The organism is Rubneribacter badeniensis (genome assembly GCF_002899695.1).
Lineage (GTDB): Bacteria > Actinomycetota > Coriobacteriia > Coriobacteriales > Eggerthellaceae > Rubneribacter > Rubneribacter badeniensis.
Window position 1 is genome coordinate 1 of record NZ_PPEL01000001.1, and the last position, 57671, is coordinate 57671.

A 57671-nucleotide genomic window follows, 5' to 3' on the forward strand; every position below is an offset into this window, starting at 1 on the left:
TCGGGCATGGCTCTCCTCCAATATGCTTCTTGTCTCGACAACTCGAATCATACCGGGGCGGGCCGTGCCCTCCTTCCTATCTGGACGCTATCCTGCTGTCAAAGTGCGCAAAAAATTGTACGTTACCGAAGCGGGAGGGCGGTTCCCGTTGGGCGCGGAACTGTTGCTTGTGCCACGGAACTGAAACGTTCGGGGTGCTTCAAGCATGCGGGGAAGAGCCGCGCGCGTCCGACTGGCGACTGGCGGTTCTCGCGCAAGGGGTCCATTCGCGGGGCGTTCCCCTCTCTCGTTTTCCGTCGCACTCCTCTATAATCTTTTGCGGGCGGTTTCTGCGGGAGAAAGCCCTTGATGGCCGGCTTGGAGTAAGGGGGAAGACGTGGCGGTTGGGGTTTTGAATGATGGCGGTGAACAGCCGCTGCGAGCCGAGATCGTTCTCTACCAAGCCGATGGGGCGAACGTGCCCGTGTCGGTCCGCTATATGAACGACACGATGTGGCTCACCCAAAGGGAGATGGGGGAGTTGTTCGGAACGACCGCATCCAACGTGAGCATGCACCTGAAGAATATCTTTGCCGAAGGCGAGCTTGCCGAAAGCGATTCGGTGATTAAATTCAGGATTTCTGAATTTAATAAAAAGCCCAGCAACCTCTATAATCTCGATGCGATCATCGCGGTGGGCTATCGCGTGAACTCCCTGAAAGCGACGCGCTTTCGCCAATGGGCCACGGCCACGCTCAAAGAATATATCGTGAAGGGCTATGTCCTGAACGACGATATGCTCAAGAACGGAGCGCCGTTCGGCAAGGATTACTTCGATGAGCTTATCGTGCGGATTCGGGATATCCGCGCAAGCGAGCGGCGCGTCTACCAAAAGATCACGGACATCTTCCAAGAGTGCAGCTTCGACTACGACAAAAACAGCGAGACGGCGCGCAGGTTCTACGCGACGGTGCAGAACAAGCTGCATTACGCGATAACCGGCCACACCGCCGCCGAGATAATCGCGGAGCGCTCGGATGCCGGCAAGCCGAGCATGGGCTTGACTTCATGGAAAGGCGCGCCCGAGGGGCCTATCCATTCGTCGGATGTCACGGTGGCGAAAAACTATCTGACGTACGATGAGATGGAAACTTTGAACCGTCTCGTCGCCATGTTCTTGGACGACGCGGAGCTGCGTGCGAAGGATCAGGTTCTGACGAGCATGGAGGATTGCGAACGGGCGCTCGACCAGTTTCTGAGCTACAATCGGCGCGAAGTGCTTCTCCATAAAGGAGAGCGGACGAAGAGGCAGGCCGATGAAAAGGCGCTGCGTGAATTTGCCGAATTCCGCAAGATCCAAGATCGCACTTACGAGAACGACTTCGAGAAGGAGATCAAAAGGATCCAAGGATCGAAAGGCTGAGGGAAAAGGGTCGTAGGTGTTCCTTCCGTGTAGTTTTCCCGCTCGAAAGCTTGAACGAACATCGCCTCTTCAAGGGCGAATATGTTTTCGGATCTTTTATAATCAACAACGGTACAGCCATTCTTTTTGAGATGCGGATAGAGGGGTCCCCATGTCGTCGATAAGCCGAATCGCCAAAGAGGCCAAGCAGCCGCGCGGCGGGTACGTGAAGCTGGAAGAGTTCCATGAGCAGTCGTTCGACGACGGCATGTGCGTGGTCGGTGCTTTCAGCATCTCTCCTTCGATTGTCGGGCTCGCCGTCGATTATCTGACGCGCATGATGCTTGGCGCGTCGGCTGAAGAGGCCTTCGAGGTATCCTTGAAGGGGGCCCGCCTGATCGGGCGGGGCGAGCACGCAAAGGCTTTGGAAATGGTGGACTCCCTTCGACGCAAGGATGGCGACGCCCTTTTGGATGAAGAGGGCATTCGCTTCGCGTGCAGGCTTTCGGGGTACGATGTTGCCTATCGCCGCGGAAAACAGGATTTCAAGCCAGTGGACGGCATCGATCCCGACGAGAGAACCGTCGCGGACATCCGTCTTATGGCGGCGCGCTCGGCATCGTTTTTCAGTGGGCAGGGAAGCGACATCGTCAGCGGCTTCACGCTGCACGGCGGTATGACGGATAAGTTGGAAGCGGGGGACGGCGATTATGTGGCGGGCGGTACGCTCTGGGATCTCAAGTGCTCCAAACGCAAGCCGAGTGCAGAGCATACACTGCAGGTGATATGCTACTGGCTCGCCGGCATGAGATCGCGGCAGGGGGAGTTCGCGGACATAGAAGCCGTGGGGCTGTTCAACCCGCTGCTTAACAAGGCATGGACGAAGCCCCTCTCCGAAATATCAGACGAAGTGCTCGACGAGATCGCGGTCAAGGTGCTAAGCTATCCGTCTGCTCAAAAGGAGCGCGCCCCTCGACGTTCCAGCGCCGGGACGACCGTGTACGATGTGGTGGATGCGATCAGGCGGGAGTGCGCATCGGAATCCGACAAGGGTTCTCGCTTCGAGCGCGCGGTGCGCTTCTACCTCAAAAACGACCCCTTGTGGCGCGGCCGTTTGGAAGAGGTGTGGCTGTGGGCGGATGCCCCCACCAACGACGGGCGCGATATAGGTATCGATTTGGTGGCGAAGGATCGCGAGGATGGGGCGTATTGGGCCATCCAATGCAAGTGCTACGACGAGGAATCTAGCTTGGATTACCGGACGGTTGCCACGTTCTATGGGGCTGTGGGGACGGGGGAGACGTATGCCCACAATATGATCGTGAGTACAACCGAGCATTTCGGCCCGAATCTCGATAGAGCTGCGGGCAAGTGGAGGACGGTTCGTCTGTTCCTCGACGAGATGGCTCAGGCCGATGTCGACTGGAAGGCGTTTTTGGAGGGCTCCGACATTGGCCAGCGCAAGCTCTTCGAGCCTCGCGAGTATCAGGAAGAGGCGATAGGAAAATGCCTTGAGGGGTTCGCGCATGCGGACAGGGGGAAACTCGTCATGGCATGCGGAACGGGCAAAACCCTGACTGCCCTGCGTTTGGCCGAGCGCTTTTGCCCGCGCGGGCGGGTGCTGTTCCTCGCTCCTTCGATCTCGCTTGTGGCCCAAACGCTGCGCGTGTGGGCGAATCAGGCGGCTTGTCCTTTGCGGTGCGCCGTAGTGTGTTCCGATGCCAAGGCGTCGAGAAACGAGGATGCGTGGGAATCCTCTCTCAAAGACGTTCCGTTTCCCGCGTCGACCGACCCTTCGGAAATCATCAGGCAGGTGGGGTCTGATAACGCCGAGGGGCTGACGGTGGTGTTTTCCACCTACCAATCCATCCAAGCGATCATCGATGCGCAGGACGCCGGGCTGGCCGACTTCGACCTCTGCATCTGCGACGAGGCCCATCGCACCACGGGTGCGCGCGACATGAGCGACTCCAAAGAGGATGAGAGTGCGTTCACCAAAGTCCACGACGCGAACGCCTTGCGTGCCCGGAAGCGCCTGTACATGACCGCCACGCCGCGCGTGTACGGCACAGCGGCGAAACGCAAGGCCCATGAGGAGAGCTACGAGCTGTCTTCGATGGACGATGAGGAGAAATACGGCAAGGAGCTATACCGACTCTCGTTCGGCTGCGCGGTCGAGAAAGGACTGCTGGCCGATTACCGTGTGCTGATCCTTACGGTGTCGGAAGCCATGGCGTCTGAGGTGTATCAGCAGATGATGGCGGCCGAGGAGGGCTTCGACGTGCCGGAGGCCGCCAAGATACTCGGTTGTTGGAAGGGCTTGACAACTCGCGGAGAGCGTATGTGTGATCTGAACCTGCAAAGGATCGACATGGGAGAGGGCGAAGCGGTGGAGGACTGGCTTGTCGATCTGCCCGACCCCATGCGCCGCGCCGTGGCGTTTTGCTCGAAGATCGACGAGTCGAAGCGTTTCGCCGATCTTTTCCAGCGCGTGGTGGATGTCTATCGTGACAAGGTCGATCTGCGAAACCCGCTGCGTGTAGAGTGCCAGCATGTTGACGGCAGCATGGATTCTGCTACGCGCAAGCGCAAGCTGAGGTGGCTTGAAGAGGATCCTGCCGAAGGCGAGTGTCGCGTGCTCGCGAACGCGCGATGCCTCTCCGAGGGAATAGATGTCCCCGACCTCGATGCGGTGCTGTTTATGAAGCCGCGCAAAAGCCGAGTCGATATCATTCAGGCCGTGGGCCGGGTTATGCGCAAAGCTCCCGGCAAGCGCTACGGCTACGTCATCTTGCCGGTGGTGGTGCCTGCGGGCAAATCGCCGGAGGAGGCTCTGGACGACGACAAGGCATTCGACGTGGTGTGGGAGGTGCTGCAAGCGCTGCGTAGCCACGACGAGCGGTTGGATGCGCGCATCAATTCGCTGATGCTCTCCGACGAGGGTGTCGAAAGCAACATCCTCGTCGATGAGCTGGGCATGTCGGGTGACGACCTGTCCATCGTCCAAGAAAAGCTCGATCTCGGGTGGGGTCTTGACGAATGGCAAGATGCCATGGAGGCGAAGCTTGTCAAGAAATGCGGCACGCGTGTGTACTGGGAGGATTGGGCCGATGATGTGGCGGGTATCGCGAGCAGGCATATAGAGCGTATCCGCAGCATCGTCGCATCGGATGAGCGCGCGGGAAGGGAGTTCGGGCGGTTCGTGCAAGGTCTGCGCGACAGCTTGAACCCCGGCGTGACCGAGGAATCCGCAATCGAGATGCTTGCGCAACACCTCATCACGCTGCCCGTGTTCGAGGCGCTTTTCGGGGATGCGTCGTTCGCGAAGAGTAATCCCGTGTCGCGTGCCATGGAGGGGATGCTCGACGTGTTGCGCGCCCATGCTATGGAGAAGCGCGAAGACGACGACGTGTTGGAAACGCTGTACGCGAGTGTGCGCAGCCGCGTTTCCGTCATCCAAAGCGATGCAGGACGCCAAGCCATCATCAAAGAGCTCTACGAGGGCTTCTTTAGCAAGGCGTTCAAGGGAACGTCTGAGAAGATGGGCATCGTGTACACGCCGAACGAGATCGTGGACTACATCCTGCATGCGACCGACCGCATGTTGAAGGCCGAGTTCGGCGAGGGGCTGGGCAGCCCCGGCGTGCACATTCTCGACCCGTTCGCGGGCACGGGCACGTTCATGGCCGAGCTTATAGCCTCGGACATCATCAGCGACGAGGAGCTGCCGGGGAAATATGCGCGGGAGCTGCACAGCAATGAGATATTGTTGCTCGCCTACTATATTATGACCATCAATATCGAACAAGCGTACCATTCGAGAATGCAGAGAGAGAGAGAGAGAGAGAGCTCTTCGCTGCATAACGGGCAGGGCGGCCTGAGCTACGAGCCGTTTCCCGGAGCGGTGCTCACCGACACGTTCCAGATGACGGAAGAGGGCGACACGCTGGATGAGAGCGTGTTCACGCAGAACTCCGAACGTGTGGCAGCGCAGAACAAGCTGCCTATCCGCGTGATCGTGGGCAACCCTCCGTATTCGGTGGGTCAGAAGAACGAAAATGACAACAATGCAAACCAGTCGTATTTTTCGCTTGACGGGCGAATCAGGGATACGTATGTCGCCAAATCGTCTGCAAAGCTGGCCAAAGGGGCATACGATTCCTATATCCGTGCTTTTCGATGGGCTTCCGATCGTATGGGCGATCGCGGTATCGTATGCTTCGTGACAAATGCCGGTTGGATTGATGCTTCGGCGACTGACGGGTTCCGCAAATGTCTTGCCGAGGATTTCAGCAGCGTGTGGGTATTTCATTTGCGAGGGAATGCGCGGACGTCGGGCGAAGAACGTCGGAGGGAAAGAGACAATGTTTTCGGGCAGGGGACGCGGACACCTATCGCCATCACCATGTTGGTCAAGAATCCCGATAGCCCCGATCATGGGCGTATCTTTTTTCATGATATCGGAGATTACCTGTCGCGTGAACAGAAGCTGGCAATCGTTCGCAAAGCTGCGCATGAGGGGGTTTGCAGTTGGCAGGAAATCACTCCCGACCGCCATGGGGACTGGCTTAATCAGCGCGATGATTCGTGGTATGAGTTTGCTCCGACGGCTATTGACAAATGCGTTGAAAAAAGGGCGACTGCATTCGGGATCTTTAAGCTGTTCTCCTATGGGGTCGTAACCAATCGTGATGCTTGGACGTATAGCTTCTCGTTGCCGGATCTTCGATCCAATATGACAAGCATGCTGGAAGTTTTTAATTATGAGCAACGACGCATGAAAGAGCTTGGTGCGACAAAAAAGCAAGAAAGTCTTCTTGATAATGATGGGACGAAAATAAAATGGACGCGTCGGCTAAAAGACTACTGTTTTTCGGATAGGATTATTGAAGTTGAGCCATGCTGGGCAATAAGCATGTATCGGCCATTTTGCAAGCAATGGTTGTATTTCAACAGCGAATTGAACGAAATGACGTACCAGCAAACACGCCTTTTTCCGTTCACTCTAAGCGAGCGGAAAAACAAAGGACGTGTCAGCAAACACGTTTCATCAACGCTTCTGGGCGAAGGCGAAATGACGTACCAGCAAACAATGATCGATCAATTGCCTAATAAGGGAATATATGTTACAGGGGTTGGTGCGGCAAGTTCATTTTCTGCTTTGATGACGGATTGTGTTCCGAATTTGCACTTGCAAGATACGGGTCAGTGTTTCCCCCTCTACTGGTACGAAGAGCAAGAGCCCCTTGGCGGCCTATTCGGCGATGGCGACGGGCGAGGCTATACGCGTCACGATGCTATCACCGACGAGGCGCTGCATGTGTTTCGCAATACGTATCCCGATGCGTTCGGCGCGCGGCATGGCAAACCTGCGCGGGCCAAGAAACACGGCGGATCGGAGCTTACCAAGGAGGACATCTTCTACTACATTTACGGCATCCTACATTCACCTGAGTATCGCACACGTTTCGAGGCTAATCTGAAAAAAGAGTTGCCGCGCATTCCCTTGGCCGACGACTTCGCGCGCTTCTCAAAGGCCGGTCGCGCGTTGGCCGACTTGCATCTGCGTTACGAGACGGTGGAGCCGTGGGATGGCATCATCGAGGAGGGGGATAGCGCAAACCCCGGGCGCACCGAGAAGATGCGTTTCGGAAAGTGCAAGAAGGACGACGCGCATCCCAAGGGCGAGGATGTCACCGTGCTGTGCGTTTCTGAGAACATGGTGCTGCGCAATATTCCCGAGCGTGCGTATGATTACGTGGTCAATGGAAAGAGCGCCATCGGGTGGCTGATGGATCGCTACCAGGTGCGCACCGACAAAGCATCCGGCATCGTGAACGACCCCAACGACTACAGCGACGATCCCCGCTACATCGTCGATTTGGTGAAGCGCGTGGTGCGCGTGTCGATGGAGACGTTGGAGATCGTCGGCAGCCTGCCTCCGCTCAACGAGAAGCCCCAGTCCGCCGACTGGCCGCTGTCGTGGAGAATGGAGGGCTGAGGAGGGTCGCAAGCGGTCCTTCCGCGTGGCCCTCCCTTCCCGCTCGTCCCGTCCCGCCCTCTGCATATGTGATTTTGGTTGCTCGTGGGGGCGGGGGGCGGTGGGCGAGGGCGGCATCGTATATACTTCTGCTTTGCATGAATCGGAGCACCTCGAATGGGCTGGGGCGGCGCCAAGTTCCGAACCTGGTCAGGTCCGGGAGGAAGCAGCCATAAGGGACCGCTGACGAGCGCCCCCGCCTATTCGGGGTGTTTTGATGTTGCGGCCCGTCGAACGCGGGCGTTGCTGAGCCGGTATGTGCATACGCGAAAGGCGCACATGGATATCATCGATTTCTTCGTCAACTTGCTGTCCGATCCGCGGGGGGCCATCGCCGGGTGGATCGCCACGCTCGGTGCGGTGTGGGTGTACTCGCCGCTGTTCCTCATCGTATTCGTGGAGACCGGCGTGGTGTTCTTCCCGTTTTTGCCGGGAGACTCGCTGTTGTTCGCGGCGGGCGTGTTCTCGGCCGATGGCGGCGGGTTGAACGTGTTCGCCACGCTTGTCGTGTTTTACGTGGCGGCTATCTTGGGCAATACCTCGAACTACTGGATCGCGCGCGTGTTCGGCAAGCGCATCATCGATTCGGGCAAGGTGAAGGCGCTCACGCCCGAGCGCATGGCGAAGCTCGACCACTTCTTCGAGAAGTACGGCGGCCTCACGATCATCATCACGCGCTTCATGCCGTTCTTCCGCACGTTCGCGCCGTTCATCGCGGGCACGGGGCATATGAACTTCGCGAAGTTCACGCTGTTCAACTGCATCGGCGGCATCGCGTGGGTGAGCCTGTTCGTGCTGGTGGGGTATTTCTTCGGCGGCATCCCGCTTGTGCAGGAGCACTTCGAGGTGATTGTGTTGGGCATCGTGGCCGTGTCGGTGGCGCCGGCGGTGATCGGCGCGGTGAAGGCGGCTTTGGGCTCGCGCAAGAAGAAGGCGTAGGCGGGCTGCGCAGAGCAGTGGGCGAAGTGGGCTCGGCGCGCCGTTCATGGGCGTGCTGCTGATGCTGTGTGGTTGGCGGCGCTGCGTGCCGACCGATGCGGTTGCCGATATAATGGAGGGGAACTGACGAATCGGATTGCGACGCCCGCCGTCCGGCAGCATGCGCGTGGAGGATGACGTTCCCATGTCGGAAGCACTGTACAGGAAATACCGACCGCAGATCTTCGAGGACGTGGTCGGCCAAGAGCATATCGAGCGTACCATCAAAAACGCCATCGAGCAGGACAAGGTGAGCCACGCCTACCTGTTCACCGGCCCGCGCGGCACGGGCAAGACCACGACGGCGCGCTTGCTGGCCAAGGCGCTTTTGTGCGAGCACGGCCCCACGCCCGAGCCCGATGGCACCTGCGACGATTGCGTGATGATCGCCAACGGCGAGCACCCCGACGTCTACGAGCTGGACGCCGCGAGCCGCACCGGCGTGGAGAACGTGCGCGAGGAGATCATCGGCCGCGTGCAGTTCGCCCCCACGCGCGGACGCTACAAGGTGTACATCATCGACGAGGTGCACATGCTGTCCGTCCCGGCGTTCAATGCGCTGCTGAAAACGCTCGAGGAGCCGCCGAGCCACGTGGTGTTCATCTTGGCCACCACCGACCCGCAGAAGGTTCCCGAGACCATTCACTCGCGCTGCCTGCGCTTTGACTTCCGGCGCATCTCGCAGGAGGCGCTCGTGTCGCGCTTGGGCGCGGTGTGCGTGTCGGAAGGCGTGGAGTTCGAGGGGGAGGCGCTCGATCTCATCGCGCATCGGGCCGAAGGCGGCATGCGCAACGCGCTCACCTCGCTCGAGCAGCTCATCGCGTTCGGCGAGGGCAAAGTGACGCTCGAAGTGGCCGAGCGCATGCTCGGCGGGGTGGACACGAACGACCTTGCCGAGATCGTGCGGGCCATCGGCACGCGCGACGTGGCCGCGTGCTTCCGCTGGACGGCGGAGTTCGTGGAGACGGGTGCCGACCTCGCGCAGTTCACGCGCGATCTGGCCGAGCATGCGCGGAACCTGTACGTGATGGCGCTGGTTGGCACTGATGTGCCGCTTGAGGTGAGCGATGCCGTGCGCCGCGAGCTGGCAAGCGAGCTGCCGCTGTTCGGTCCTGACCGCTTGGCGCGCCTGCTGGGCGTGCTGGGGGATCTGTCGGCCGAGCTGAAGACGTCCACGAACCCGCGCCTGTCGTTCGAGATCGCGCTCACGCGCATGGTGCGGCCCGATTCCGACCTCACGCTCGAGGCGCTGGCCGAGCGCGTGGAGGCTTTGGAGAGCGGCTATTCGGCGGTCGCTCACGTGACGAGCGCGCCTGTGGGCGTTTCAGGCGGCGGGTCTGCGCAGGGCGGCGAGGGCGTTTCGCGGCGGGGGGCTGAAAGCGCAGCGCCGCCGTCTCCTTCCGTGCCGCCGACGGCGCCTTCCTTCCATGCGCCGGTGGAGGGGCGCGGCGAGGGCGGGGCGTCCGCGCCGACGCAAGCGGTCGATCATGTGCGAACCTCTGGGCCGGTGGCCGGAGAGGGGGGAGCGCCGACTGGCATGCGCGGATCGGCGGCGGTCGCCGAAAGCATGCCGCCGTCCTCCGTGGCGAAAGGGCACGGGGGCGGTTCGTTTGCGGCCGCGCACGTCGAATCGGCGTCGGGGGCGGCGATGCCCCATCCTGTTTCGCGCGACGAGGCGCACATGCAGGCGGGGGCTCAGGCAGAGGCGCAGGTGTCGGGCCGCGTTTCGGCTTCCGCTTCGGTATCGGCTCCAACTCCAGCTCCAGCTCCAGCTGCGTCTGCGTCTGTGGCCGCGTCTGCCGAAGGGGGCGCGCCTTCGCCGGCGCTTGCCGCCAGCTTCCAAAACCCCGCCTCCCTCCAGCGCGTGTGGCAGGCGACGCTTGCGACGCTCAAGAAAAACAAGGCCGCATACGGCGTGCTGTTCCTCAACACGAAGGCCGCCTACGATGCGGGCAAGGGCTTGCTGCGCATCGATTTTCCCGCAGAGAACGCGTTCGCGTTCAAGGCGGTGCAGAAGCCCGAGGTGCGCGAGGCGGTGAGCCAGGCGCTTGCCCAGGCATGCGGGGAGGCCGTGTCGTTCGCGTACGCCCAAGGCGGGGCGGTGTCCGCTCCTGCGGTGGTGCCTGCCGCTTCCGCGCCGACGCCTTCGGCCCCTGTCGCTGCGCCAGCGGCGGCTTCTGCCCCTGCGGCTCCGGTTGTGCCCGCCGCTCCCGCGCCGGTTCCTGCGGCGGCCCCCGTCGTCGCTCCCGCGCCGGTTTCCACCCCGGCGCCAGCTTCCGTGTCGGCTCCGGCCCCTGTGGCGGCTCCCGTTTCCGCTCCGGCTCCGGCCCCCGCTCCGGTTTCCGCTCCCGCGCCGGCTGCTGCACCGGTGCCGCCCGTATCGGCTCCCGCGCCAGCGGCTCCCGCATACGACATCCCGCCTTACGAGGACGAGGTGGTCCCTTACGACGACTACCTGCCTCCCGAGGCTGAAGAGGACGCGATGCCACCTATGCCGCCGGTGTCGCCCGAGGCTCCGAAGGGCGTGACGCCTCCCGCTCCCGCGTCGGCGTCCGGCCCTTCCTTTGCGGCGGCCCCCGCGCCTTCCGACGCGCGCACGTCGGCCACGCCGACCGCGTCGTCGGGCGCGCAGACGCCTGACGAGCTGCAGGCCGTGCTCGAGGCGGGATTCGGCCAGGGCATCGTGGTCGAAGAAGTGAGGGAGTAGCGGTTCGGGCGGCCGAGTGGGTCAATCGCAATCGACGGATCAAGCAAGAGAGAAGAGAAGGAGCGTTTCCCATGGACATGAAGAAGATGATGAAGCAGGCTCAGCGCATGCAGGCCGAGCTTGCGAAGGCGCAAGAGGAGATCAAGGACCTCACGTTCGAGGCGACGGCTGGCGGCGGCATGGTGAAGGCGGTCGCCACGGGCGACATGGCCATTTCCAGCATCACCATCGATCCCGAGGCGGTCGATCCCGAGGACGTCGAGATGCTGCAGGACATGGTGGCGGCCGCGGTGAACGAGGCCCTGCGCGGTGTGTCCGACATGAGTGCCCAGCGCTTGAGTGCCGCCACGGGCGGCATGAGCATCCCCGGCCTGATGTAACCTGGAGCCTGAGGGAGATCGTCATGTACGCAGCGCCGTCCATCCAGAAGCTTCTCGACGAGTTGGAGCGTCTTCCCGGCGTCGGCCCGAAGTCGGCTCAGCGGATAGCCTACTGGATTCTCAACGCCGACAAGGCGACGGCGCTGCGCCTTTCCGAGGCCATTGCGGAGGTGAAGGACCAGGTGCGCTTCTGCAGCCGGTGCTTCAACTACGCCGAAGACGAGCTATGCGAGATATGCCGGTCGGCCAAGCGCGACGAGCGCACAATCTGCGTGGTCAGCGAGCCGCGCGACATCCCGCCCATCGAGCGCACCGCCGTCTACGACGGCGTGTACCATGTGCTGGGCGGCGCGCTCTCGCCTATGGAGGGCATCGGCCCCGACGATTTGCGCATCGTCGAGCTGATGAAGCGCCTGTCTTCCGGCGAGGTGACCGAGGTCGTGCTTGCCACGAACCCCAACGTCGAGGGAGAGACGACGGCTGCGTACCTCGCGCGCCTCATCAAGCCGCTCGGCATCCGCGTCACCCGCCCTGCAAGCGGTCTGCCCGTGGGCGGCGACCTCGAGTTCGCCGACGAGGTGACCCTCGGCCGCGCCATCGAAACCCGCCGCGAGGTGTAGAGGGGTGGAGGGGTGGAAGGCCCCGTGCGGCGCTCGCGCTAGCCTCTCGGATCGGCTTGCCTTTGCGACGCGGCGCGGCATCCCCGGCTCCTGTTTCTAGGGTTTGCGCACGAAATATGCCAGATTGCTACGCGCTTTTTCTCACGAAGGCGATTTCCCCTGCTCGTCAATCGCGAACAAGGGAAAGCCTCCCGTTTTCTCTGCGAAGCATGCTGAATGCGTTCCCGTTTTGGATTGAGCGAGGCAATCTAATGAATTTTGTGTACGGGGGATGCCGAAGTGCGCATGCGTGTGCGCATGATGCTGGACGGTGGCAACCTGCGGCACGGAAGCTCAGGGATGCGCTGCTAGACGCTCGTCGTTCTTCTGCGGCTTTCGCGGCGTACTGCGGTCGAGAGGGCTGCTGCGCTTCTCGACAGCTGCTGGGGGCGCGAGACGCTTGCCGGGCTGAATGACCTTTGTTGGCATGCGGTATGCGGCGATAGGGCAGATGGGCTCTGCTCGCCGCGCTCCCTGCCCTGTCCTCAAACGCAAAAAACGGGACGTTGCCGTCCCGTAAGCAAGAAGAAGGGTCCTGCCCCCTCCAAAAAACAGGACCCTTTCGTAAAGAAAAGGGTCCTGTTTTTTGGAGGGGGCAGGGGCGGGGAGGCGAGCGGACAAGTGAGCTGTGCGACGGTGACGCAGGGGCGTGGCCTTCTCCTTCGTTCTTCACCCCTTCCGTCCTTCTCGATGCGCTCGCGCACGTTGCGCTTGCTGCCCCGTCGCTCCGTCGTCTCGTCGCCCCGTCGCAGCGAGCGGCGGGGCGGCTTCTGCTATACTGAGCGCCGAACAGACGAGGGCGAGGTGCGCATGATCAACATCCCCAGTCCGGCCCTGTCCATCGTGGGTCGGCACAACTCAGGCAAGACGACGCTCATCGAACGGCTCATCGCGGAGCTCGTGCGCCGCGGGCACGACGTGGGCAGCGTGAAGCACCACAGCCACGTGGGCTTTGACATCGACATCCCCGGCAAGGACTCGTACCGCCATCGCGCGGCGGGTGCGAGCGAGACGGTGATCGCGGCCCCGGGGCAGATGGCGTGCGTCAAGACGGTGGAGGGCGAGTTGGAGTGCGCCGACATCGTGCGCGGCATGCCGGGGCACGACATCGTGGTGGTGGAGGGCTATCGCAAAAGCGGGCTGCCCACCATCGAGATCATGCGCGCGGGAAACGAGGCCGACGCGCGGGTGGCCGAGGTGTTCGCCGAGGGCGCGCGGCGCGGCTGGCCGCTGGGGACCGACTTCACGCAGTTCACGCGTGGGGCGGTGCCTCCGGCCGACGATGAGGCGCGCGAGGCGCTGCGGCGCGCCGAGGCCGATTCGCGCGGCGCGGCTGGTCGTGCGTCGGGCGAGCATTTCAAGACCCAGCATCCCGACCACGCCGACATCTCCAACAAGCTGCCCACCGCGAACACGGTGGCCGTGGTCACCGACATCGACGCCGCGTGTGAGGCGGCGGCGCTTTACGGCGTGCCGGCCTTCGGTTTCGACGACGTGGCGGGCCTTGCGGATTTCGTCGAGGAGCATTACGTGCGTCCGCGCGTGACGGTGGTCATCCAGGCCGGCGGCGAGAGCCGTCGCATGGGCCAGAGCAAGGCGACGGTGCCGTTTGCGGGCCGCCCCCTCATCTGCCGGATCGTCGAGCGCTTGGCCCCTGCGGCCGACGACTTGGTCATCACCACGAACGAACCCGAGAACCTGGCGTTTCTCCATGCCGAGTTCCCGCAGCTTCGCATCCAGCTCGTGCGCGACGTGTACGACGTGCGGGGGGCGCTGCCGGGGCTGTGCACCGCGCTCGAGTCCGCGCGCAACCCCTACGTGGCCGTCGTGGCCTGCGACATGGTGTTCGCGTCCGCATCGCTGGTGGTGGCCGAGGCGCTGGCCATGAACGAGTCCGGCGCCGACGTGGTGGTCCCGGTGAACAAGCACGGCTTCGAGCCCTTCCACGCGCTGTACCGTCGCGCCGGCTGCCTGCCGGCCGTGCGCGCGGCCATCGACCGGGGCGAGAAGCGCGCCCAGTCGTTTTTCGGCGAGGTGGAGGTGTTCGAGTTCACGCAGGATCGCGTGCTGGAGGCCGAGCCCATGGGAGGATGCTTCATCAACGCCAACACGCCCGAGGAGTTGCATGCCCTCGAGGAATCGTTCCTCGAGAAGTAAGGGGGTTTTCGGATGCCGAATCTCGTCGATCTCGTGGAAGTGGCCGAAGCGCTTGAGACGAAGGCGGTGTACCTCGCGTCCGACCGCTGCGTCGTGGTGCGCAACCGCCATGCGTCGTGCGCGAAATGCTCGGAGGCGTGCCCAGTCGACGCGGTGTTCGCTGCCGACAACGTGCTTTCTCTCGACGCCGAGGCGTGCGTGGCCTGCGGGGCTTGCACCACGGCGTGCCCCACCGAAGCGCTCATCCCCCTGCAGCCGCTCGACGACGACCTGGCGTCCGCGGTGGCCTCCGGCGTGGTGGCTGCCGGCGGCACAGCTGTGTTCGCGTGCGCGCGCATCGCGTCGAAGCACGTGGGCGATCCGACGAAGTACGCCGAGGTGCCGTGCCTTGCGCGCATGGAGGAGAGCGTGCTTCTGGGTTTGGCCGCGCGCGATGTGCGCGACATCGTGCTGGTGGACGGCACGTGCGCCACGTGCAAGTTCCGCGCGAACGTCCCCGGCATCGATGCGGTGGTGGCCTCGGCGAACGACCTCATCGCGGCGCAGGGCTCGGATATCCGCGTAAGGCGCGCGTCGGCGTTTCCCGAGAACGTGCTGCTGGAGGATCGGCGCACGCTTTTGGGCGAGTCGCGCCGCGGGTTCTTCGCGAGCGCGCGTTCGCGCGCCAAGGATGCGGCGGGCACGGCGGCCGAAGTGATGGTGTTCAAGAACGACGGTGCCGGAGCGCCGACGCTGCGCGATCGGCTGCGCATGTCGGATGCGGGCACGCTTCCCCAGTTCAACCCCCAAAGGCGCATGCGCGTGCTCGACGCGATGGACGCGCTGGGCGCCTCTGTGGCACCCGAGATCGACACGCGCCTGTTCGGCAGCGTGCGCATCGATGCCGAGCGCTGCTCGGCATGCGGTATGTGCACGGTGTTCTGCCCGACGGGCGCGCTGAGGAAAAGCGAGGTCGTGCCCGACGACGGCACGGGCAGCTACCTGGAGTTCTCGGCGGCCGATTGCGTGCAGTGCAACCTGTGCGCGGACGCGTGCCTTAAAAGCTGCCTCGAGGTGAGCTCGACGGTGAGCACCGAGGAGCTGTTCGATTTCGAGCCGCGGCTCATCCGCTTGCCCGACCCTCCGAAGCGCCCCGGCATCTTGGGCAGCCCCAAGCGGTAGGGGCGGCTCGGCGCCCGACGACGGACAAGGAGATCGCATGGGCTTTTCCCTCGAGACGAGCGTTTCTGCGCTCACGGTGTTCGTGCAGGGGCTTTTAAGCTTCTTCTCGCCGTGCGTGCTGCCGCTCATCCCGCTGTACGTGGGCTACCTTGCCGGCGGCACAGCGCAGGTGCGCGACGATGGCGCCATCGAGTATCCGCGTGCGAAGGTGCTCGTGAACACCGTGTTCTTCGTCGTCGGCGTGAGCTTCGCGTTCTTCTTGCTGGGCTTCGGGTTCACGGCGCTCGGCCAGTTCTTCACGGGCAGCCAGCGCGCGTTCTCGGTGGTGGCGGGCATCATCATGGCGCTGTTCGGCCTGTACATGCTGGGCGCGTTCGGCAAGGCGCGCGCGGTGGAGACCGAGCGGCGGCTGCCGTTTCGGCTTGACCGCTTCGCGATGAACCCGCTTGTGGCGCTCGTGCTGGGCTTCACGTTCAGCTTCGCGTGGACGCCGTGCGTGGGCCCGGTGCTGGCGAGCGTGCTGCTCATGGCGTCGTCGAGCGCGTCGGCTTGGACGGGGTATGCGCTCGTGGGTGTGTACACGCTCGGGTTCGTGCTGCCGTTTTTGGCGATGGGCCTGTTCACGGGCGCGGTGCTGCGGTTCTTCCGCGCGCACGGCAACGTGGTGAAGTACACGGTGAAGGTGGGCGGCGCGCTGCTCATCGTCATGGGCGTCATGACCGTGACGGGGTGGATGAACGGCGTGACGAGCTATCTGTCGTCGTTCGGCGCGGCGCCGGCCGCGCAGGAGGAGGCGGCAGATGCGGACGCTGGCGGCAATGCTGCGGACGGCGGGGCCGCCGGGGGCGATGCGGGAGGCGCGGGCGCGTCGGGATCCGGCTCCGGTTCCGAAGGCGCGTCATCGGAGGCTGTGGCCGCGCCGTTGGCCGACCTTGCGCTCGTCGACCAAAACGGCGTCGAGCATCGGCTATCCGACTACCGCGGCAAGGCGGTGTTCCTCAACTTTTTCGCCACGTGGTGCGGCCCGTGCCAGCGCGAGACCCCCGACATCGAGGCGCTGTACGCCGAACGCGGCCGCAACGAGGGCGATCTCGTGGTGCTGGGCGTGGCCAACCCCAAAACCGACGAGCATCCGCGAAACAGCGACGTGAGCGAGTCCGAAGTGCGCGCGTTCATCGACGAAGAGGGCATCACGTATCCGGTGCTCATGGACACGACGGGCCAGCTGTTCGCCGCCTATGGCGTGAGCGCGTTTCCCACCACGTTCATGATCGACGCGGACGGCAACGTGTTCGGCTACGTGAGCGGCATGCTCACCGCCGACATGATGGAGAGCATCGTGGAGCAGACGCTGGCCGGCGAGCAGAAGTAACGGGAGCGTTGAGCCCGCCGCGCGGTTTGCTGGCTTTGGCAGGGCGGGCCGTCTCAATGTGGATCGGTCTGCGCGCGGTTTGCGAGGCGCCGCGCAAAAGCGTAGGCGGCGAGAGGCGCGCGTGTTCCGCATGAAGCGGTGAGTTTTCTACGCCTCGCGTTTCGTGACAAAAGGCGTTTGGCGTTTTTTGCTTGAGAGGCGGCTTGTTCGGGCCCGTTGTCATAAGCCGTCGTTTGCCGCTTCGTCTGGAACGCTCGTCGGCGGCAGTGGGCCAAACGAGCGGCAAGAACAAATGTTTCACGTGAAACATTCGCTCACCGCCTGGGGAAACTCGGGCAGTGGTGCGTTTCGGGTGCTTTCTTCCACTTCGCATTCACGCTGTGCTTCACACGCCATGCTTCGCAAGAATTTCCCGCATCTGTTTACTTTACAGTGTAAAGAAAATGCGCTACTCTAAATTTACAGCGTAAAGTTATACGCATCCCGAGGGGTTCCGGGGGAGCCGTTCCGGGGAGGACCGCGAAAGAAGGAGGAGATCATGGGAGGAACCGACGTATCGCGCCGCTCGTTTCTTAAGGGCGTCGGTTTTGCCGGCTTGTCTGCAGGGGCGTTCGGCGCGTTCGGCGCAGCGGGCGTGGCGTTTGCCGACGATGCGTCTGCGGGCGAGGCGCAATCCGACATGTACCGCCGGCTTGCGTGCGACACGAACCTCGTGCCCGTCGCGAAGGCCGCATGTCCGGGTCCGCGCGGCCCGATCGGCTTTGAAGAGCGCGACATCGCCGCGAGCGAGATTGCGCGCACTGAAGAATTCGACATCGTCGTGGTGGGTGCCGGCATCGGCGGGCTTACGGCCAGCTTGAAGGCGGCCGAGGAGGGCGCGAAGGTCGTCTGCATCGAGAAGATGTCGAAGGGCCGCGGTTGCTTCGAGTGCTTCGGCGCCGTGAACGCGAAGTGCCAGGAGGGCACCGATATCGACAAGACGGCGCTGCTCGACGAGCTGTACCGCAGCGCGTACTGGCGCACTCGCCCCGAGCCGGCGCGCACCTACGTCGACCGTTCCGGCGAGGCGACCGACTTCTGGCAGGAGATGCTCGACAAAGGCGAGAGCGGCTTCGTCATCTCGAAGGTGGAGGAGGCCCCGTCCACGAACGGCATGCCAGCCACGACGCCGCTCATCGACACGGAGCTCGGCTTCTACGACAGCCCCTCTCTGCCGTCCGATGCGGATGTGCGCTCGGGTTACTCGGGCATCTACGTGTGTTTGGAGATGCAGGAGGTCGCGAAGACCTACGACAATCTTGATCTGCGCTTCAACACGCCGGGTGTGCAGCTTGTGCGCGAAGGCGGCAACGGACGCGTGACCGGCGTCATTGCCAAAAGCGGTGAAGAGTACATCCGGCTCGATGCTGCGAAGGGCGTCATTCTCGCCACGGGTGGTTACGACGCGAACCCCGAGCTCATGGAAGCCTGGACGCGTCCCGAGGACTACGCCACGTCGAGCTGGTGGAATCCCGGTTGGGGCACCACGGGCGACGGTCACCTCATGGGCATCAAGGTGGGCGCTCAGATGGACCCCTGTCCGCAGCCGGTCATGAACTTCCGCTGGGGCAACCCCGACTCGTTCTACGACGCGCGCACCTGGAACGCCATCTACTTCGCCATCATGGTGAACGGCGACGGCAAGCGTTTCGTGCGCGAGGACCTTCCGTTCCAGAGCGTGTCCAACGCGCAGAACGCCCAGCCCGGCTACGGAAAGAACTGCTGGCAGGTGTTCGACGAGACCATGTTCGAAGGCATGGAAGACGCCGTCGAGGAGTTCAAAGGCAAGGGCTGGCTGTTCGAGGGTTCCTCGCCCGAAGAGCTTGCGAAGGCGTGCGGCATCGACCCGCAAGGCCTTGCGGACACCATCGAGCGCTACAACGGCTTCTTCGAGCGCGGCGTCGACGAGGACTTCAACCGCGACCTTGCAGGCACCATTCCGTTTTCGGGCGCGCGTTTCTTCGCGCTGACCACGAACAGCTGCATTCTGGCCACGGTGGGCGGCTTGATGGTGGACGGAAGCTGCCGCGTGCTCGACACCGGCGACCAGGTCATCGAAGGTTTGTACGCCGTCGGGAACGCATCGGGTGGGTTCTTTGCGGGCAATTACCCGCGCCACATTCCCGGAACGTCCATCGGCCGCGCCGTCACGTTCGGCTACGTGGCCGCCGAGCACGCTGTGAAAGGAGCGTAACCCATGTTGAACGTCAAACGATCCACGCTCGGCGCCGTGTGTGCGGCGGCTCTTGCGCTGGGCCTTGCGATGGGGCTGGCGGCATGCGCGCCGAAAACCGCCGATTCCGTCAAAGGCTCGTCGTCGGGTTCCTCGGCCGCAACGTCCCAGGTGGCCGGCGACGGAACGGGCGCGTACGTGTCCGACGAGCAATGCCTGTCCTGTCACGGCGGCAGCTACGAGGCGCTTGCCGAGAAAACCGCCGACTACGGCGACAGCAATCCGCACGATTCCATTCACGGCGGCTACAGCTCCTGCGTGAACTGCCATGCGAAAGACAGGGAGATCACCGACAATCAGTGCATGCACTGCCACGACTGGCCGCATAACCCTGGGGCTTGAGGACGCGCCGTGCGCGACGCGTTTGCGCAGGCGTCCCGATCCCGTTCCTTTTGACGCGGGCGCTCCCGAGGCGCCCGCGTCGCGTTTGCGTTGATTTTCGTGTGAGGGGAGGAGCCGACCCGATGCGGCTTTCGGGTGCGCGTATACTGGCGGGCATGAAGCGAGCCGCCGCGAAGAAGGACGTCCTGAATGGAAAGCAAGCCGAAGCCCCCGACGAAACGATCGCTGACGAGGGGAGCCATCGTCGAAGCCGCCTACCGTATGATCGATAGGGAAGGCGTGCGCGCGTTCACGATGCGCGCGCTTGGTGCAGAGCTGGGAGTGTCGGCTATGGCGTTCTACGCGCATTTTTCGTCGCGCGAGGAGGTTCTTGCCGCAGTGCTCGAGCGTTTCATGGGGACTATGGACACCGATCCGGTTCCCGGTGAGCGTTGGGACGATACGATGCGGCGCACGATGACGTCAATCCATCGCGAGTTCTGCGCTCACCCCAACATGTACGACATCGATCTCGATCCAAGCGCGTCGTATCGCGGGTTGGCCGCGCATACGCGCAAGATCGTGGGGCTGCATCTTGCCCAGGGCATTCCCGAAGACGTGCTGACCAAAGCGTGGGCCATGATCGACGCGTTTTTGACGGGGTTCGACTCCAATGCCATCACGACGGAGCGGATGCGCCGCGCCATCTCGCCCGATGGCATTGACGACAACCTTCCCACATGGGAGCGGGTGGTGCGCACCGCCTATTCGGAGGAGTCGTTCCAAAACGGCATCGAGATGATCATCATGGGCGTACGGGGCCTCGCGGCGCCCGATCCGTGCGAGTGGCGCACTCCGAAATAGCGGGCGAATGGGCGGGTGGGCGTCGGGAAATCGCCGCGAAGATGGTCGTGCGGCGGGTGTCGGGGCCGCCCTGCTCCTGCGTCTGCGCTTGCGCCTATGCCTCCAGCAGGAAGCGCTCGACTTCGCGGTTGAAGGCTGCGGGGTTCTTGGCGGCGACGAAGTGGTCGCCGGGGACGAACGCAAGGCGCGCGTTCGGGATGCGCTCGGCGATGAGGCGGGTGTGGTCCTCGCGAATCATGTCGTTTTCCCCTGCAATGACGAGGGTGGGCGCGGTGAGTGCGGCCAACTCCTCGGGCGCGACGTTCGGGTCGTTCACCATGAGGCCCAGCATCTCGGCGTTCGCGAGGGCCTTCGCGCTGAGGCCGGCGAACAGGCGCGCCATGCGATAGCCCAGCTCGATGGGCGCCTGCACGGAGCGCTTCACGCCGCGGGTGTTCAGGTTCGCGCCGTTGAGGACGAGCTTTCCCACGCGCTCGGGGTGGGCGAGCGCGAACACGAGGGCGATGTTGCCGCCGTCGGAGAATCCGAGCAGGTGCGCGCGCTCGATGCCGCGCGCGTCCAAGAACGCCAGCAAGTCGCGGGCGAACTGCCGGATGGTGAAGGGAGCCTCCCCGCGCGGCGATTTTCCGTGGCCGCGCGTGTCGAGCGCCAGGACGCGGAAGCGCTGCGAGAAGTGCGCGATCTGGTGCGTGAAGTAGGTGCCGTCCTCGCCGTTGCCGTGCAGCAGGACGAGCGGCTCGCCGCCCCCGGTTTCCTCGCAGTGCAGTTCGATGTCCATGCGCGCCTTTCGTCCGCTCGGTGCCGCCTGCGCTTCGGGGCGGGCATTCGCTTCGATGATAGCAGGTGCACGGGCGTTGCGCACGGAAGTCGTTCGGCGGCGCGCCGTCGGGCGCGCGTCTGCGGCGGCTGCGCATGTTGCGAAAGCGCGCGGAAATGGCCACGAAACCGTGCTCTGGCACGGCGATTGCTCGTTTTCGTCCCAAAAGGGCGCTTTCCCGCAACGAAAGCCCAGGTCGGCAATTTCGGCAAGGTCGATGCGCTGTCGGAATGGAGCCGATTTGTGCCAGAGCGCGGTTTCGTGGCCAAAAAAGAGCCTCGTCTTTGTTGAGCCTGGCCTAACAGCGGCTGGGAGGGAAGATGTCTATGTTAAACCAGGATTGACACGAACTCTTGTTCGCTAAACCTTGAGTCGGGTTTGCTCTGACCGGAGGTTCGGAGGGTTCCCGCCCGCCGGGCGGGCGGGGTCTTCTGCGGCGCCGGCGGGGCCTCGCCCGGCGGGCCGATCTGGCCTATATCAATTTTGGTTTAACAGAGACAGGGAAGATATCTAGCACAAAATGACGGTTAAGAACGATTTTCCGCTTCTTATAGGAGCGTTTTTGGAGAAACACCAGGTCGCGAAATTAGATCTCGTTGGAAAATCGTTCTTAACCGTCATTTTGTGCTACTGCATCGACGCTTTTCTGGCAAAACCGCCGTTGACGCGACCTCACATTCTCCGAATCTCGAGCCGAGCTTCCTCAGGTCAGCGCTTCGGGAGGCTCCGCTCGCTCGACGGGCGGGTCCTTCTGCGGCATCGACGGGGCTTCGTCCGACGGGCCGACCTAGCCCGTGTCGATCTTGGCTTAACGAAGGCCGAGCCTCTTGCTTGCACGTGGCGGGTGAGTGTCCTGCCGAAAGCGCTTTGATCCTCCGATCCGTGATGGTCGCAGACGCATGAGCATCGTGTAGGGGAATTGCTGCAGCGCCATCAAACCGGTGTTGTGGACGCTGGCGTTCTCGGTCGACTCGCACTGGAGATTTTTCGAAGCGCGCCCATGCGAGGCTTGGGGTTCTGCCGCATCTGCGACAGAAGCGCTGGACAGATTGGCGGCGAAACGTGCGTCTGCGTGCCGTAAACGCTCTGATGGCAGAACCGTCGCGAAGTGGCGCGGGTCGCGTCTTTCGCATAGTCGCAACGCCTTCGTCAAATTGCGATCTGGGAAAGCATCTTTGCGCGCACATTCGGCGTCCAAGCCTCGGCGATAATTCCGCGAGGACCTGTGCATAAGACGAGGCTCGCACCGTTTCGGGCGATTCTCGTCGTCAAATCGGGATCATCAGAGGTCGGGCCGGTCCGCTGTCCAAAGCTTTGTCAACGTTGCTGGAGGCGCTCGACATGCCGTTTTTCGTCGGGCCGGCGAACGGCATCGTCGCGGCCATGGCGGTGTACGTGCTGGCGTATCGCGCTGCGGGCGGCGAGCGTTTTGCCGGAAGCGTCGCGTTCAGGCGGCCTGCAGGTGCGCAATCGGCTATCATAGACGGCGCTGCGCGCAACGCGGATGGCGCGGATGGCGCGTGCGCTGCAGGCGATGCGCGCGCCGCACATGCCATGGGCGACGCGTGCGGCTCGGATGCGGCAAGCGGCGCGCTCGCAGCAAGAGAGGCTATCGAAGCGAACGGCGCCGCACATGGCGCGGCGGATGACATACGGGAAGGACGGGCATGAGGAAGATTGGCATTCAGGAGATCGAGGACATCGCGCTGGGCGCGGCGCTCCTCGGCGCGGGCGGGGGCGGCGACCCCTACATCGGCAAGCTCACGGCCATCGGCGCGGTGAAGGAATGCGGCGAAGTGGAGCTCATCAGCGCCGACGAGGTTCCCGACGGCGCGTTCATCATGCCGGCCGCGTCCATGGGCGCGCCCACCATCCTCGCCGAGAAGGGCGTGGGCGCGAGCGAGTTCGCGAAGCTCTTCGACATGGTGTCTCGCTACTTCGGCAAGCCCGTGTACGCCACCATGCCCATGGAGGCTGGCGGTGTGAACTCCATGCTGCCCATCGCGGCGGCTGCGCGCCTCGGCATCCCGATGGTGGACGCCGACGGCATGGGACGGGCGTTCCCTGAGCTGCAGATGGTCACGTTCACCATCGGCGGCGCGTCGGCCACGCCTATGGCGTTCATCGACGAGAAAGGCAACTCGGGCATCCTCGACACCATCACGAACAAGTGGACCGAGGACATCGCCCGCGCGGCCACCATGACCATGGGCGGCACGCTGACCATCGCACTGTTCTGCATGGACGCCGACACCTGCAAGAAGTACGGCGTGCACGGCATCGTGACGCGCTCGGAGGAGCTGGGCCGCGCCATTCGCACGGCGAAGGAGGGCGCGGCGGCTGCCGGCCTCACGCCCGAGGAGTACTTCCTGCAGTTCACGGGCGGCCACAAGCTGTTCAAGGGCAAGATCGTCGATGTGCTGCGCGAGACACGCGGGGCGTTCAACTTCGGCCGTGTGGTGCTCGAGGGCATCGGCGAGGACCGCGGCAGCCAAGCCAGCGTGGAGTTCCAGAACGAGAACCTAGCTTGCACGGTGGACGGCGAGATCGTGGCGACGGTGCCCGACCTCATCTGCCTGGTGGACCCCGACACGTTCACGCCCGTGCCCACCGACGCGCTCAAGTACGGCAAGCGTGTGCTGGCGGTGGGCCTCGAGTGTTTCGGTATGTGGCGCACGCCGGCGGGCATCGAGCTCGTGGGCCCGCGCTACTTCGGCATCGATGCCGATTACATTCCCGTCGAAGAGCGCTGCGCGCGGAAGGGGGCGTGAATGTACAAGCTGGGCATCGACGTGGGCGGCACGAACACGGACGCCGTGCTGATCGACGAGGGCCTGAACGTGGTGGCCGCCGTGAAAAGGCCCACGTCGGGCGACATCTACGAGGGCATCATGGGCGCGGTGGACGCCGTGCTGGAGGAGAGCGGCGTCGACCGCGCGCTCATCGGGCAGGCGATGCTCGGCACCACCCAGTGCACGAACGCCATCGTGGAGCGCAATGGCCTCGCGCCCATCGCCGTGCTGCGCATCGGCGCGCCGGCGTCGGTGGGCATCCCGCCCATGGTGGACTGGGACGCCGACATCGCGGCGGTGTGCGTGGACTCCGCCATCATCGAGGGCGGCTTCGAGTACGACGGCAAGCGTTTGGCGGAATTCGACGAGGCCGCGTGCCGCGCGTTCTTCGAGGGCGTGCGCGGCAAGGTGGACGCCGTGGCCATCAGCTGCGTGTTCTCCACCGTGCGCGACGACGACGAGCTGCGCGCCGCCGAGATCGCGCGCGAGGTGCTGGGCGGGGGCGTTCACGTGTCCATCTCGAGCGAGATCGGATCGATGGGCCTCGTCGAGCGCGAGAACGCCACCATCCTGAACGCGGCGCTCCACGGCGTGGCGCGGCGCTTCACCGAGGGCTTCGCGAAGGGCCTGGCCGACAAGGGCGTGGAGAACGCCGAGGTGTACCTGTCGCAGAACGACGGCACGCTCATGACGATGGAGCACGCGCGGCGATACCCCGTCCTCACCATCGCGTGCGGGCCGACGAACTCCATCCGCGGCGCCAGCTATCTGTCGCGCATAGACGACGCCGTCGTCATCGACGTGGGCGGCACGACCACCGACCTGGGCGTTTTGAGCCATGGATTCCCGCGCGAGAGCGGCGTGGCGGTCACCATCGGCGGCGTGCGCACGAGCTTCCGCATGCCCGACGTGGTGAGCGTCGGTTTGGGCGGCGGCTCCATCGTGCGCGTGGCCGACGACGGCAGCGTGAGCGTGGGGCCCGACTCGGTGGGCTACGAGATCGCGAAGCGGGCGCTCGTGTTCGGCGGCGACACGCTCACCGCCACCGACGTGGCCGTGCGCCTCGGCATGGCCGAGGTGGGGGACGCGTCGCTCGTGGCGGGGGTGGATGAGGAGTTGGCGCGCAAGGCGCTTGCCGCCATGCGGGAGCTGGTGGAGGACGCCGTCGACGCGATGAAGGTGACGAGCGACCCCGTCGACGCGGTGCTGGTGGGCGGCGGCTGCATCATCCTGCCCACCGATCTGGCGGGCACCTCGCAGGTGGAGAAGCCCGCGCACTCCGGCTGCGCGAACGCCATCGGCAGCGCCATCTCGAAGGTGAGCGGCGCCTACGAGGCGCTTGTGGACTACGACGTCACGCCGCGCGACGAGGCGCTGGCCGCCGCGCGCGCCGCCGCCGTCGAGGCCGCCGTCGCGGCGGGCGCGGTGCGCGAGACCGTGGAGGTCGTCGACGCGGAGGACGTGCCGCTTCAGTACTACCCCGGCCGCACGAACCGCGTGAAGGTGAAGGCTGCGGGGGATTTGTCAAGCTGATCGGGGGCTTTCTATGGAATCCTGTTCGTTGGACGAAGCTGCGTGCGCGCTGCGGCGCGGAGAGGTGGCTATCTTTCCCACGGACACGGTGTACGGGCTGGGCGTGGCGGTGAACGCCGCGGACGGGCCGGGCGCGCTGTACGCGTTGAAGGGGCGTGACGAGGGCAAGCCCATCGCGTGGCTCGTGGACGGCCCGGAGGCGCTTTGCCGCTACGGCTGCGACGTGCCCGTCATCGCGCGCCTTGCGGCCGCGGCGTTCTGGCCGGGGCCGCTCACGCTCATCGTGCGCGCCTCGGATGCGGTGCCGCCCGCGTTTCGCTCGGCCGCGGGCACCATCGGGCTGCGCATGCCGGACGACGCGCGCGCCCTCGCCCTCATCCGCGCCGCGGGTGCGCCGCTGGCCACCACGTCGGCGAACCCGTCCGGCACCCCCGCCCCGCGCACGTTTTCCGAGGTGGACAGCGCGTTGGCTGCCCGTGCGGCCGCGGTTGTGTGGGAGGGAGGCGGCGAGGACGCCTTCGGGATTGCGCGCGGGGCCGGGGCCGAAAGCGCGCCGAGCGGCTGTGCCTCCACCGTCCTCGACTGCACGACCGCGCCTCCCCGCATCCTGCGCGAGGGCGCCATCCCGCTCTCTGCCATCGAGGCGTTGCTTGCGGAACCGAACGGGGAAGGAAGGGGATAGGCTATGGCATCTGCCGATCAAGGCATCATTCGCGAAGAGGTGGAATACCCCTCATCCGATGGGAAAACCCAGATCAAGGGTCTTGTGTGGCAGCTTCCCGAAGTGGCTTCGGGCACCGTCCCGCCGCGTGCCGTCTTCCAGATCGTCCATGGCATGGCCGAGCATATCGCCCGCTACGACGAGTTCGCGCGCTACCTGGCCCGGCGCGGGTTCGTCGTGTGCGGCGAGGACCACGTGGGCCATGGCCGCACGGCCGCTGCGGCAGACGACCTGGGCCATATCCCGCTCGAAGGCGGCAAGGACATCCTGCTGGCCGACGTGGACGGGATGCGCCGGCTGGTGGACGGCCGCTACGACGGCTGCTCCACGCCGTACGTCCTGTTCGGTCACTCGATGGGCAGCTTCATCGCGCGCGCCTACCTGCCGCGCCATCGCCCATGGGTGGACGCGGCCATCCTGTGCGGCACGGGCCATCCGTCGAAGGCCACCTCCCGGCTGGGCAACGCGCTCGCGCACCTCATCGCGCGCTTCAAGGGCGAGCGCCACCGCAGCAAGCTGCTCGACCGCATGGGCGTGGGCGCTTACGGCAAGCGCATCGAGGGCGCGCGTATGCCCCTCGACTGGCTGTGCACCGACCCCGCCGTGGTGGACGCCTACCGGGCCGACCCGCTGTGCGGCGCGATGTTCACCGTGGGCGGCTACGCCGCGCTCACCGACCTCACCGAGGAGGTGGTGGATTTCATGCACGCTGCCCCCGGCTACCAGGTGCCCGTGCTGTTCGTCTCCGGCTGGGACGACCCTGTGGGCGGCGACTGGGGCAAAAGCATGCTCACTGCCGCGGAGCTGCTGCGCGCCATCGGCATGAGGGACGTGCGCACGATCCGCTACAAGGGCATGCGCCACGAGATCTTGAACGAGCCGGGGCGCGCCTTCGCGTTCGCGGACATCGCCGGCTGGGCGGAGGCGCGGCTGGCCGCGCGCTATCCCGAGCACGAGGGGCAGCGCCACTGGGCCGAGGCGTGCCCCACCGCATGGCAGGACGGCGAGAAGACTCGGGACGAGGTGCGCGAAGGGTGCAACGAGCGCGCTATCGCCGACGCCCTCTTCGCGCAGGCCGCGCAAGCCGCGCAGACCGAGGAGGCCGCCTCATGACCGCCCGCTACGTGATCGCGCTCGATCAGGGCACCACGTCCTCGCGCGCCGTGCTGGTGGACGCGCAGGGGCGCGCGGTTGACGCGGTGCAGAACCCGTTTCCGCAGATATACCCCCAGCCGGGCTGGGTGGAGCATGCGCCGAGCGATATCCTGTCCTCGCAGCTGGGCGCGCTGGCCGAGCTCACGGTGACCCACGGCCTCGGCCCCGGCGACATCGCCGCCATTGGCATCACAAACCAGCGCGAAACCACCGTGGTGTGGAACCGCGAGACGGGAAGGCCCGTGGGCAACGCCATCGTGTGGCAGTGCCGCCGCACCGCGCCGCTCATCGAGGCGATCACACGCGATGCGGGCGCGGCGCGCGCCATTGCGGACAAGACGGGCCTTGTGCCCGACGCCTACTTCTCAGCCAGCAAGATCAAGTGGCTGCTGGACAACGTGCCCGGCGCCCGCGCCGACGCGCGGGCTGGGCGCCTCGCGTTCGGCACGGTGGACAGCTGGCTTGTGTGGACGCTCACGAACGGCGCGGTGCACGCCACCGACCCCACGAACGCCAGCCGCACCCTGCTCTACGACATCCACCGCGGCTGCTGGGACGATGACCTGCTTGAGCTGTTCGACATCCCCGCCTCGATGCTGCCCGAGGTGCGCCCCTCCTCGGGCGACTTCGGCGTGACGGCGAACCCGGCCGTGGTGCAGGGCGTTCCCATCCGCGGCGTGGCGGGCGACCAGCAAGCGGCGCTGTTCGGCCAGCGCTGCTTCGCGGCGGGCGAGGCGAAGAACACCTACGGCACCGGCTGCTTTCTGCTCATGCACACGGGCGGCGAGGCGTGCCGCTCGGCCCACGGCCTCGTCACCACGCTGGCGGCCAGCGCGCCGGGCGCGGCGGGGCCGGAGTACGCGCTGGAGGGCAGCGTGTTTGCGGCGGGCGCGCTCGTGCAGTGGCTGCGCGACGAGCTGGGGCTGGTGGACGCGGCGGCTGAGACGGAGGCGCTGGCGGAAAGCGTGCCCGACACGGGCGGGGTGTACGTGGTGCCCGCGTTCACGGGCTTGGGCGCGCCGCACTGGGACGCCGAGGCGCGCGGGGCGATACTGGGCCTCACGCGCGGCACGTCGCGCGCGCAGGTGGTGCGCGCCGCGCTGGAGGCGCTGGCGTACCAGGTGTATGACCTCGTCGTGGCGATGGAGGCCGACGCGGGCGTGCCGCTGCGCGAGCTGAACGTGGACGGCGGCGCGTCGACGAACGGTTTTCTCATGCAGTTCCAAAGCGACATCTTGCGCACGCCGCTCATCCGTCCGCAGAATACGGAGGCGACGGCGCTCGGCGCGGCGTTCCTCGCGGGGCTGTCCGCGGGGTTCTGGCGGGACGCGGAAGAGCTGCGTGATCTGCCCTTCGCGAGCGATCGCTTCGAGCCGCGGATGGGAGAGGAGCGCCGCGCGCGGCTTCTGGACGGCTGGTCGCGTGCCGTGGGACGGACGATGACCCGCTGAGGCTCGCCGTCCGGCGGGGAAGGCCGCAAAGCGCCCGGCGGCGTGACGGACGGCGCCAAACGGCAGGCGTAGATGACGGAAACGACGAGACGAGGGAAGAGGGGTTGCGCGCATGAAGATCAGCATCGCGAGCGATCATGCGGGGTTCGAGCAGAAACAGGCGCTGAAGGCGTATCTGGAAGAGGAGGGCCACGAGGTGACCGACCGCGGCCCCGACAGCGACGAGCGCGTGGACTACCCCGACTTCGCCGCGCTCGTGGCGCATGATGTGGCCGCAGGCGCAGCCGAGCGCGGGGTGCTCGTGTGCGGCACGGGTATCGGCATGGCCGTGGCCGCGAACAAGGTGCGCGGCATCCGCGCCGCCAACGTGACGAGCCCTGTGTTCGCCTCCCTCGCGCGCGAGCACAACGACGCGAACGTCGTGGCCGTCTCGGGCCGCTTCGTCGATTTGGCCACGAACCGCGAGATCGTGGACGCGTTCCTCTCCACCGGGTTCGGCGGCGGCCGCCACGCAGGTCGCGTGGAGAAGATCGCCGCTCTCGAAAACGAGTGACCCGGCGGCCCCGCAGCAGGGGCCGCTGTGCTAGCATACCGGTGAAACCCCTCGCCTTGAAAGGAGCCTTTATGCCCTTGACCTACCTGCCCGAGGCCGACCCGGCCGTCGCCGACGCGCTTCGCCAGGAGCTCGCGCGCGAGCGCGACTCCGTGGAGCTCATCGCCTCGGAGAACTTCACGTCGCCCGCCGTGCTCGAGGCCGTGGGCAGCGTGCTCACGAACAAGTACGCCGAGGGCTACCCGCGCAAGCGCTACTACGGCGGCTGCGAGAAGGTCGATATCGTGGAAGACCTCGCGCGCGACCGCGCGTGCGCGCTCTTCGGCGCGAACTTCGCGAACGTGCAGCCCCATTGCGGAGCCAACGCGAACTTCGGCGCGTACACGGCGCTCTTGGAGCTCGGCGACACGGTGCTCGGCATGAGCCTCGACCAGGGCGGGCACCTCACGCACGGCTCGCCGGTGAACTTCTCGGGGCGCTACTACAATTTCGCCAGCTACGGCGTGGATCCCGAGACGGAGACCATCGACTACGACGAGGTGGAGCGCATCGCCAAGGAGGTGCGCCCCAAGCTCATCGTGGGCGGCGCGAGCGCGTACCCGCGCATCATCGACTTCGAGCGCATGGCCGCCATCGCCCGAGAAGTGGACGCGTACTTCATGGTGGACATGGCGCACATCGCCGGCCTTGTGGCCGCGGGCGCGCACCCGAGCCCCGTGCCGCACGCCGACGTCGTGACGTCTACGAGCCACAAGACGCTGCGCGGCCCGCGCGGCGGCTTCATCCTCACGAACGACGAGGGCATCGCGAAGCGCATCGACAAGGCCGTGTTCCCCGGCGCGCAGGGCGGCCCGCTCATGCACGTCATCGCCGGCAAGGCCGTCGCGTTCGGCGAGGCCCAGCAGCCCGCCTACAAGGAGTACATCGCGCGCGTCGTGGAGAACGCCCGCGCGCTCGGCCAGGGCATGCTGGACGGCGGCCTGCGCCTCGTGTCCGGCGGCACCGACAACCACCTGTGCCTCGTGGACCTCACGGCCGCCGACGTCACCGGCAAGGACGCCGAGAAGCTGCTCGAGGGCGTGGGCCTCACGGTGAACAAGAACGCCATCCCCAACGAGACGCGCAGCCCGTTCGTCACGAGCGGCATCCGCGTGGGATCGGCCGCGGCCACCACGCGCGGCTTCACCGCCGACGACTTCTACGAGGTGGGCCAGCTCATCGCCGCCACGGTGTTCAATGCCGAGAACGACGCCAAGCTCGCCGACGTTCGCGCGAAGGTGGACGCCCTCCTAGCCGCCCACCCCCTTTATCCGGAGTTGGATTACTAGCGATAAAAGCAAGACCGGGGACGGACCCCCATCCCGAAAAGGAGTGCGCGTTCCGTTCTGCCTTGCAGGTTGACAATCAGGCAAGAAGGGCGGGCCGGCGCGGTACCCGCCAAGCGAGTTCCGCACGAGCCGAACAGCCCAGCGGGCTGTTCGCACGAGCCAGGACTGCCCGAGCGACTGGGCGCCGTGCCCGCCCACCCCGCCCGGGATTGAAAGGAAGCAAACCATGCCTTACGAACGCGTTACGGTGGTCGACCACCCCATGGTGCAGCACAAGCTGTCCAAGCTGCGCAGCAAGGACACGTCCTCGAAGGACTTCCGCGCCCTCGTGCGCGAGCTCGCCCTGTTCGAGGGCTACGAGGCCACGCGCGACCTCGCCCTCGAGGACGTGGAGGTGGAAACGCCCATCTGCAAGACCACGTGCAAGCAGGTGGCCGGCAAGAAGATGGTCATCGTTCCCATCCTGCGCGCCGGCCTCGGCATGGTGGAGGGCGTGCAGGAGCTCATGCCCTCGACGTTCGTGGGGCACCTCGGCATGTACCGCGACCCCGAGACGCACGAGCCGCACGAGTACTACGCGAAGATGCCCGACAGCATCGCCGAGCGCGACGTGCTCGTGGTGGACCCCATGCTCGCCACCGGCGGCTCGGCCGTGGCCGCCATCCAGTACCTGCGCAAGATCGGCGTGAAGAACGTCAAACTCATGGTGCTCGTGGCGGCTCCCGCCGGCATCGAGGCCGTGCTCGCCGCCGACCCCGACGTGCGCATCTACACCTGCGCCATCGACGAGGGGTTGAACGACCATGCCTACATCGTCCCCGGCCTCGGAGACGCCGGCGACCGCATCTTCGGCACGAAATAGCGTCCGGAGACTGTTGTTTCCCTGGCTATGCGTCCGAGCGGGGACAGAAGCGTCCTGCCGGACGGTGGAACTGCTCGACGCTGCGAAGCGTCGATGCGCCCGATCCCGCCCGCCCTCGCGTGTAAAAGCACGCTCGCTCGCGAAACGGGGCGATCTCGGACACCTCGACGCTTCTCGCTGACTTTGCTGGACCAGGAAGGATGAAAACCATGACCGAGCCGCTTGACCACCGTCCCAGCTGGGACGAGTACTTCATGAAGCTGGCGAACGAGGTGGCCACGCGCACCACGTGCATGCGGCGCGGGGTGGGGGCCGTCATCGTGAAAGATCGCCGCATCCTGGCCACGGGCTACAACGGCGTGCCCACCGGCATGCGCCACTGCGCCGAGACGGGCTGTTTGCGCCAACAGCTCGGCGTGCCGAGCGGCCAGCGCCACGAGATCTGCCGCGGTCTGCACGCCGAGCAGAACGCCATCATCCAGGCGGCGCGCTACGGCATCAACATCACGGGCGCGTCTATCTATGTGAACACGCAGCCCTGCGTCGTGTGCGCGAAGATGCTCATCAACGCCGGCATCGAGGAGATCGTCTACCAAAATCCGTACCCCGACGAGCTGGCTATGTCCATGCTCGAAGAGGCCGGCATGAAGCTGCGCGTGTTCGAAGGGTGACGCGGAAGGGGAGCGCTGGAGGTTCTGCTTCGGTGTCAGTCCGCTTTCCCGTTTCGCTTCCGTTCCTTCATGGCATTTGAAGCTTTCGTCGAATCCTTCTTTCGCGACACGGTAAAGAATCGGCTGATTTCCGACGATATTGCACCGTGCCGTTAGCTCCGAGGCGTTCTTGCGCGCGTTGCGGTAAATAAATGGGAGTTTTTTCGAAATAATGTACCGAAACGAAGGGGAAAGAGGCTTTCCCAGGCGCTTTGAGTTGTCTTCGCGCGGCTTGTGGTACAATATCGGAAAATTTCAGCCGATTCATTACCGAAGCGGCTCCTCTTAGGGTCGCGGTGCGGAAACGTCCGGTTGGCGACCGCGGGGGTGGCTTTGCTTGCTTGCAAATGACGGATCGGTAATCGCCGTATTCGGAAGGACGCGGCGGCTGAGGCGACGCCGCTTTTCGCGCTCGCCTCTCGGCGCGAGAATCGCCCGCTTGCGACATCGCAAGGCCCTTCATGTCGCCCGCATCGTTCGTCTGCCGGCAAAATCCCAGGAGGGGAATATGGACGCGCATGGCAACGCAGTGGGAGCCTCCTTTTCTGGGCCTTGCGAAGCGCTCGCTCGTCTGTTCGTAGCCCGCGCCGCCCGCGTCTGCCGCTTGTCGTCCGCGCCCAAGCCATTGCTTGCGTGCGACGATTTGCGCGGCGCATCGAGCCCCGCGCTGATTCGTCGCCCTCTATGCCAATCCGAAATCGACACGGGCTCGTGTTCGCCCAGTATCGAGTCGAGCTTCCCTGGCCGGGCGCTTCGGAAGTCCCCTTCTCGCCCGAAGGACGGGGCCTTCCGAAGCGTTGGCAGGATCTCGCTCGGCGGGCTGACCCGGCCTCTGCCAATCCTGGCTTAACATGGAGTCGTCGCCCGCGCATCGAAAATATGCGGTTATTGGGATCATGTCGCCCGCTTTATGCAGTTTTCTGCCCGGTTTTAAGACCGCTCGCCCGATTTTTGTAGGAATTTGTTACCTTATCGTGAGCGGGGCGGTAAGTTCGGCTATCATACGTTACGGCTTGATAGGATTCGCACGCGCATGCCGTGCGGCCGGCGGGAAAGCAGGACATGGCAGCAGCTATCGTGGTGGGCGCGCTCTTTGGCATCGCGGGGTTTTTGCCCCTGGTCGCAGGGCTGCGTATGACGAGACGAGTAACCGATACCAGCAACCTGGGGCACGCAGGGGCCCTGCTTCTTGGCGTGCTGGTCTCGGTTATCGTGATTTTCGCCGCCGCCATCGCCTGCGTGGCCCTCGCGCGCGATCTGGTTTTGCCGTTCGTTCTCGCCGAGGTTGCGGCCCTGTGCATTGCGGCCGTGGCCTTCGGTTTCAGTAAACTGGTGCGGAAGTAGGATGGAAAGGTAAGACACGTGAACCCTCTTGAGTCCCTTGCGGAGCAGGTGCCCCATCTCCAGCATTCGTTCGATTCGGCTTTCGTGTTCGGCTCGGGGTCGTTCGGCATGACCCAGTACGTGCTGTGGATGATCATCTGCTTCCTCATCACGCTCGCGGTGGTGCTCGCCGCCTCCAAGCGTCTCACGCTCATCCCCACGAACAAATTCGCGAGCATGGTCGAGTACGGCTACGAGTTCGTGAAGAAGGACATGGGGGAGAGCGCCATCGGCCACGGCTACAAGAGGCACCTGCCGTTTCTGGCCACGCTGTTCTTCTTCATCCTCATCAGCAACTTCGTGGGGCTCATTCCGGGCTGCAAGACGCCCACCGGCTCCATCTCCATCACCTGGGCGCTGGCGGCCATCTCGTTCGTGTACTTCATCTACTGGGGCATCAGGGCCAAGGGGCTCGGCGGCTACCTCAAGTCGTTCGCTCCGTCGGGCCTGCCCGTGGTCATGGTCCCGCTCGTGTGGTTCCTCGAGCTGTTCTCGACGGTGCTGCGCGTGCTGACGCTCGCCGTGCGACTGTACGGCAACATGTTCGCGGGCCACATGGTGCTCGGTATCTTCGCGCTGCTCACGAGCATGTTCATCGGCAGCGCCATACAGGGGGCGCCGGTGGACGGGGCCATCTCTATCGCTTGGGTGCTGTTCCTGTTCGCCATGTACGCGCTCGAGGTGCTCGTCGCGTTTCTGCAGGCGTACGTGTTCACCATCCTGAGCGCCGTGTACATCGGCCTCGCCACGTCCGACCACTAGGTCGCATCCGCGCGGCGCACCCGCCGCACCCGTTTCGGTTCCTTCGGCATGCAACGCCGTGGACATAGTCGTACTGGAGTCTTTGGGAGAGGCCCAAAGACGGTAAAGGAGGAGACACATGGACGGAACTCTCGTCATCGACGCTCTGAAGCTCGTGGGCTACGGCCTGTCGACGATCGGCCCTGGCCTGGGCATCGGCATCGCCTGCTACGGCTGCTGCGTCGCAACCGCCCGCCAGCCCGAACTGCAGGGCCGCCTGTTCACGAACTTCATCATCGGCGCCGCTCTCGCCGAGGCCCTCGGCCTCATCGGCTTCGTGCTTACCTTCATCGTGTAGAACGAGCCTCATTCGGACATTCGCCGTTTAAGGCTAAAAGGAGGTACGTACGTGAAAGCTAGAGCGAAAGAGGCACGGCACCGCATCGGCCTCGCCGTCATCGGCGGCGTGGGCGCGACGGCGGCCTTCCCTGCGCTCGCGTTCGCCAGCGAGGGCGAATCGGGCGGCATCAGCGCGATCCTGCCTGATCCGCTGGAATTCGTCCCCATGCTCGTCATCTTCATCGTCCTGTGGGCCGTCCTCGCCAAGGTCGGCTGGCCGAAGTTCGAGGCCATGCTGGAGAAGCGCGAAGAGACGATCAAGGATTCCCTCGAGAAGTCCGAGCAGGCCCGCATCGAGAGCGAGCGCGTGCTCGAGGAGTACAAGCGCCAGCTCGAGGACGCGAAGGCCCAGGCCGCCCAGATCGTCGCCGACGCCAAGAAGACCGGCGAGGCCGTGAAGGCCGACATCACCGACAAGGCGCAGGCCGAGGCCGCCACGATGATCGAGAAGGCCCATGCCGCCATCGAGGCGGAGAAGAAGGCCGCCATCTCCGATCTGCAGGGCTCGGTTGCCGACCTGTCCGTCGCCGTCGCTTCCCGCCTGATCGGCGAGGATCTGAGCGACGAGGCGCACCGCAAGGTCATCGAGCGCTACGTGAACGAGGCGGGCAGTTTCAATGCCAACTAGCCGCCATGTTCTCAGGGAAAAGGTCGCGGCGTATGCGTCGGCCCTTCTGGACGGCGCATACGAGGCAGGTGGCCAAGACGCCGTGCTCGAGGTCCGCGACCAGGCCGAGCGCGTCATGCGCGCCGCGCGTTCGAACATGGACCTCTCCAGCGCCTTGGAGGACAGCTCCTATACGCCCGAGCAGAGAAACGGCCTTGCGCGCAGCGTGTTCGCGCAATGCCATCCGGTCCTCGTGGACGTTCTGGCCGTCATGGCCGAGCGCGGGGACTTCGCGTTGCTGTCGCGCGTATGGGCCAGCTACGGAGAGCAGCTCGAACGCAAGCTGAACGTCACCGTCGTCGACGTCACGACCGTCGTCGAGCTGGACGATCATCTGCGCGAGGTCATTGTAAGGAAAGCCGAAGCCGACTTGGGCACCAAGGTCGTGTTGCGCGAGCACATCGACAAGTCCCTGCTCGGCGGCATATTGATGAGTGCGAACGGCAAGCGCATCGACGCAAGCGTCCTGTCGCAGCTGGAAAACGCTCGCAACGTGCTCAAACTATCAACAGATGGAGGTGAATGCTAGTGACTGAAATCACCGCGAAGTCTATTGACGAGGCACTGCGCCAGCAGCTCGACGCGCTCAACACGAGCGTCGAATCCCGCGAGGTCGGCACGGTCATCCAGATCGGCGACGGCATCGCGCGCGTCGACGGGCTGAAAGACGCCATGGCGGGCGAGCTGCTCGAGTTCGTCGGTTCCGACGGCCAGGTCGTCTACGGCATGGCCCAGAACCTCGAAGAGGACGAAGTCGGCGCCGTGCTTTTGGGTGACGTCACCGCAATCAAGGAGAACGACCAGGTCAAGACGACCGGTCGTCTGGTTCAGGTGCCTTCGGGCAAGGGCTTGCTCGGCCGCGTGGTGAACCCGCTCGGCGTGCCGATCGACGGCAAGGGCCCCATCCAGGCCGAGGGCATGCGCCCGGTGGAGTTCAAGGCCCCCGGCGTCATCTACCGCCAGCCCGTCGAGGAGCCGATGCAGACCGGCATCCTGGCCGTGGACTCGATGATCCCGATCGGCCGCGGTCAGCGCGAGCTCATCATCGGCGACCGCCAGACCGGCAAGACCGCCATCGCGGTCGACGCCATCATCAACCAAAAGGGCAAGGGCATGATCTGCATCTACGTCGCCGTGGGCCAGAAGGCCTCCACGGTGGCCGGCGTGGTGGAGACGCTTGAGAAGCACGGCGCGATGGAGTACACGATCATCGTGAACGCCTCCGCGTCCGACTCCGCCCCCTTGCAGTACATCGCCCCGATGGCGGGCGCCGCCATGGGCGAGTACTTCATCTACACGGGCGAGAACGGCGAGGCGGCCGGTCCGGAGAACCCGGGCCGCCATGTGCTGTGCATCTACGACGACCTGACCAAGCAGGCCGTGGCCTACCGCCAGATGTCGCTCACGCTGCGCCGCCCGCCGGGACGCGAAGCGTATCCGGGCGACATCTTCTACCTGCACTCCCGTCTGCTGGAGCGCGCGGTGAAGATGTCCGACGAGATGGGCGCGGGTTCGCTCACGGCGCTCCCGATCATCGAGACGCAGGCCGGCGACGTGTCCGCCTACATCCCGACGAACGTCATCTCCATCACCGACGGCCAGATCTACCTGCAGACCGACCTGTTCTTCCAGGGCCAGCGCCCCGCTGTCGACGTCGGCATCTCCGTGTCGCGCGTCGGCGGGTCCGCGCAGGTGAAGGCCATGAAGCAGGTTGCCGGCACGCTGCGCCTCGATTTGGCCGCCTACCGCGAGCTCAAGGCGTTCACGCAGTTCGGCAGCGACCTGGACAAGGCCACGCAAGACCAGCTGAACCGCGGCGCCCATATGACCGAGCTTCTGAAGCAGGGCCGCTACAACCCGATGCCCGTCATGGACCAGGCGGTCGCCATCTACGCGGGCGGCCACGGCTACCTCGACGACATCCCGGTCGGCGACGTCGTGCGCTTCCGCGGCGAGCTCATCGACTACCTCCACGCCTCCAAGGCCGAGGTGTTCGAGGCGCTTGAGAAGGAACGCAAGTTCACCGACGCCATCGAGACGGATCTGAACGCGGCGATCGAGGCGTTCAAGCTGCAGTTCGCTCCCTCGGCGTAAAGGCGGTGGATGATGCCCAACCTTCACGACATAGAACGGCGTATCAACTCCGTCTCCTCGACGAAGCAGATCACGCGCACCATGGAGATGGTGGCCGCGGCGAAGATCCGCCGCGCGAACGAGCGTGTGCAGGACGCCACGCCCTACTCCGAGTCCATGGTCGAGATGCTGGCCGACGTCGCCAAGCGTGTAGGTGGCTCCGAGAACGCGCTTTTGCGCGCGCATGACGAGGTCAAGAACGTGCTCGTGGTGGTCGTCGTGTCGGACCGCGGTCTGGCCGGCGGCTTCAACAGCAACGTGCTGCGGCACGTCGACCGCCTTATGAGGGACAGGCAAGCGGCGGGCGCGGCCGTGAAGGTCGTCGCCTGCGGCAAGAAGGCCGTCGGGTACTACACCTACCGCAAGGTGGAGCCGGTGCTCAAGTTCGCGGACCTGTCCGCCGACCCCACGGTGGAGGAGGCCTCGGCCATCGCCGCCTTGGCCATCGACGGGTACGTGAACGGCGAGATCGACGAGGTCGTCGTCGTGTACAACCATGCGAAGAACGCCGCCGAGCAGCAGCTTCGCGAGGAGCGCGTGCTGCCGGTGGACGCTTCGGCGCTCGAAGCCGGCGCCGCGACGGGGGAGGGCTCGAAGCTCGAGAGCGACGTGATCTTCGAGCCGAGCGCCGACGCCGTCTTGGATCGTCTGCTGCCGGCCTACGTGCGCACGACGCTCTACCATGCGCTCATCGACTCGGCTGCGGCCGAGCAGGGCGCGCGCCGCAACGCCATGATGTCGGCGACGGACAACGCCACCGAAATGGTCGAAACGCTGACCAGACTGTATAACCGCGTACGCCAGGGCGCTATCACGACGGAGATCTCCGAGATCGTCGGTGGCGCAGCGGCTTTGGAGGAATAAATGGCTGAACACATGTTTTCGAAGGAGGAGCTCGAAGCCACCAAAGGCGCGGCGGGGCGCATCGTGCGCATCGTCGGCCCGGTCGTGGACGTCGAGTTCCCTCCCGATCAGCTGCCGGCGATCTACAACGCGCTGACGGTTGATGCGAAGACCTCCGCGGGCGACCTTCACGTCGTCCTCGAGGTCGAGACCCACCTGCCGGGCAACCTCGTCCGCTCGGTGGCCATGAGCTCGACGGACGGCCTCGTCCGCGGGCTCGAGGTCGTCGACACGGGCCATCCCATCATGATGCCGGTCGGCCCTGAGACGCTCGGCCGCATCTGGAACGTGATGGGCGAGCCGGTCGACGAGAAGCCCATGCCCGAAGTGTCGGGCTACATGCCCATCCACCGTCCGGCTCCCGACTACGACGAGCTGACCACGACGACCGAGATCTTCGAGACCGGCATCAAGGCCATCGACCTCGTCGAGCCCTTCGTCAAGGGCGGCAAGACGGGACTCTTCGGCGGTGCCGGCGTGGGCAAGACCGTCATCATCCAGGAGCTCATCAACAACCTGGCCCAGGAGCACGGCGGCACGTCGGTGTTCACGGGCGTGGGCGAGCGCACCCGCGAGGGCACCGACCTGTACCTCGAGATGAGCGACTCGGGCGTCATCAACAAGACCTGCCTCGTGTACGGTCAGATGAACGAGCCTCCGGGAGCGCGTCTGCGCGTGGGCCTCGCGGGCCTCACCGAGGCCGAGTACTTCCGCGATCAGGGCCAAGACGTGCTTCTGTTCGTGGACAACATCTTCCGCTTCACGCAGGCCGGCTCCGAGGTGTCCGCGCTTCTGGGCCGCATGCCCTCCGCCGTGGGCTACCAACCCACGCTGGCCACCGAGATGGGCGATCTGCAGGAGCGCATCACGTCGACCTCCACCGGCTCCATCACGTCGGTGCAGGCCGTGTACGTGCCCGCCGACGACCTGACCGACCCGGCGCCGGCCACGACGTTCACGCACCTCGACGCGAAGACGGTTCTGTCCCGCTCCATCGCGGAGCTGGGCATCTACCCGGCCGTCGACCCGCTGGAGTCCACCTCCCGCGCGCTCGACCCGCAGATCGTGGGCGAGGAGCATTACCGCGTGGCGACGGGCATCCAGGAGCTTCTGCAGAACTACAAGGACCTGCAGGACATCATCGCCATCCTCGGCATGGACGAGCTGTCCGAAGAGCAGAAACTCGTCGTGAACCGCGCCCGCAAGGCGCAGCAGTTCTTCGGCCAGTGCTTCCATGTGGCCGAGCAGTTCACGGGCCTGCCGGGCAAGTACGTGAAGCTCGAGGACACCATCCGCTCCTTCGCCGCCATCCTGGACGGCGAGTGCGACGAGATCCCCGAGCAGTGCTTCCGCTTGAAGGGCTCCATCGACGACGTCTACGCAGCGTACGAAGAGATGAAGAAGGAAGCGTAAATGGCTGGGTTCATGTGCGACATCGTGACGCCGAGGGCCAGGCTCGTCTCCGAGGAGGCGACGCTGGTCGTCGTGCCCGGCGTCGAGGGCGAGATGGGCTTTCTCGCGGGCCATGCGCCTCTCGTGTCGGTGCTGGCCGACGGCGAGGTGCGCATGAGCGCTGCCGACGGCGAGGTGAGGCGCTACGCCTTGCAGGGCGGCTACGTGGAGGTGGGCGACGGCAAGGTGATCATCCTCGCCGACCGCGCGCTCCCCTCGGCCGACATCGATGTCGCTCAGGTGCGCGAGCGCCTGGCAGCCATCGAGGCCGAGCTTGCGACGCTCTCCGAGCAGGAGGCCGCCAAGACGACGCTTCCCGCCGACAAGGCGTGGTGCGACGTCCAGCTCAAGGTCGCCCAGGCCGCGTAAGGCGCGAGCGCTCCACGATCCGCAGCGTGCGATCGTTTGGCAACGCGAGCGTTCGATGCGCTGCGGTTGTGAAAAGAAGCGAAGGAAGGCTCCCGCGAGGGGGCCTTCCTTGCGTTCGCGCCCGTTGTCGCCCGAAAGACACGATTTTGGTCGCGAAACCGTGTCTTTCGGGCGACAACGGGCGCGAGGCGCTCCGTCCGCAACCTTCTTTTGAAAACCATCGTTTGTTCGATGCGGGGAACAAGGGATGCTGGTATCATGGCAACGACACAAGAGCGCATCTGCGACGGATTCGAGGCACAAGATATGGCATTCGTTCACCTGCACAACCACACCGAGTACTCCCTGCTCGACGGCCACACGCACATCTACGACATGGTCAGGCGCGCTGCCGATCTCGACATGCCGGCGGTCGCGGTCACCGACCACGGCGTGATGTCCGGCGTGCCGCAGCTGTGCGAGATGTGCGACAAGGTGGAGGCCGAGACGGGCAAGCGCGTCAAGCCCATCTACGGCTGCGAGGTGTACTTCACCACCGACGAGGAGCTGCGTAAGGACGTCAAACCCAAGCTCTACCACCTGCTTCTGCTGGCCAAGACGAACGAGGGGTACCACAACCTCGTGAAGCTCGTCAGCGAGTCGCACGTCGATAACTTCTACTACAAGCCGCGCACCACGTTCTCCATGCTGCAGAAGTACGGCAAGGGCATCATCGGCTCGTCGGCGTGCATCGCGGGCATCATTCCGAAACTGCTCGACAACCGCCAGTTCGACGAGGCGGTGGCGTGGGCCAACAAGTTCGCCAGCTGCTTCGATCCGGGGGACTTCTACATCGAGCTGCAGAACCAGGGTGTCCGCACGGATGCGGGATTCACGCAGACCGAGCTCAACCACATGCTCACCGACGTGGCGAAAGCCGCCGGCCTCAAGACCATCGCCACGAACGATTTCCACTATCTCACGAAAGAGGACGCGAAGGCCCAGGACTACCTGCTGTGCATCAGCTCGGGCGCGGCCGTGAACGACACGAACCGGCTGCGTTTCGAGAACGACCAGTTCTACATGAAGACCGAGGAGGAGATGCGCGAAGCCCTCAAGGACTTTCCCGAGGCGTGCGACACCACGGTGGAGGTGGCCGAGAAGTGCGACGTCGTGCTCGAGCGCGACTCCATCCTGCCGCGGTTCCCCCTGCCCGAGGGCGAGACGGAGGAGAGCTGGTTTCGCAAGCGCGTGCAGGAGGGCCTCGTCAAGTGCTATGGCGAACCGGTGCCTCCGGAGGCTCAGGAGCGCGCCGACTACGAAATGGGCATCATCATCCAGCAGGGCTTCCCGGCGTACTTCCTCATCGTGCAGGAGTACATCGAGTGGGCGCGCAGCCAGGGCATCGGCGTCGGTCCGGGCCGTGGCTCGGCCGCAGGCGCCATCGTGGCCTACGCCATGGGCATCACCGCCCTCGACCCGCTTTCGAACGGACTGCTGTTCGAGCGTTTCCTGTCTCCCGAGCGCGTGGAGATGCCCGATATCGACGTCGACTTCGAGCAGGGTCGCCGCGAAGAGGTAATCAACCACATCAAGGACGTGTACGGAGAGGACCACGTGTCCCAGGTCATCACGTTCGGCACCCTCCAGGCGAAAAACGCCGTGCGCGACGCCGCGCGCGTGATGGACTATCCCTACGGCGTGGGCGACCGCATCTGCAAGATGATCGGCGACGAGCTGGGCATCACCATCGACAAGGCGCTCGACACGAACCCCGACCTCAAGAAGGCCTACGAGACCGAAGAGGACGTGAGGGTCATCATCGACGCCGCGCGCTCCATCGAGGGCCATATACGTGGCGAGGGCGTGCACGCGTGCGCCACCATCATCTGCCGCGATCCCATGAGCGACCACGTGCCCATGAAGCGCGACACCAAAGGCGGCGGCATCATCACCCAGTACGACGGCCACTACACGCCCGATCTGGGGCTTCTGAAGATGGACTTCCTCGGCCTGCGCACGCTCGACGTGCTGACGATGGCGTGCCGCAATGTTGAGCGGCGCTTCGGCACGAAGATCGTGCCCGAGGAGATCCCCATCGACGACGAGAAGGCGTTCGCGCTCATGCGCTCCGGCAACATGGACGGCCTGTTCCAGGTGGAGGGCGCGCTGTACGTGGGCCTGTTCTCCCGTCTGCCACCCACGCGCTTCTCGGACATCGTCGCCTCCATCGCGCTCAACCGTCCGGGCCCGCTCGAGTCCGGCATGGTAGACGACTACGTGAAGGTGGCCAGCGGCAAGACCGCCATCCACTACTACGACGAGCGTCTTCGCCCCATCTTGGAGGAGACGTACGGCACCATGGTCTACCAAGAGCAGATCATGCAGATATCCATGGCCATGAGCGGCTTCTCGGCCGGCAAGGCCGACAAGCTGCGCAAGGCCATGGGCAAAAAGAAGCTCGACGTCATGCGTGCGCTGCAGGAGGATTGGAACACCGGCGCCGTGGAGAACGGCTATTCGCTCGAGATCGCCAAGCAGATCTGGGACGATGCGGAGAAGTTCGCGAAGTACGCGTTCAACAAATCGCACTCGGCCGCCTACGCGATCCTCGTCATGCGCACGGCGTATCTGAAGGCGCACTACCCGAACGACTTCATGGCCGCCGTGCTGTCGTCCTACATGGGCAACACCGACCGCCTCATCCGCTACATTTCCAGCTGCAACCACAACGGCACGCCGGTGCTGCCGCCGGACATCAACTCCTCGAACGCGGAGTTCACGCCCACCGACGACGGCATCCGCTTCGGCTTGGTGGGCGTGCGCGGCGTGGGTGCGAACGTGGCCGAGGCCATCATCGCCGAGCGCGAGGCCAACGGCCCGTACACGAGCCTGCACGACTTCGTGAACCGCCTCGACGCGAAGTGCTACAACCGCAAGACGCTCGAAGCTCTCATCAAAGGCGGGGCGTTCGATTCGACGGGCTACACGCGCAAGCAGCTCATGTACTTCGTGGACGAGACGCCGCTTCTTGAGAGCGCTTCCAAGCGCCAGAAGGACCGCGATAGGGGCCAGGTGTCGATGTTCGACCTGTTCGCCGACGATCCCGACTCGGGCTTCGAGGAGGAGGTGCCGAAGCCGGACGGCGTCGAGTGGCCGAAGCGCCAGCTTCTGTCCTACGAGAAGGAGATCATGAAGATCTACGTCTCGGATCACCCCCTGCGTCCGTACGAGAACGCCATCGCGCGCATGACGAAGTACCAGCTGGGCGACTTGGCCGAGCGCACGAAGGAGATCAAGTCCGCGGTGTTCGTGGGCATGATCTCGAACGTGGTGACGAAGCTCACGAAACGCGGCACGAAGATGGCCACGTTCACGCTGGAGGACACGACGGGGCACATCGAGGCCATCTGCTTCAAGTACGACGAGAACGCCGAGGCCATTCAGGAAGACGCCATCGTGAAGGTCAAGGGCAAGTTCGAGCACAACGACCGCGGCAACCAGATCATGGCGTTCGAGGTGGAGGCCATCGAATTGAGCGATGCCGACGCGCGCCCCTCGCACCTTGAGCTGCGCGTGCCCATGGCCGACTTCGACCAGGCGAAGTCGCTGCGGCTCAACCGCATCCTGCGCTCGTATCCGGGGCGGGACGGGGTAGTGCTGTTCGTTCAGCAGAACGACGGCCACAAGTTCCGCGCCGAGCTGCCTGTGTCGGTGGACTCCCGCAGCCCCATCATGCGCTCCGAGCTTCAGGAGCTTTTCGGAACCCAGGTGTGGCGAGCCTCGTAAGGGTCTGCCGTTCCGAGACGGACGGGGGAGCGGTTTGGCGCTGCGAAGCGCCGCAACGCTTCCCGCTGGCGTTGCGAACGACCTGTGCGCGCATATAACAGTTTGGCAAGCGGCGGGCGGCTCGGTCTTGCGGATCGAGCCGCTTCGTTTATCATTACGGGCTATGAATACGCATACCATGACACCCATTCCCTCGGCCAACGCAGCGCGCGAGCGCGATGACGCGCATGCGGCCGTTGCCGACAAACCCGTCCGCGAGCACACGCTTGCGCTCACGCTCTCCTACAACGGCGCGCCGTTCGCCGGGTTCGCCCGGCAACCTGGGCAGCTGACCGTGCAAGGCGATCTTGAAGACGCTTTGCGACTGCTGTTCAAGCGCGATGTGGAGACGACGTGCGCCGGGCGCACCGATGCCGGCGTGCATGCGCTCGGCCAAGTGGTGAGCTTCGATGTGAACGACCTCGATCTGGGAGGGCGCTCGCTTCCCTCGCTGCGCCGCTCGCTCAACGCGCTCACGCACGACGCCGTCACCGTGCGGGAGGTGGAGCCGAAGAAGCCCGGCTTCTCGGCCCGCTTCGACGCCCAGGCGCGCGAGTACCACTATCATCTGTGCGTGGACTCGACGAGCCCTATCTTCATGAAGGACTTCTCGTGGTTCGTGCCCGGTGGGCTGGACATCACGGCCATGGAGGCCGGGGCGCGCCATCTGCTCGGCGAGCACGACTTCAAGAGCTTCTGCATGGCGGCCTCTGCTGAAGGCAAGCCGACGCACCGCAACATCCGCGAGATATCATTCCATCCCGAGACGGTGATGGGCGAGAACATCATGGCCATCAAGGTGGTGGGCAACGCGTTTCTGCACTCGATGGTGCGCACCGTCGTGGGCACGCTCGTGATGGTGGGCCGGGGGCAACGCGACGCCGCCTGGGTGAAAGAGGTGCTCGAGGCGCGCGATCGTCGCGCGGCGGGCGAGAACGCCCCTGCTCAGGGATTGGTCTTCTGGAGGGTCATCTACTGACATGCTACAATAGGGCCTTCCAAGAAAAGGCGGCTTGCATGTTCGGTGGTTCAACGGAAAAGCGCGTGGCGCGCGAGGTGGAGAGGATCGTGTCCTTGAAAGAGGATCTGGACGCCCGCTCGTGGAGCCGCGTGCTCGAGATCGGCAGGCTTTTGGAGCGGGCAGACGACGAAGCGCTCGCAGAGCGCGGAAGCGAGCTTGCGTCCATCGCCCAGTCGAACCTGTCGTTGCGCTCTCGCTTAGGGGTCGGCTTTCAAACGTCGTCAGCGCAGATGATGGCATCGGGGATGGAAGTGTTCGAAGGCGGCCTTGCCGCTGCAGCGCTTGACGGCGCACGCGGCGAGGAGGCTGTCGCAGATGACGACGCCTCGGAGGTTGCGACGGATGCGCGGGACGAGGGGTCTGCGGATGCAGGAGCCGTGACGGTCGAAGGTGCCGCGGGGGAGGAGCCAAGTGCCGTGGTTGAAGCTGAGGCGAATGAAGAGCCGTCCGCAGCGCGCATCGCTTCGGCGGCGATGCCGGAGGGCGAAGGGCCTGAGTCTTGGGGGCTGGGCGAGGGCGTGCCTCCTTGCTCCGTTTCGGGTTCCTCGTTCGTGCAGGAGGCCGTTCGAGAGGCCGTCGAAGGCGCCGCAGACGGCGGGGAGGGGGGCGTGGAGGATCCGGAGGGTTCTGCGGAAGAGCCGGAAGGCTTCTCTCCCGCGGGCGAAGGCGTCCTGCCCGCGCCCGCGCCGACGCGAGCCGAGCGCTTCGCCCGCTTCCGGCATCTGTACGAGAGCCGCGACGGCGGCCTGTGCGTGTTCGAGGACGAGCACGGCCACCTCGTGGCCGTCGACGCGTCGAAGCTCGCCTGACGAAGAAGGCCCCGCGAAGAGCCTTCTTTCATGCTGCGGGTTTTTCGGGCACGGTGCGGTTCACGAAGTAGATGCGGTACCACATGAGGAACATGTAGACGATCCAGATCTTGCGCGAGCGGTCGGCGCCGGCCTTGTGCTCGTCGAGCAGCCGCACCAGCTCGTCGGTGTTGAAGAACGCCTCTGCCTCCGGGCCGGTGAACCACTCCTTCAGCAGGGCGTAATAGCGATCCTGCCGCAACCAGTTCACCACGGGCACGGGAAATCCCAGCTTCTCCTTCTGCGCCCAGTCGTGCGGGATGGCGCGCTCGGACGCCTCGCGCAGGGCGATCTTCGTCTGCTCGGCGTTCACTTTGAGCGCAAGCGGCACGGTGCGCGCGACGTCGAACACCTGCGTGTCCAGGAAGGGCACGCGGCTTTCCAGCGAGTGGGCCATCGACATCTTGTCGGTTTTCAGCAGGATGTCGCCCACCAGCCAGAAGTGCAAATCCACGTATTGCATGCGCGTCGTCTCGTCGAGGTGTGCCACCTCGGCGTACACGGGGGCGGTGAGGCTTTGCGGCGTGGGGACGGCCGCGCCTGCGGCGGCACCCGCAGCGGAACCCGCGTTTGCGTCCGTGCCCGCCGCGCGCTTGCCGGCGCGCAGCCGCTCGCGCTCCTCGGGGCTGAACGCCACGCCGTTCGCGTTCGTGTAGTACCAGTCCTCGGGCGTCTCGCTCGCGCGCTCGAGGTAGTTCGCGCCGCGCACGCCGAGCGCGCGGGCCGCCTTCGACGCGCCGCGCAGCAGGCCCTTCGGCACCCAGGCCAGCTTCTCGTTGGCGAACGGCGTCTGGTAGATGCGGTAGCCGCCGAAGAACTCGTCGGCCCCTTCGCCGGACAGCACCGCCTTCACGCGCTTCGCGGCGATCTGGTCCACGAAGTACAGCGCCACGGCGCTCGGGTCGGCCGAGGGTTCGTCCATGTGCCACTGCACGCGCGGCAGGCTCTCCCAGTACTCGTCCTCGCCGATGTGCTTGGAGTCGTTCTCGATGCCCAGTTCGTCGGCCAGCTCACGCGCCCAGCTGATCTCGTCGCGCTCGTCCTCGTACTCGGCGAAGCCCACGGTGAACGTCTTGATGTCCGGGTTCTCCTTCGCCAGGCACGCCGCCATGTAGCTGGAGTCGATGCCGCTCGAAAGGAACGACCCCACCTCCACGTCGGCCACGTTGTGGTAGCGAACGCTCTCGCGCAGCGCTTTGTCGATGGCATCCACGGTGTCCTTCCGGCTGCGCCGCTCGTCGAAATCGTAGGCGGGGCGCCAGTAGCGGCGCATCTCGACGGTGCCGTCGGCGCGTACGGTGAGGCAGTGCGCCGGGGGCAGCTTGAAGATGCCCTTGAAGAACGTCTCGTCGAGCGCGCTGAACTGGAAGCACAGGTACTGCTCCAGCGCGTCCTCGTTGAGCTTGCGCTCGTAGGCGGGGTGCTCCAGGATGCACTTGATCTCGGAAGCGAAGATGAATCGGGGGGCGGTTGCCGCGCTGGTCCCCGCGCTGCCGTCAGCCGCGCCCGCGCATGCCGTTGCGCTGCCCGCCTCGGCGCTCTCGCCCGCCGTTGCATCCGCGCTGCCGCCTTTCCCCTTCTGCACCGTGTAGTAGAACGGTTTGATGCCGAAGAAATCCCGCGCGCAGAACAGCTCGCGTGTCTCGCGGTTCCAGATGGCGAACGCGAACATGCCGCGCAGCCGCAAAAGGACGTCTTCGCCCCAGGCGAGGTAGCCCGTGAGCAGCACTTCGGTGTCTGAGTGCGTCTTGAACGCCCAGCCTTGCGCCTCCAGCTCGGCGCGCAGGTCGCGGTAGTTGTAGATCTCGCCGTTGAACACGATGGCGTACTGTCCGGTGGCCGCCGCGTCCTCCGCTCCCGCGAGCGGGGTGCCGTCGAGCGCGAGCGCCGGCGAGGTGGTGCGGGCGTCGCGGCCGCCGTCGGCGCGCACCATCGGCTGGTTGCCGCCTTCGAGGTCGATGAGCGACAGCCTCCGGTGCCCCAGTGCCACGCCTCCGTCGAGGTACTGCCCCTCGCCGTCGGGGCCGCGATGCGCCATGATGTCGCACATGGCCTTCAGGATGGGCAGGTCGCCTTGCGAGGCGCCGGTGAATCCGCAGATGCCGCACATGGGTGGGTTCTCCTTGTCCGTCTTTTCCTTCGCGCATCATGATAGCGTGACGATGTCTGCTCTGTCGGGTCGCGTTGTCGCCCGTGTGAAAAAAACATCGCCGCAATCGGGTCGTTTGCCGTTACAATTACTGTTTCGGGCCATGATGCGGAGGCGGGCTGCGAACAAGCGCCCCTTCCGCTTTTGCCGCGGCGGAGCCGCGGCGCCTTTCCTTGCAGGTTTCGTTTCGACATGGAGGTTTTTCGCGATGGCTTCAACCGGCGCGCCCCTGCGCTCGCTCTGGTCGAGCAAGTGGGCGTTCATTTTGGCGGCGGCGGCGTCCGCCGTGGGCTTGGGCAACCTGTGGCGCTTCCCCTATTTGGCGGCGAAATACGGCGGCGGGGCGTTCCTCATCACCTATATGGTGCTCGTGGTGACGTTCGGATTCTCGCTCATGATGCTGGAGGTGGCCATCGGCCGCAAGACGGGGCAGAGCGCCATCGGAGCGTTCAGGACGCTGAGCAAGAAATACGCGTTCATCGGCTTCTTCACGTCCGTTATCCCGTTCGTCATCGTGCCGTATTACTGCGTGATCGGCGGCTGGGTGACGAAGTACGCGGCGGCCTATCTGCTTGATGGTCCGGCCGCGCTGGCCGATGGGGGCGCGTATTTCGCCAGCTTCACGTCGAACAACCCCGAAAGCTATCTGTGGATGCTGCTGTTTTTGGCGGCGACGTTCATTGTCGTGGGCCTTGGCGTGAAAGGCGGCATCGAGAAGGCGAACAAGGTTCTCATGCCCATCCTCATCCTCATGACGATCGGCTTGGCGGCGTACGTGCTCACGATGCCGGGCGCGCTCGACGGCTTGGCGTACTACCTGACGCCCGACATGAGCAAGTTCGGCCCCGAGCTGGTGATCGCGGCGATGGGGCAGATGTTCTACAGCTTGAGCTTGGCGATGGGCATCATGATCACCTACGGCTCGTACCTCGGCAAGAAGGACAATTTGGAGCAGTCGGTGCGCCGCATCGAGCTGTTCGATGCCGGTTTCGCCTTCTTGGCCGGTTTGGTGATCGTGCCCACGGCGTTCGCGGCTATGGGGTCGAGCGAGGCCGTGGCGGCGAAATCGGGCCCGTCGCTCATGTTCGTCATTCTGCCCGACATCTTCAACCGCATGGGGGACGTGGCGGTGCTCGTCGGGTTCCTGTTCTTCCTGCTGGTGATCTTCGCGGCGCTCACTTCGGCGATATCGCTCACCGAGACGTGCGTGTCCATCGTGGCGGATTCGCTGCGGTGGAGCCGCCGCAAGGCGTTCGCCGCCGTGGTGGCGTTCATCGCCTGTGCGGCCGTGGTGGTGAATCTCGGTTACAACCAGCTGTCGTTCATCCAGCCGTTCGGCGAGGGAACGGCCATCCTCGATTTCCTTGACTTCATCTCGAACTCCGTGATGATGCCCATCGCAGCTTTGATGGCGTGCGTGTTCGTGGGGTGGATCGTGAAGCCGAAGGTGGTCGTCGACGAGGTGAAGTCGTCCGGGCCGTTCAAGTCCGAGAAGCTGTTCGTCGTTATGATCAAGTACATCGCACCCGTGCTGGTGACGGTCATTTTGATCGCGTACGTGGCCCAGCAGTTCGGCTTCTTCGTGATGTAGCCGGACGCACCCCTTCGCCCGCACGGGCGAAGGGGTGCTATCATGAAGCGGTGTCTTTCGAAAGGAACTCTCATGTCGCTATCCATCGGTATCGTCGGCCTGCCCAACGTGGGCAAGTCCACGCTGTTCACGGCCCTCACCAACAAGGGCGGCCTTGCGGCCAACTACCCGTTCGCCACCATCGAACCGAACGTGGGCGTGGTGCCCGTGCCCGACGCGCGGCTCGACGCGCTGGCCGCCATCGACCATCCGGCGCGCATCGTGCCGGCCACCGTGGAGTTCGTGGACATCGCAGGGCTCGTGGCGGGCGCGAGCCAGGGCGAGGGGCTGGGCAACCAGTTTTTGGCGAACATCCGCGAGACGGACGCCATCTGCGAGGTGGTGCGCTTCTTCGGCGACCCCGACGTGGTGCACGTGGCGGGGCGCGTTGACCCGCAGTCCGACGTGGAGACGATCAAGACCGAGCTGGTGCTGGCCGACATGGCCACGGTGGAGAAGGCCATCCCGCGCCTTGAGAAGGAAGCCAAGCGCGACAAGGCGGGCGCGGCCAAGCTGGCCGCGGCGAAGAAGGCGCTGGAAGGGCTGAACGAGGGCCATCGCGCGCGCACGCTCGATTTGACGGACGAGGAGCGCGAAGCCCTTTACGACCTGCATCTGCTCACGATGAAGCCGATGCTCTACATCGCGAACGTGGACGAGGACCAGCTGGACGCCGACCTGCCCGAGATCGACGGCTGCCAGCCGGTGCCCATCTCGGCGAAGGTGGAGGCCGACCTGGCCGAGCTCGACCCCGCCGAGGCGAAGGAGTACCTGGAGGCCATGGGGCTTGCGGAGAGCGGCCTTGCGCGCCTCGTGCGCGAGGCGTACAAGCTTTTGGGGTTGCAGAGCTACTTCACGAGCGGCGAGACGGAGACGCGCGCGTGGACCATCCCCATCGGCGCGAAAGCGCCGCAAGCCGCCGGCGTCATCCACACCGACTTCGAGCGCGGCTTCATCAAGGCCGAGACGGCCGCCTACACCGACTACGTGGAGCTGGGCGGCGAGGCCGGGTGCCGTGCGGCCGGCAAGCTGCGCCAAGAGGGCAAGGACTACGTCGTGCAGGACGGCGACGTGATGCACTTCAAGTTCAATGTGTGAGGGAGCTGTGGAAGGAAGACGGGACATAGATTCCCTCCTTGAGGCGGCTGTGTCGTGCATGAGGAAGCGCAACATCGCGGCGGCTGTTCTGTTCGGCTCCTTCGCGAAAGGCGCGGCGCATTCTACAAGCGACATCGATATCGCCGTATGGCCTGGCAGGGGTTGGACGGTTCGCGATTGGGATGCCCTGCAGGACGACCTCGAGGCGCTCCCGACGCTCAAGAAGTGGGATATCGTTCGCATGAACGGGCTGGTGAGCCCAATGCTGAAGGAGGCGATCGACCGTGACGGAATCGTCTTATACGGATCGTCTGGCCAATCTTAACGGCTTGATCTGGGAGCTTGGCCAAGCGTACGACAAGCCTGTGTTCGAAGACACCTATGTGCTCTCCGGCTTGCTCAGCAAGTTCAAGCTCGCCTTCGACCTTTCATGGAAGCTCATGAAAGACGTGCTGATCCAGCGCTACGGCATCGTCGACTGGGCGAAGGGGAGTCCCCGCGAGGCCATCGAGCAGGCGGCTTACAACGGCATCATCGAGGATGACGCGCGCTGGAACGAGATGCGCCTTGTGCGTAACGAGCTTTCCCACAACTACAACGCCGAGTTCGCACTCGACTGTGCCCGCAGAGTGCTCGACGATTGGATTCCCTTCCTGCAAGCGTTCGGGAAGGACATCAACGCGAAGGTGGACGCATGGCGAGCGCAGGAGGAATCTTCCGGCCAGGGCGGGGAAGAGGGTTAGCCTATGGCATGTGCCGCTTGGCCGCGGCTCCTGCTTTCGGCAGCGACGTAACGAAGAGGCCGTGCTTTCGGCGAATTTGTCTAGGGTGCGATTCGCATGAGGGGATGGGGCTTTGGATGAAAAGCAGGGGCGGGCCGAAGCCATCGCAGGGTGGATTCGTGCTCAATGGGGTTTTACTCGCCTCGCTTCCTCAAAGACGAAAAGGCTTCACCTGTTGTTTTTGGCGCTTCGGCCAGAACCGCTGTCGCTTCGCCAGGCTTTGCGTTTGAAGTGTTCGGATCGATGCCGGAGAGGGGGAGTGCGCGAAGATGCCTGCGCAGACGCTCGGCGCTTGGTTTGAACGATGCGTACGTCAATCCACCCGATATGGCTCCGCCTATCACGGGAACGATCTTGCTGACTGTTTTGGAAAGCGCGTTCTTGGTGAGGTTGACGCCTATCGCCCGCAAGATTTTTTTCGCCAAAGGGTACCATGACGTTTTCGTGAGGGCTTGTCTTTCTATCGCCTTTGCGACGCTGGCTTTTGCGACATCTGTTGCGAACTTTGTGACCCGGGATGCTGCGCCTCCGACACCAAGCATCACACCCATGAGGATGACGAGTTCCAGAATGGTTTGGTCGTCTATCTCGTTGTCGCTGTCAAGGAAGGTTTGCCAGCCGTACAGATAGGCAAGTTTCTGCTCGACGCGCATGACGTGCGCGAAATACTGTGCGAGGTCTGCGGGAACCGTCCCTGCAAGTGCTATGCCGCCGGGAATGCCCGCTGCGAAGGAAATCGCAGCGCACTTCCTCGTTTCGAAATCGATGACAGCGCGCGCAGCTGCATCGACTTCTTGAGGGGCGGCACCGGCAGAGATCGGGCTTGTGGCGATGGCGAGGTCGGGATCGGTGGAGGGACTGTGCTTTTTCAATTCCGCGCGAAGAAATGCGGCGCGATCGATTTTCACGCCTGTGAGCGAAACTGCGCGCCGGATGACCGCGTATGCGAACTCTTCCGCTTCGTCGTTGTGTCTGCTTTGCCCGATGGGGGATCCGGGGATTGCGGCCGAAGCGTTCGCGGACGCAGCCCCTCTGTCCGTTTCGCTCTGCGGTTTGGGGGCGAGCGCGCTGTCTGGAACTCTTTGATCGTCCATATCCCAATCCTCCATCCTCTCTAAACGGGGCCTTTGCCTGATGGGCATCAACGCCGGTCGCTTGCTAACGTGGTTTTGCGACGTTGAGCGTGATGGACTGGACGCTTTGCGTGGCAACGAGGCTGTCGTATTCCTTTCCTTCGGAATCCGTTCCAAAAGTCATGGATATCTCCGTATTTGGCTCAATGCTCTGCCCGGTAACGACGTATTGGCTCATCATCTCTATGTCGGAGGGGTCGATGTAGGATCCGTCGTCGGAGACAAGTTCAAGTTTCACGTTTCCTTTGCCATAGTAGTCGCGGTAATCTCCGGCCATGGAGATGTATCCGGCAGAGGCGACGTTCATTCCGACGTAATCTTTCACATAACGGACGTACTTGTCGGGGGAAGGAAGTATCGGCGTCAGGTTGACATCAATAGCCTTGCTTTGCCCCGGTTTCTCCACGGCAAGCACTATGTCGTTGTAATTGGCGACATCTACGAGGTTGCTGTATTCCCCTCCGTCCGGATCTTTTGCATATGTGAGTTTGATTTCCGTGTTGGGAGCGAGGTTCTGGCCGGTTACGACATATTCAGCCAACTGCTCGTTGTTGCCGGGGTCAAGGTAGGTCCCGTCGCTCGAAACGAATACGATTCTGACGTTCGCATCTCCGTATGCATCTCGCCGATCACCCGCCATCGATTCATATCCTACCGAAGCGGCATTCATTCCCTTGTAGTTTTTAACGTACCAAGTGTATTTGTCCGGAGAAGGTTTGATTTCCATTGCGTCTTGCCTTGCGGCAGACGGGCCTTCTGAAAGCTGCTCTTTTTGCGCTGATGATGACTGGTCGATTGCCGTGTTGCTGCATGATGCAAGTGCCATTGCCATGATGGCAGACAGCGCAAATGATGCGACTACGGAAACCCTTTTCTTCATAATCCGGCCTCTCTTTTGCTTTGGAATATGCCTTGCGGTTTTGGGGAGCGCTTTTACGATAGGCAAATACCAGCTCGATTTCCTCAGTTGCCAACTGAATTTTGAGGGGGGCGGGGAAGAATCGAAGGCGGCTTTGCGGCTCTCACCACACCTGCACATACACGTCGATGCTGCTGTAGGCAGGCACTTTGCCGCCGGCGACTTCGAAGGAGACGCTTCTTTCTGCTGTCGGGCGGTTGGCAAAACCGATTGCGCCATAGACGATGTACCCTGATTCGTCGCGCAAAATTACCGTTACGGCTATCTGCCCCATGCCGGCGCTTTCGTACTCGCCGCTTTCCAGGGAGGCCTCGCCAGTGAAGTTCACGCCGCCGAAGCCGTCGGGCACTGCGGAAACGTTGCTCGTTTGAAAGGTTGGCTCGGTGCCTGTTGGTTGGGATAAAGCCCAGTCATGAGGTTCTATGGGGGCGAACTCCACGAAGTCCGGTGCCGTGCCGTTGCCGGCAATGCCTCCGAAATAGAGTGTTTGACCCGGTTGAGCAACGGAAACGATCTGATCTTGGGAAAAGAGGATGCTCCCGTTTTCGTCTCGGCCGGTTATCGTTACGCCGGGGTAGGTGATGGCGAATTCGGACGTGTTGTTGTAGATTCCCACACCGTAGCATATATAACCTGAAGATTCGACACACCACCCCGATTCGGCAACTTCAAGCAGTCCGGAAGTCGATGTGGCGCCTCCTGTGACATCGGCGGGATTTTGGTCGAAGGGGTTGCTCGATGAGCTTTCCGAGCGGATTTCCGAAGTGTTTTCGACCTCGGTGCCTATGTGTCGAAGGCTGAGTCTGTCCAAGAGGGGTTTCACGCCGAGCGCGATCATCGCGATACCCGCTGCGACGATTGCGATAGCTGCAACCCCGATAACAACCCCTCGTGCGATTTTATGGCGTCGGGTCTGCGATGCGGAAGAGCGCGACCGCGCGTTCGGCGCGTCGGCGGGAGCTCCCTGCGGAGTCGTCACGCTCGAAGCGCTCGGGACGCTCGTCGTAGCTGCTGCGTCCAAAGCATGTTCGGCGGCGTCGGCGAGCTCGGCGGGGGTCTGGCAGCGCATGCTCGGCTCGAAAGCGCTTCCCCGTCGTACGACGTCGGCGAGGGCGGGCGGCACCGTTGCGGCATCCGAGAGCAGCCGATTGTAGGCGTCGTTGTCGGGCTTGGCTCCGGTGAGCAGATAGCCCAGCACGCAGGCGAGGGCGTGGACGTCGGTGCGTCCATCGACGTTCGCGAAGCCGTACTGCTCTGGCGCGGCGAAGCCCCAGGTGCCGAAGGATCCGATATCGTCGGTGGGATTCTGGCCGATCGAACGCGCTATCCCCAGATCGATGAGGTGCGCCCCGTCGGCTGCGAGGATGACGTTGGCGGGCGAGATGTCGCAGTGCACTATCCCGTGCGCGTGCAGGTCGGCGGTCGCCTCGCAGAGGTCGCGCACCACCTGCACCGCCTCCTGCGGCGAGAAGCGCCCGCGAGCGGCCATCGCGTGCTCGAGCGTGTCGCCGGGAACATAATCGTAGACGACTGCGAACCGGTCGGGCATCTCGTAGGTGGCCGCCACCCGCGGCAGACGCGGGCAGGCGCATTCCGCGAGCGCGGCCCACGCGCCGCGGTTCGCAAACGAAGAGGGGATTTTCTTGCGCACGAACGGGCCCGACCCGTCGATGGTCACGCGTTCCGTTGTTCCTGTGCGCCCTTCGGCGAGCACGCGCTCCACCCGATAAGCATCATCGATGCCCATCGCGTGCATGACCCGCTCCTCGTTCAACCTGGCTATCCTCGTTCTCGGCATGTGTTTCGGAATCACCTCCCGCGCCGGACGCTCGCGGTCGCAGACGCCGCGGAGCCGCCTTCGGTCGAAGCGGTCTCCGGAAAGGTGATGAGCCAGATTGTAGACGGACTTCGTCCGTCGTTCCTCAGCCCGCAACTGAATTTCTCCCGCCACTGGGATGACGCCGACGCTGCGAAGCGGGCGCAGGGTCTTTCAATCGGGCTGCGAAGGGTCCGGTGCGGGCCGTGCATGCGTCTCACCTGAGCGCGTTTGTGCCGAGCAGCGTCTTCTCGCCGAAGCGCCACAGCTCGTCATCGCAGGCGGTGCGGGTGAGCCCGCGATCCATGCACCATGCGATGATGGCGTCGCGGCGCACCTTGGGCCACAGTTCGGCCACTCCTGCCAGCCGCAGCAGCCGCTGGGCCTCGCGCAGCGTGCAGCGAACGCCGAATGCGAGCATGATGGCGTTGTCCCGGCCGGGACGGCTCTTTCCGGCGAAGATATCGTAGACCACTGTCGGATTGAGCCCGGAGGCGCGCACCACTTCGGCACGTTTGATTCCCTTCGCGGCTAGCAGCTCGTGCAGGTAGTTGGAGAGGCTGCGGTCGAACGTGGTCCCTTCGTCGAGGTATGCCTTCGGGCTTGCCGCCGCGAGCAGTCGTGCGAGCAGGTCTTCTGTCAAACGCTCTTCGGTCACGGTGGTCCTCCTGGCGTGCATGCGTTGTCGTAATGTCACGGGCGCTTGTCGGAATGTGGTACAGTTCCATGATACTCGATATCGCAAGACACCTTCTCGAACGGTTTGGCGAGGGCGGGCGCGGATATCGGCTTCGACGGCTTGCCGGGGCGAGGGCTTGTGCGGGTGCGCCGCGCGACTCGGTTTCGGAGACGGCGAGGTGCGGCAGGTGCGGCGAGAGAAGGAGCGGACATGACGAAGCGTGCGGAAGGCGGGCGTTCGGTGGGTCCCGGCCAAGAGGCGGGGGTCGAGCCGCTGGTGGCGTTTCTCGCGCGCACGCCGCGGTTTGCGGTGGCGTTCTCGGGCGGGTGCGACTCGTCGTATTTGCTGGCGGCAGCGCTGCGGGCGGGCTGCGCCGTGAAGGCCTACGCCGTGCGCACGGCCTTCCAGCCCGCTTTCGAGATCGCCGACGCGCGGCGGCTGGCCGCCGATCTGGGAGCCGATTTCGAGCTGATCGACGCCGACGTGCTCGCGCGGGGCGAGGTGTGCGCGAACGGGCCCGACCGCTGCTACCGCTGCAAGCGCTTCATCTTCTCGACCATCCGCGAGCGCATGGCGGCCGACGGCTATGAAGTGCTGGCCGATGGCACGAACGCGAGCGACGACCCCGCGCGCAGACCGGGCTTTCGCGCACTCGCCGAACTGGGCGTGGCGTCGCCCCTGCGTCGCGCGGGCATGACGAAGGACGACGTGCGCTCCGCGTCGCGCGCCCTCGGGCTGTTCACGGCCGACAAGCCCAGCTTCTCGTGTTTGGCGGTGCACGTGCCGGCAGGGGAGCGCCTTACGCAGAAGGCCCTCGACGACGCCGCGGCGCGCGTCGGCGTTGCGGACGGACGGCGTCCCCGGCCGCGCGCGGTGCTCGAGACGGACCGTCTCCTCCTGCGCGAGATGACCCAGGACGATTTCCCCGCGCTCTGCTCGATGCTGCAGGATCCCGAGGTCATGTACGCTTACGAGGGCCCGTTTTCGGATGCGGAGGCGCAGGAGTGGCTTGACAGGCAGCGGGCGCGCTATCGCGACGACGGCATCGGATTGTGGGCGGTTGCGCTCAAGGAGACGGGCGAGATGGTCGGCCAGTGCGGCCTCACGTGGCAGGACTGCGCCGGGCGGCGCGTGCTCGAGGTGGGCTACCTCTTCTGCCGCGCGTTCTGGCACCGCGGTTTCGCCACCGAGGCGGCCCGCGCATGCCGCGACTACGCGTTTCGCGAGCTGGGCGCCGACGAGGTGTTCTCCATCATCCGCGACACGAACGCGCCGTCTCTGCGCGTGGCCGCCCGCAACGATATGACCTACCGCCTCACGTTCACCAAGCACTACCGCGGCGTCGCCATGCCCCATTTGGCCCACTCCATAACTCGCTGCGAATGGGAGCGGCTGCAGGGTCGCTGACGGGCCTTCCGGAAAGGCTTCGGGGCCGTGTTTGCCGCTGCGGGCGGCCGCATCCGCGCTCCGGTGGATCATTCGGGAACCTTGCGCGAAAGCCGCGTGGATCTTGCGGGCGACTTTCGCG

Annotated in this window: 45 protein-coding genes and 1 other RNA gene; 40 read left to right on the forward strand and 6 right to left on the reverse strand. The window is 64.6% G+C overall.

Annotation, left to right across the window (positions count from 1 at the left end):
- Positions 1 to 376 precede the first annotated feature (376 nt).
- The 13 genes from rhuM (at position 377) to C2L80_RS00065 (ending at position 20292) form a co-directional block, all read left to right on the forward strand.
- A complete protein-coding gene (rhuM, locus tag C2L80_RS00005; protein ID WP_204600494.1) occupies positions 377 to 1402 on the forward strand; it encodes a virulence RhuM family protein in 1026 nt (341 codons plus the stop codon).
- A gap of 151 nt (positions 1403 to 1553) precedes the next feature.
- A complete protein-coding gene (locus C2L80_RS00010) occupies positions 1554 to 7382 on the forward strand; it encodes a DEAD/DEAH box helicase (protein ID WP_204600495.1) in 5829 nt (1942 codons plus the stop codon).
- Positions 7383 to 7536: 154 nt separating this feature from the next.
- An RNA gene (ffs, locus tag C2L80_RS00015) (signal recognition particle sRNA small type) lies at positions 7537 to 7630 on the forward strand.
- Positions 7631 to 7700: 70 nt separating this feature from the next.
- Entirely contained in the window at positions 7701 to 8360 is a 660-nt protein-coding gene (locus C2L80_RS00020; protein ID WP_103262366.1) for a VTT domain-containing protein, read from the forward strand.
- A gap of 184 nt (positions 8361 to 8544) precedes the next feature.
- A complete protein-coding gene (gene dnaX / locus C2L80_RS00025) occupies positions 8545 to 11106 on the forward strand; it encodes a DNA polymerase III subunit gamma/tau (RefSeq protein ID WP_103262367.1) in 2562 nt (853 codons plus the stop codon).
- 71 nt (positions 11107 to 11177) lie between these two features.
- A complete protein-coding gene (locus tag C2L80_RS00030; RefSeq protein WP_087196924.1) occupies positions 11178 to 11486 on the forward strand; it encodes a YbaB/EbfC family nucleoid-associated protein in 309 nt (102 codons plus the stop codon).
- 23 nt (positions 11487 to 11509) lie between these two features.
- A complete protein-coding gene (recR, locus tag C2L80_RS00035; protein WP_092198648.1) occupies positions 11510 to 12106 on the forward strand; it encodes a recombination mediator RecR in 597 nt (198 codons plus the stop codon).
- Between the two features lie 849 nt (positions 12107 to 12955).
- Positions 12956 to 14302: a molybdopterin-guanine dinucleotide biosynthesis protein B gene (mobB, locus tag C2L80_RS00040; protein ID WP_103262399.1), complete on the forward strand. Its 1347-nt coding sequence runs from the start codon at positions 12956 to 12958 to the stop codon at positions 14300 to 14302.
- Positions 14303 to 14314: 12 nt separating this feature from the next.
- Positions 14315 to 15463: a 4Fe-4S binding protein gene (locus C2L80_RS00045; RefSeq protein ID WP_103262368.1), complete on the forward strand. Its 1149-nt coding sequence runs from the start codon at positions 14315 to 14317 to the stop codon at positions 15461 to 15463.
- A 37-nt stretch (positions 15464 to 15500) separates the two neighbouring features.
- Entirely contained in the window at positions 15501 to 16835 is a 1335-nt protein-coding gene (locus tag C2L80_RS00050) for a redoxin domain-containing protein (protein ID WP_092198678.1), read from the forward strand.
- A 538-nt stretch (positions 16836 to 17373) separates the two neighbouring features.
- Positions 17374 to 19068 carry an FAD-dependent oxidoreductase gene (locus C2L80_RS00055; RefSeq protein ID WP_087196917.1) on the forward strand — a complete coding sequence of 565 codons (1695 nt, stop codon included), beginning with the start codon at positions 17374 to 17376 and terminating at the stop codon, positions 19066 to 19068.
- 3 nt (positions 19069 to 19071) lie between these two features.
- Positions 19072 to 19449 carry a cytochrome c3 family protein gene (locus C2L80_RS00060; RefSeq protein ID WP_087196915.1) on the forward strand — a complete coding sequence of 126 codons (378 nt, stop codon included), beginning with the start codon at positions 19072 to 19074 and terminating at the stop codon, positions 19447 to 19449.
- Between the two features lie 189 nt (positions 19450 to 19638).
- Positions 19639 to 20292 (forward strand): TetR/AcrR family transcriptional regulator, encoded by a 654-nt coding sequence (locus C2L80_RS00065; RefSeq protein ID WP_087196912.1) that lies wholly within the window; start codon positions 19639 to 19641, stop codon positions 20290 to 20292.
- Positions 20293 to 20386: 94 nt separating this feature from the next.
- On the opposite strand, the gene C2L80_RS00070 is transcribed toward C2L80_RS00065, so the two are convergent.
- Positions 20387 to 21070 (reverse strand): alpha/beta fold hydrolase, encoded by a 684-nt coding sequence (locus C2L80_RS00070; RefSeq protein ID WP_087196911.1) that lies wholly within the window; start codon positions 21068 to 21070, stop codon positions 20387 to 20389.
- Positions 21071 to 22450: 1380 nt separating this feature from the next.
- Here C2L80_RS00070 and C2L80_RS14215 point away from each other — a divergent pair.
- The 22 genes from C2L80_RS14215 (at position 22451) to C2L80_RS00180 (ending at position 45898) form a co-directional block, all read left to right on the forward strand.
- The gene (locus C2L80_RS14215) at positions 22451 to 22780 is read left to right on the forward strand and encodes a hypothetical protein (RefSeq protein WP_191383536.1); all 330 of its coding nucleotides are present in this window, start codon (positions 22451 to 22453) and stop codon (positions 22778 to 22780) included.
- Positions 22777 to 23880: a DUF917 domain-containing protein gene (locus tag C2L80_RS00080; RefSeq protein ID WP_087196907.1), complete on the forward strand. Its 1104-nt coding sequence runs from the start codon at positions 22777 to 22779 to the stop codon at positions 23878 to 23880. The genes C2L80_RS14215 and C2L80_RS00080 overlap by 4 nt, the downstream gene beginning before the upstream one ends.
- Positions 23881 to 25434 carry a hydantoinase/oxoprolinase N-terminal domain-containing protein gene (locus C2L80_RS00085; RefSeq protein ID WP_103262369.1) on the forward strand — a complete coding sequence of 518 codons (1554 nt, stop codon included), beginning with the start codon at positions 23881 to 23883 and terminating at the stop codon, positions 25432 to 25434.
- Between the two features lie 28 nt (positions 25435 to 25462).
- Positions 25463 to 26116, forward strand: coding sequence for an L-threonylcarbamoyladenylate synthase (locus C2L80_RS00090; protein WP_239938609.1), 654 nt, complete (start codon positions 25463 to 25465; stop codon positions 26114 to 26116).
- Between the two features lie 3 nt (positions 26117 to 26119).
- Complete coding sequence (locus C2L80_RS00095; protein WP_087195406.1) at positions 26120 to 27268, forward strand: alpha/beta hydrolase; 1149 nt, start codon at positions 26120 to 26122, stop codon at positions 27266 to 27268.
- Positions 27265 to 28761 carry a glycerol kinase GlpK gene (glpK, locus tag C2L80_RS00100; protein WP_087195405.1) on the forward strand — a complete coding sequence of 499 codons (1497 nt, stop codon included), beginning with the start codon at positions 27265 to 27267 and terminating at the stop codon, positions 28759 to 28761. The genes C2L80_RS00095 and glpK overlap by 4 nt, the downstream gene beginning before the upstream one ends.
- Positions 28762 to 28873: 112 nt before the next feature.
- A complete protein-coding gene (gene rpiB / locus C2L80_RS00105) occupies positions 28874 to 29314 on the forward strand; it encodes a ribose 5-phosphate isomerase B (protein WP_087195404.1) in 441 nt (146 codons plus the stop codon).
- 71 nt (positions 29315 to 29385) lie between these two features.
- On the forward strand, positions 29386 to 30642 hold the full coding sequence (glyA, locus tag C2L80_RS00110) for a serine hydroxymethyltransferase (RefSeq protein ID WP_087195403.1): 1257 nt from the start codon (positions 29386 to 29388) through the stop codon (positions 30640 to 30642).
- A 226-nt stretch (positions 30643 to 30868) separates the two neighbouring features.
- The gene (gene upp, locus C2L80_RS00115; RefSeq protein WP_087195402.1) at positions 30869 to 31504 is read left to right on the forward strand and encodes a uracil phosphoribosyltransferase; all 636 of its coding nucleotides are present in this window, start codon (positions 30869 to 30871) and stop codon (positions 31502 to 31504) included.
- Between the two features lie 209 nt (positions 31505 to 31713).
- Complete coding sequence (locus C2L80_RS00120) at positions 31714 to 32175, forward strand: deoxycytidylate deaminase (RefSeq protein ID WP_087194666.1); 462 nt, start codon at positions 31714 to 31716, stop codon at positions 32173 to 32175.
- Between the two features lie 1101 nt (positions 32176 to 33276).
- Positions 33277 to 33558: a hypothetical protein gene (locus tag C2L80_RS00125; protein ID WP_087194665.1), complete on the forward strand. Its 282-nt coding sequence runs from the start codon at positions 33277 to 33279 to the stop codon at positions 33556 to 33558.
- Between the two features lie 18 nt (positions 33559 to 33576).
- Positions 33577 to 34359: a F0F1 ATP synthase subunit A gene (gene atpB, locus C2L80_RS00130; RefSeq protein ID WP_087194664.1), complete on the forward strand. Its 783-nt coding sequence runs from the start codon at positions 33577 to 33579 to the stop codon at positions 34357 to 34359.
- Between the two features lie 118 nt (positions 34360 to 34477).
- Complete coding sequence (atpE, locus tag C2L80_RS00135) at positions 34478 to 34696, forward strand: ATP synthase F0 subunit C (protein ID WP_087194663.1); 219 nt, start codon at positions 34478 to 34480, stop codon at positions 34694 to 34696.
- A gap of 51 nt (positions 34697 to 34747) precedes the next feature.
- Positions 34748 to 35365 (forward strand): F0F1 ATP synthase subunit B, encoded by a 618-nt coding sequence (atpF, locus tag C2L80_RS00140; protein ID WP_087194662.1) that lies wholly within the window; start codon positions 34748 to 34750, stop codon positions 35363 to 35365.
- Positions 35355 to 35933, forward strand: coding sequence for an ATP synthase F1 subunit delta (gene atpH / locus C2L80_RS00145; RefSeq protein ID WP_087194661.1), 579 nt, complete (start codon positions 35355 to 35357; stop codon positions 35931 to 35933). Before atpF ends, atpH begins: the two co-directional genes overlap by 11 nt.
- Positions 35927 to 37498, forward strand: coding sequence for a F0F1 ATP synthase subunit alpha (gene atpA, locus C2L80_RS00150; RefSeq protein WP_171900013.1), 1572 nt, complete (start codon positions 35927 to 35929; stop codon positions 37496 to 37498). The genes atpH and atpA overlap by 7 nt, the downstream gene beginning before the upstream one ends.
- A gap of 12 nt (positions 37499 to 37510) precedes the next feature.
- Complete coding sequence (atpG, locus tag C2L80_RS00155; RefSeq protein ID WP_087194676.1) at positions 37511 to 38401, forward strand: ATP synthase F1 subunit gamma; 891 nt, start codon at positions 37511 to 37513, stop codon at positions 38399 to 38401.
- Positions 38402 to 39853, forward strand: coding sequence for a F0F1 ATP synthase subunit beta (gene atpD / locus C2L80_RS00160; RefSeq protein WP_087194659.1), 1452 nt, complete (start codon positions 38402 to 38404; stop codon positions 39851 to 39853).
- On the forward strand, positions 39854 to 40261 hold the full coding sequence (atpC, locus tag C2L80_RS00165) for an ATP synthase F1 subunit epsilon (RefSeq protein WP_087194658.1): 408 nt from the start codon (positions 39854 to 39856) through the stop codon (positions 40259 to 40261). It abuts the gene before it with no gap.
- Between the two features lie 306 nt (positions 40262 to 40567).
- Entirely contained in the window at positions 40568 to 44029 is a 3462-nt protein-coding gene (dnaE, locus tag C2L80_RS00170; RefSeq protein ID WP_087195415.1) for a DNA polymerase III subunit alpha, read from the forward strand.
- 178 nt (positions 44030 to 44207) lie between these two features.
- Positions 44208 to 45047 carry a tRNA pseudouridine(38-40) synthase TruA gene (gene truA / locus C2L80_RS00175; protein WP_338049456.1) on the forward strand — a complete coding sequence of 280 codons (840 nt, stop codon included), beginning with the start codon at positions 44208 to 44210 and terminating at the stop codon, positions 45045 to 45047.
- A gap of 38 nt (positions 45048 to 45085) precedes the next feature.
- Positions 45086 to 45898, forward strand: coding sequence for a hypothetical protein (locus tag C2L80_RS00180; RefSeq protein WP_087195400.1), 813 nt, complete (start codon positions 45086 to 45088; stop codon positions 45896 to 45898).
- A gap of 28 nt (positions 45899 to 45926) precedes the next feature.
- Here the strand turns inward: C2L80_RS00180 and asnB are convergent, their stop codons facing one another.
- Entirely contained in the window at positions 45927 to 48047 is a 2121-nt protein-coding gene (asnB, locus tag C2L80_RS00185; RefSeq protein WP_087195399.1) for an asparagine synthase (glutamine-hydrolyzing), read from the reverse strand.
- Between the two features lie 247 nt (positions 48048 to 48294).
- Between asnB and C2L80_RS00190 the strand changes: the two genes are divergently transcribed.
- The 4 genes from C2L80_RS00190 to C2L80_RS00205 all read left to right on the forward strand — a co-directional run bounded on the left by C2L80_RS00190 (position 48295) and on the right by C2L80_RS00205 (position 51557).
- On the forward strand, positions 48295 to 49677 hold the full coding sequence (locus C2L80_RS00190; RefSeq protein WP_087194654.1) for a sodium-dependent transporter: 1383 nt from the start codon (positions 48295 to 48297) through the stop codon (positions 49675 to 49677).
- 72 nt (positions 49678 to 49749) lie between these two features.
- A complete protein-coding gene (ychF, locus tag C2L80_RS00195; protein WP_087194653.1) occupies positions 49750 to 50814 on the forward strand; it encodes a redox-regulated ATPase YchF in 1065 nt (354 codons plus the stop codon).
- A 7-nt stretch (positions 50815 to 50821) separates the two neighbouring features.
- Entirely contained in the window at positions 50822 to 51139 is a 318-nt protein-coding gene (locus tag C2L80_RS00200; RefSeq protein ID WP_157940999.1) for a nucleotidyltransferase family protein, read from the forward strand.
- Positions 51099 to 51557 carry an HI0074 family nucleotidyltransferase substrate-binding subunit gene (locus C2L80_RS00205; protein WP_087194651.1) on the forward strand — a complete coding sequence of 153 codons (459 nt, stop codon included), beginning with the start codon at positions 51099 to 51101 and terminating at the stop codon, positions 51555 to 51557. Before C2L80_RS00200 ends, C2L80_RS00205 begins: the two co-directional genes overlap by 41 nt.
- A gap of 173 nt (positions 51558 to 51730) precedes the next feature.
- Here the strand turns inward: C2L80_RS00205 and C2L80_RS00210 are convergent, their stop codons facing one another.
- The 4 genes from C2L80_RS00210 to C2L80_RS00225 all read right to left on the reverse strand — a co-directional run bounded on the left by C2L80_RS00210 (position 51731) and on the right by C2L80_RS00225 (position 56122).
- The gene (locus tag C2L80_RS00210; protein ID WP_087194650.1) at positions 51731 to 52690 is read right to left on the reverse strand and encodes a hypothetical protein; all 960 of its coding nucleotides are present in this window, start codon (positions 52688 to 52690) and stop codon (positions 51731 to 51733) included.
- 64 nt (positions 52691 to 52754) lie between these two features.
- On the reverse strand, positions 52755 to 53609 hold the full coding sequence (locus C2L80_RS00215) for a hypothetical protein (protein WP_129589862.1): 855 nt from the start codon (positions 53607 to 53609) through the stop codon (positions 52755 to 52757).
- 142 nt (positions 53610 to 53751) lie between these two features.
- Positions 53752 to 55581 (reverse strand): serine/threonine-protein kinase, encoded by a 1830-nt coding sequence (locus C2L80_RS00220; protein ID WP_169998938.1) that lies wholly within the window; start codon positions 55579 to 55581, stop codon positions 53752 to 53754.
- 100 nt (positions 55582 to 55681) lie between these two features.
- Positions 55682 to 56122 (reverse strand): helix-turn-helix domain-containing protein, encoded by a 441-nt coding sequence (locus tag C2L80_RS00225; protein ID WP_204217399.1) that lies wholly within the window; start codon positions 56120 to 56122, stop codon positions 55682 to 55684.
- Between the two features lie 231 nt (positions 56123 to 56353).
- Here C2L80_RS00225 and larE point away from each other — a divergent pair, with 231 nt between their 5' ends.
- Entirely contained in the window at positions 56354 to 57550 is a 1197-nt protein-coding gene (larE, locus tag C2L80_RS14220; protein ID WP_239938611.1) for an ATP-dependent sacrificial sulfur transferase LarE, read from the forward strand.
- Positions 57551 to 57671 lie beyond the last annotated feature (121 nt).

Bases quoted from the DNA above. Each gene is read 5' to 3' on its own strand.
- C2L80_RS00010 (WP_204600495.1), top strand. From the start codon at position 1,554: ATGTCGTCGATAAGCCGAATCGCCAAAGAGGCCAAGCAGCCGCGCGGC.
- C2L80_RS00020 (WP_103262366.1), top strand. From the start codon at position 7,701: ATGGATATCATCGATTTCTTCGTCAACTTGCTGTCCGATCCGCGGGGG.
- dnaX (WP_103262367.1), top strand. From the start codon at position 8,545: ATGTCGGAAGCACTGTACAGGAAATACCGACCGCAGATCTTCGAGGAC.
- C2L80_RS00030 (WP_087196924.1), top strand. From the start codon at position 11,178: ATGGACATGAAGAAGATGATGAAGCAGGCTCAGCGCATGCAGGCCGAG.
- recR (WP_092198648.1), top strand. From the start codon at position 11,510: ATGTACGCAGCGCCGTCCATCCAGAAGCTTCTCGACGAGTTGGAGCGT.
- mobB (WP_103262399.1), top strand. From the start codon at position 12,956: ATGATCAACATCCCCAGTCCGGCCCTGTCCATCGTGGGTCGGCACAAC.
- C2L80_RS00045 (WP_103262368.1), top strand. From the start codon at position 14,315: ATGCCGAATCTCGTCGATCTCGTGGAAGTGGCCGAAGCGCTTGAGACG.
- C2L80_RS00050 (WP_092198678.1), top strand. From the start codon at position 15,501: ATGGGCTTTTCCCTCGAGACGAGCGTTTCTGCGCTCACGGTGTTCGTG.
- C2L80_RS00055 (WP_087196917.1), top strand. From the start codon at position 17,374: ATGGGAGGAACCGACGTATCGCGCCGCTCGTTTCTTAAGGGCGTCGGT.
- C2L80_RS00060 (WP_087196915.1), top strand. From the start codon at position 19,072: ATGTTGAACGTCAAACGATCCACGCTCGGCGCCGTGTGTGCGGCGGCT.
- C2L80_RS00065 (WP_087196912.1), top strand. From the start codon at position 19,639: ATGGAAAGCAAGCCGAAGCCCCCGACGAAACGATCGCTGACGAGGGGA.
- C2L80_RS00070 (WP_087196911.1), bottom strand. From the start codon at position 21,070: ATGGACATCGAACTGCACTGCGAGGAAACCGGGGGCGGCGAGCCGCTC.
- C2L80_RS14215 (WP_191383536.1), top strand. From the start codon at position 22,451: ATGCCGTTTTTCGTCGGGCCGGCGAACGGCATCGTCGCGGCCATGGCG.
- C2L80_RS00080 (WP_087196907.1), top strand. From the start codon at position 22,777: ATGAGGAAGATTGGCATTCAGGAGATCGAGGACATCGCGCTGGGCGCG.
- C2L80_RS00085 (WP_103262369.1), top strand. From the start codon at position 23,881: ATGTACAAGCTGGGCATCGACGTGGGCGGCACGAACACGGACGCCGTG.
- C2L80_RS00095 (WP_087195406.1), top strand. From the start codon at position 26,120: ATGGCATCTGCCGATCAAGGCATCATTCGCGAAGAGGTGGAATACCCC.
- glpK (WP_087195405.1), top strand. From the start codon at position 27,265: ATGACCGCCCGCTACGTGATCGCGCTCGATCAGGGCACCACGTCCTCG.
- rpiB (WP_087195404.1), top strand. From the start codon at position 28,874: ATGAAGATCAGCATCGCGAGCGATCATGCGGGGTTCGAGCAGAAACAG.
- glyA (WP_087195403.1), top strand. From the start codon at position 29,386: ATGCCCTTGACCTACCTGCCCGAGGCCGACCCGGCCGTCGCCGACGCG.
- upp (WP_087195402.1), top strand. From the start codon at position 30,869: ATGCCTTACGAACGCGTTACGGTGGTCGACCACCCCATGGTGCAGCAC.
- C2L80_RS00120 (WP_087194666.1), top strand. From the start codon at position 31,714: ATGACCGAGCCGCTTGACCACCGTCCCAGCTGGGACGAGTACTTCATG.
- C2L80_RS00125 (WP_087194665.1), top strand. From the start codon at position 33,277: ATGGCAGCAGCTATCGTGGTGGGCGCGCTCTTTGGCATCGCGGGGTTT.
- atpE (WP_087194663.1), top strand. From the start codon at position 34,478: ATGGACGGAACTCTCGTCATCGACGCTCTGAAGCTCGTGGGCTACGGC.
- atpH (WP_087194661.1), top strand. From the start codon at position 35,355: ATGCCAACTAGCCGCCATGTTCTCAGGGAAAAGGTCGCGGCGTATGCG.
- atpA (WP_171900013.1), top strand. From the start codon at position 35,927: ATGCTAGTGACTGAAATCACCGCGAAGTCTATTGACGAGGCACTGCGC.
- atpG (WP_087194676.1), top strand. From the start codon at position 37,511: ATGCCCAACCTTCACGACATAGAACGGCGTATCAACTCCGTCTCCTCG.
- atpD (WP_087194659.1), top strand. From the start codon at position 38,402: ATGGCTGAACACATGTTTTCGAAGGAGGAGCTCGAAGCCACCAAAGGC.
- atpC (WP_087194658.1), top strand. From the start codon at position 39,854: ATGGCTGGGTTCATGTGCGACATCGTGACGCCGAGGGCCAGGCTCGTC.
- dnaE (WP_087195415.1), top strand. From the start codon at position 40,568: ATGGCATTCGTTCACCTGCACAACCACACCGAGTACTCCCTGCTCGAC.
- truA (WP_338049456.1), top strand. From the start codon at position 44,208: ATGACACCCATTCCCTCGGCCAACGCAGCGCGCGAGCGCGATGACGCG.
- C2L80_RS00180 (WP_087195400.1), top strand. From the start codon at position 45,086: ATGTTCGGTGGTTCAACGGAAAAGCGCGTGGCGCGCGAGGTGGAGAGG.
- asnB (WP_087195399.1), bottom strand. From the start codon at position 48,047: ATGTGCGGCATCTGCGGATTCACCGGCGCCTCGCAAGGCGACCTGCCC.
- C2L80_RS00190 (WP_087194654.1), top strand. From the start codon at position 48,295: ATGGCTTCAACCGGCGCGCCCCTGCGCTCGCTCTGGTCGAGCAAGTGG.
- ychF (WP_087194653.1), top strand. From the start codon at position 49,750: ATGTCGCTATCCATCGGTATCGTCGGCCTGCCCAACGTGGGCAAGTCC.
- C2L80_RS00210 (WP_087194650.1), bottom strand. From the start codon at position 52,690: ATGGACGATCAAAGAGTTCCAGACAGCGCGCTCGCCCCCAAACCGCAG.
- C2L80_RS00215 (WP_129589862.1), bottom strand. From the start codon at position 53,609: ATGAAGAAAAGGGTTTCCGTAGTCGCATCATTTGCGCTGTCTGCCATC.
- larE (WP_239938611.1), top strand. From the start codon at position 56,354: ATGACGAAGCGTGCGGAAGGCGGGCGTTCGGTGGGTCCCGGCCAAGAG.